The sequence below is a fragment of the Streptomyces geranii genome (assembly GCF_002954775.1).
Classification (GTDB): domain Bacteria; phylum Actinomycetota; class Actinomycetes; order Streptomycetales; family Streptomycetaceae; genus Streptomyces; species Streptomyces geranii.
Map to the genome: position 1 here is coordinate 1 of NZ_PJME01000054.1, position 56211 is coordinate 56211.

General features: G+C 69.7%; 53 protein-coding genes, 1 tRNA gene and 3 pseudogenes (1 of these 57 only partly in view). 34 read left to right on the forward strand and 23 right to left on the reverse strand.

Features of this window, described 5'->3' with window-relative positions; genetic code table 11:
- Positions 1 to 78: 78 nt before the first annotated feature.
- Together CW359_RS37725 and CW359_RS37730 are read left to right on the forward strand one after the other, a co-directional pair.
- Complete coding sequence (locus CW359_RS37725; RefSeq protein ID WP_105974735.1) at positions 79 to 1359, forward strand: GNAT family N-acetyltransferase; 1281 nt, start codon at positions 79 to 81, stop codon at positions 1357 to 1359.
- 278 nt (positions 1360 to 1637) lie between these two features.
- Positions 1638 to 2522 carry a FadR/GntR family transcriptional regulator gene (locus CW359_RS37730; RefSeq protein WP_105974736.1) on the forward strand — a complete coding sequence of 295 codons (885 nt, stop codon included), beginning with the start codon at positions 1638 to 1640 and terminating at the stop codon, positions 2520 to 2522.
- 25 nt (positions 2523 to 2547) lie between these two features.
- On the opposite strand, the gene CW359_RS37735 is transcribed toward CW359_RS37730, so the two are convergent.
- Positions 2548 to 2736, reverse strand: coding sequence for a hypothetical protein (locus CW359_RS37735; RefSeq protein WP_105974737.1), 189 nt, complete (start codon positions 2734 to 2736; stop codon positions 2548 to 2550).
- A 138-nt stretch (positions 2737 to 2874) separates the two neighbouring features.
- Between CW359_RS37735 and CW359_RS37740 the strand changes: the two genes are divergently transcribed.
- Both CW359_RS37740 and CW359_RS37745 read left to right on the forward strand, forming a co-directional pair.
- Positions 2875 to 3756: a GntR family transcriptional regulator gene (locus CW359_RS37740; protein WP_105974738.1), complete on the forward strand. Its 882-nt coding sequence runs from the start codon at positions 2875 to 2877 to the stop codon at positions 3754 to 3756.
- The gene (locus tag CW359_RS37745; protein WP_408647568.1) at positions 3756 to 4556 is read left to right on the forward strand and encodes an HAD family hydrolase; all 801 of its coding nucleotides are present in this window, start codon (positions 3756 to 3758) and stop codon (positions 4554 to 4556) included. The genes CW359_RS37740 and CW359_RS37745 overlap by 1 nt, the downstream gene beginning before the upstream one ends.
- Here the strand turns inward: CW359_RS37745 and CW359_RS37750 are convergent.
- The gene (locus CW359_RS37750; RefSeq protein ID WP_105974786.1) at positions 4547 to 4729 is read right to left on the reverse strand and encodes a hypothetical protein; all 183 of its coding nucleotides are present in this window, start codon (positions 4727 to 4729) and stop codon (positions 4547 to 4549) included. The two genes, CW359_RS37745 and CW359_RS37750, sit on opposite strands and share 10 nt — an antisense overlap.
- A 196-nt stretch (positions 4730 to 4925) precedes the next feature.
- Between CW359_RS37750 and CW359_RS37755 the strand changes: the two genes are divergently transcribed.
- From CW359_RS37755 to CW359_RS37770, 4 genes and pseudogenes are all read left to right on the forward strand, one after another.
- A complete protein-coding gene (locus CW359_RS37755; protein WP_105974740.1) occupies positions 4926 to 5801 on the forward strand; it encodes a GntR family transcriptional regulator in 876 nt (291 codons plus the stop codon).
- Positions 5802 to 6033: 232 nt separating this feature from the next.
- Positions 6034 to 8244, forward strand: coding sequence for a phosphotransferase family protein (locus tag CW359_RS37760; RefSeq protein WP_105974741.1), 2211 nt, complete (start codon positions 6034 to 6036; stop codon positions 8242 to 8244).
- 56 nt (positions 8245 to 8300) lie between these two features.
- Positions 8301 to 8966 carry a TetR family transcriptional regulator gene (locus tag CW359_RS37765; protein WP_105974742.1) on the forward strand — a complete coding sequence of 222 codons (666 nt, stop codon included), beginning with the start codon at positions 8301 to 8303 and terminating at the stop codon, positions 8964 to 8966.
- A 42-nt stretch (positions 8967 to 9008) separates the two neighbouring features.
- Positions 9009 to 11139, forward strand: a pseudogene (locus tag CW359_RS37770) (HelD family protein).
- Positions 11140 to 11195: 56 nt separating this feature from the next.
- Here CW359_RS37770 and CW359_RS37775 read toward each other — a convergent pair.
- Positions 11196 to 12044, reverse strand: coding sequence for a nitroreductase/quinone reductase family protein (locus tag CW359_RS37775; protein WP_105974743.1), 849 nt, complete (start codon positions 12042 to 12044; stop codon positions 11196 to 11198).
- Between the two features lie 184 nt (positions 12045 to 12228).
- On the opposite strand from CW359_RS37775, the gene CW359_RS37780 reads away from it, so the two are divergent.
- The gene (locus tag CW359_RS37780) at positions 12229 to 12840 is read left to right on the forward strand and encodes an HAD domain-containing protein (protein ID WP_105974744.1); all 612 of its coding nucleotides are present in this window, start codon (positions 12229 to 12231) and stop codon (positions 12838 to 12840) included.
- A gap of 83 nt (positions 12841 to 12923) precedes the next feature.
- Here CW359_RS37780 and CW359_RS37785 read toward each other — a convergent pair whose 3' ends face one another.
- The 4 genes from CW359_RS37785 to CW359_RS37800 all read right to left on the reverse strand — a co-directional run bounded on the left by CW359_RS37785 (position 12924) and on the right by CW359_RS37800 (position 16660).
- Entirely contained in the window at positions 12924 to 15311 is a 2388-nt protein-coding gene (locus tag CW359_RS37785) for an ATP-binding cassette domain-containing protein (protein WP_105974745.1), read from the reverse strand.
- A gap of 48 nt (positions 15312 to 15359) precedes the next feature.
- Positions 15360 to 15770: a VOC family protein gene (locus CW359_RS37790; RefSeq protein WP_105974787.1), complete on the reverse strand. Its 411-nt coding sequence runs from the start codon at positions 15768 to 15770 to the stop codon at positions 15360 to 15362.
- Positions 15771 to 15780: 10 nt separating this feature from the next.
- Positions 15781 to 16242: a helix-turn-helix transcriptional regulator gene (locus tag CW359_RS37795; RefSeq protein WP_105974746.1), complete on the reverse strand. Its 462-nt coding sequence runs from the start codon at positions 16240 to 16242 to the stop codon at positions 15781 to 15783.
- 73 nt (positions 16243 to 16315) lie between these two features.
- Positions 16316 to 16660 (reverse strand): hypothetical protein, encoded by a 345-nt coding sequence (locus CW359_RS37800; RefSeq protein WP_105974747.1) that lies wholly within the window; start codon positions 16658 to 16660, stop codon positions 16316 to 16318.
- A gap of 113 nt (positions 16661 to 16773) precedes the next feature.
- Between CW359_RS37800 and CW359_RS37805 the strand changes: the two genes are divergently transcribed.
- Together CW359_RS37805 and rox are read left to right on the forward strand one after the other, a co-directional pair.
- The gene (locus CW359_RS37805) at positions 16774 to 17700 is read left to right on the forward strand and encodes a sigma-70 family RNA polymerase sigma factor (RefSeq protein WP_105974748.1); all 927 of its coding nucleotides are present in this window, start codon (positions 16774 to 16776) and stop codon (positions 17698 to 17700) included.
- Between the two features lie 35 nt (positions 17701 to 17735).
- Positions 17736 to 19250, forward strand: coding sequence for a rifampin monooxygenase (rox, locus tag CW359_RS37810; RefSeq protein ID WP_105974788.1), 1515 nt, complete (start codon positions 17736 to 17738; stop codon positions 19248 to 19250).
- Positions 19251 to 19266: 16 nt separating this feature from the next.
- Here the strand turns inward: rox and CW359_RS37815 are convergent, their stop codons facing one another.
- Positions 19267 to 20007: a VOC family protein gene (locus CW359_RS37815; protein ID WP_105974749.1), complete on the reverse strand. Its 741-nt coding sequence runs from the start codon at positions 20005 to 20007 to the stop codon at positions 19267 to 19269.
- A 162-nt stretch (positions 20008 to 20169) separates the two neighbouring features.
- Entirely contained in the window at positions 20170 to 20364 is a 195-nt protein-coding gene (locus CW359_RS37820) for a hypothetical protein (RefSeq protein WP_105974750.1), read from the reverse strand.
- A gap of 220 nt (positions 20365 to 20584) precedes the next feature.
- Between CW359_RS37820 and CW359_RS37825 the strand changes: the two genes are divergently transcribed.
- Positions 20585 to 21610 (forward strand): hypothetical protein, encoded by a 1026-nt coding sequence (locus CW359_RS37825; protein ID WP_105974751.1) that lies wholly within the window; start codon positions 20585 to 20587, stop codon positions 21608 to 21610.
- A 201-nt stretch (positions 21611 to 21811) separates the two neighbouring features.
- On the opposite strand, the pseudogene CW359_RS37830 reads toward CW359_RS37825, so the two are convergent.
- Positions 21812 to 22230, reverse strand: a pseudogene (locus CW359_RS37830) (IS256 family transposase); the annotation flags it as partial.
- A 249-nt stretch (positions 22231 to 22479) separates the two neighbouring features.
- The gene (locus CW359_RS37835) at positions 22480 to 22971 is read right to left on the reverse strand and encodes an NUDIX domain-containing protein (protein WP_232838785.1); all 492 of its coding nucleotides are present in this window, start codon (positions 22969 to 22971) and stop codon (positions 22480 to 22482) included.
- Between the two features lie 58 nt (positions 22972 to 23029).
- On the opposite strand from CW359_RS37835, the gene CW359_RS37840 reads away from it, so the two are divergent.
- The 6 genes from CW359_RS37840 (at position 23030) to CW359_RS37870 (ending at position 27860) form a co-directional block, all read left to right on the forward strand.
- Positions 23030 to 23959 carry a hypothetical protein gene (locus CW359_RS37840; protein WP_232838783.1) on the forward strand — a complete coding sequence of 310 codons (930 nt, stop codon included), beginning with the start codon at positions 23030 to 23032 and terminating at the stop codon, positions 23957 to 23959.
- 681 nt (positions 23960 to 24640) lie between these two features.
- Positions 24641 to 25069 carry a DUF4240 domain-containing protein gene (locus CW359_RS37850; protein WP_408647569.1) on the forward strand — a complete coding sequence of 143 codons (429 nt, stop codon included), beginning with the start codon at positions 24641 to 24643 and terminating at the stop codon, positions 25067 to 25069.
- Positions 25070 to 25180: 111 nt separating this feature from the next.
- Positions 25181 to 25552, forward strand: a complete 372-nt coding sequence (locus tag CW359_RS37855; protein WP_105974754.1) for a VOC family protein — start codon at positions 25181 to 25183, stop codon at positions 25550 to 25552.
- A 453-nt stretch (positions 25553 to 26005) separates the two neighbouring features.
- Complete coding sequence (locus tag CW359_RS37860; protein ID WP_105974755.1) at positions 26006 to 26503, forward strand: helix-turn-helix domain-containing protein; 498 nt, start codon at positions 26006 to 26008, stop codon at positions 26501 to 26503.
- Positions 26504 to 26584: 81 nt separating this feature from the next.
- A complete protein-coding gene (locus tag CW359_RS37865; protein WP_105974756.1) occupies positions 26585 to 27274 on the forward strand; it encodes a hypothetical protein in 690 nt (229 codons plus the stop codon).
- A gap of 247 nt (positions 27275 to 27521) precedes the next feature.
- A complete protein-coding gene (locus tag CW359_RS37870) occupies positions 27522 to 27860 on the forward strand; it encodes a DUF2516 family protein (protein WP_198655535.1) in 339 nt (112 codons plus the stop codon).
- A gap of 28 nt (positions 27861 to 27888) precedes the next feature.
- Here the strand turns inward: CW359_RS37870 and CW359_RS37875 are convergent, their stop codons facing one another.
- The 3 genes from CW359_RS37875 to CW359_RS37885 form a co-directional block, all read right to left on the reverse strand.
- Positions 27889 to 29439, reverse strand: coding sequence for a PP2C family protein-serine/threonine phosphatase (locus tag CW359_RS37875; protein ID WP_105974791.1), 1551 nt, complete (start codon positions 29437 to 29439; stop codon positions 27889 to 27891).
- 356 nt (positions 29440 to 29795) lie between these two features.
- Complete coding sequence (locus CW359_RS37880) at positions 29796 to 30890, reverse strand: C40 family peptidase (RefSeq protein WP_105974757.1); 1095 nt, start codon at positions 30888 to 30890, stop codon at positions 29796 to 29798.
- Between the two features lie 241 nt (positions 30891 to 31131).
- Positions 31132 to 31962, reverse strand: coding sequence for a class I SAM-dependent methyltransferase (locus CW359_RS37885; RefSeq protein ID WP_105974758.1), 831 nt, complete (start codon positions 31960 to 31962; stop codon positions 31132 to 31134).
- A gap of 255 nt (positions 31963 to 32217) precedes the next feature.
- Here CW359_RS37885 and mshA point away from each other — a divergent pair, with 255 nt between their 5' ends.
- Together mshA and CW359_RS37895 are read left to right on the forward strand one after the other, a co-directional pair.
- A complete protein-coding gene (gene mshA / locus CW359_RS37890) occupies positions 32218 to 33468 on the forward strand; it encodes a D-inositol-3-phosphate glycosyltransferase (RefSeq protein WP_105974792.1) in 1251 nt (416 codons plus the stop codon).
- Entirely contained in the window at positions 33461 to 33985 is a 525-nt protein-coding gene (locus CW359_RS37895) for a type III secretion system chaperone family protein (RefSeq protein WP_105974759.1), read from the forward strand. The genes mshA and CW359_RS37895 overlap by 8 nt, the downstream gene beginning before the upstream one ends.
- On the opposite strand, the gene CW359_RS37900 is transcribed toward CW359_RS37895, so the two are convergent.
- A complete protein-coding gene (locus CW359_RS37900) occupies positions 33921 to 34784 on the reverse strand; it encodes a helix-turn-helix transcriptional regulator (RefSeq protein ID WP_105974760.1) in 864 nt (287 codons plus the stop codon). The two genes, CW359_RS37895 and CW359_RS37900, sit on opposite strands and share 65 nt — an antisense overlap.
- Positions 34785 to 34833: 49 nt before the next feature.
- Here CW359_RS37900 and CW359_RS37905 point away from each other — a divergent pair, with 49 nt between their 5' ends.
- The gene (locus CW359_RS37905; RefSeq protein WP_105974761.1) at positions 34834 to 35268 is read left to right on the forward strand and encodes a DUF2000 domain-containing protein; all 435 of its coding nucleotides are present in this window, start codon (positions 34834 to 34836) and stop codon (positions 35266 to 35268) included.
- Here CW359_RS37905 and CW359_RS37910 read toward each other — a convergent pair.
- On the reverse strand, positions 35243 to 36607 hold the full coding sequence (locus tag CW359_RS37910) for an MDR family MFS transporter (RefSeq protein ID WP_105974762.1): 1365 nt from the start codon (positions 36605 to 36607) through the stop codon (positions 35243 to 35245). The genes CW359_RS37905 and CW359_RS37910 overlap by 26 nt on opposite strands.
- A 184-nt stretch (positions 36608 to 36791) precedes the next feature.
- Here CW359_RS37910 and CW359_RS37915 point away from each other — a divergent pair, with 184 nt between their 5' ends.
- The gene (locus CW359_RS37915) at positions 36792 to 37553 is read left to right on the forward strand and encodes a phosphoglyceromutase (RefSeq protein WP_105974763.1); all 762 of its coding nucleotides are present in this window, start codon (positions 36792 to 36794) and stop codon (positions 37551 to 37553) included.
- A gap of 410 nt (positions 37554 to 37963) precedes the next feature.
- The gene (locus CW359_RS37920) at positions 37964 to 38770 is read left to right on the forward strand and encodes a hypothetical protein (RefSeq protein ID WP_105974764.1); all 807 of its coding nucleotides are present in this window, start codon (positions 37964 to 37966) and stop codon (positions 38768 to 38770) included.
- Between the two features lie 113 nt (positions 38771 to 38883).
- Here CW359_RS37920 and CW359_RS37925 read toward each other — a convergent pair whose 3' ends face one another.
- Positions 38884 to 40020, reverse strand: coding sequence for a sugar ABC transporter substrate-binding protein (locus CW359_RS37925; RefSeq protein ID WP_105974765.1), 1137 nt, complete (start codon positions 40018 to 40020; stop codon positions 38884 to 38886).
- Between the two features lie 584 nt (positions 40021 to 40604).
- Positions 40605 to 41294, reverse strand: coding sequence for a phosphate signaling complex protein PhoU (phoU, locus tag CW359_RS37930; protein ID WP_105974766.1), 690 nt, complete (start codon positions 41292 to 41294; stop codon positions 40605 to 40607).
- A 202-nt stretch (positions 41295 to 41496) separates the two neighbouring features.
- Here phoU and CW359_RS37935 point away from each other — a divergent pair, with 202 nt between their 5' ends.
- Together CW359_RS37935 and CW359_RS37940 are read left to right on the forward strand one after the other, a co-directional pair.
- Entirely contained in the window at positions 41497 to 42822 is a 1326-nt protein-coding gene (locus CW359_RS37935) for a two-component system sensor histidine kinase PhoR (protein WP_105974767.1), read from the forward strand.
- Positions 42819 to 43499 carry a two-component system response regulator PhoP gene (locus CW359_RS37940; protein WP_105974768.1) on the forward strand — a complete coding sequence of 227 codons (681 nt, stop codon included), beginning with the start codon at positions 42819 to 42821 and terminating at the stop codon, positions 43497 to 43499. The genes CW359_RS37935 and CW359_RS37940 overlap by 4 nt, the downstream gene beginning before the upstream one ends.
- Positions 43500 to 43626: 127 nt before the next feature.
- Here CW359_RS37940 and CW359_RS37945 read toward each other — a convergent pair whose 3' ends face one another.
- Entirely contained in the window at positions 43627 to 44295 is a 669-nt protein-coding gene (locus CW359_RS37945) for a copper chaperone PCu(A)C domain-containing protein (RefSeq protein WP_105974769.1), read from the reverse strand.
- Positions 44296 to 44874: 579 nt separating this feature from the next.
- Here CW359_RS37945 and CW359_RS37955 point away from each other — a divergent pair.
- The 6 genes from CW359_RS37955 to CW359_RS37980 all read left to right on the forward strand — a co-directional run bounded on the left by CW359_RS37955 (position 44875) and on the right by CW359_RS37980 (position 51463).
- Positions 44875 to 45357, forward strand: coding sequence for a CarD family transcriptional regulator (locus CW359_RS37955; protein WP_003953493.1), 483 nt, complete (start codon positions 44875 to 44877; stop codon positions 45355 to 45357).
- Between the two features lie 333 nt (positions 45358 to 45690).
- Positions 45691 to 46443: a 2-C-methyl-D-erythritol 4-phosphate cytidylyltransferase gene (gene ispD / locus CW359_RS37960; RefSeq protein WP_105974770.1), complete on the forward strand. Its 753-nt coding sequence runs from the start codon at positions 45691 to 45693 to the stop codon at positions 46441 to 46443.
- The gene (gene ispF, locus CW359_RS37965; RefSeq protein WP_105974771.1) at positions 46433 to 46945 is read left to right on the forward strand and encodes a 2-C-methyl-D-erythritol 2,4-cyclodiphosphate synthase; all 513 of its coding nucleotides are present in this window, start codon (positions 46433 to 46435) and stop codon (positions 46943 to 46945) included. The genes ispD and ispF overlap by 11 nt, the downstream gene beginning before the upstream one ends.
- Positions 46946 to 47142: 197 nt before the next feature.
- Positions 47143 to 48546 (forward strand): cysteine--tRNA ligase, encoded by a 1404-nt coding sequence (cysS, locus tag CW359_RS37970; protein WP_105974772.1) that lies wholly within the window; start codon positions 47143 to 47145, stop codon positions 48544 to 48546.
- Between the two features lie 118 nt (positions 48547 to 48664).
- The gene (gene rlmB, locus CW359_RS37975; protein WP_198655536.1) at positions 48665 to 49609 is read left to right on the forward strand and encodes a 23S rRNA (guanosine(2251)-2'-O)-methyltransferase RlmB; all 945 of its coding nucleotides are present in this window, start codon (positions 48665 to 48667) and stop codon (positions 49607 to 49609) included.
- A gap of 117 nt (positions 49610 to 49726) precedes the next feature.
- Positions 49727 to 51463, forward strand: coding sequence for a DoxX family protein (locus CW359_RS37980; protein ID WP_232838784.1), 1737 nt, complete (start codon positions 49727 to 49729; stop codon positions 51461 to 51463).
- 98 nt (positions 51464 to 51561) lie between these two features.
- Here the strand turns inward: CW359_RS37980 and CW359_RS37985 are convergent, their stop codons facing one another.
- The 4 genes and pseudogenes from CW359_RS37985 to CW359_RS38000 form a co-directional block, all read right to left on the reverse strand.
- Complete coding sequence (locus tag CW359_RS37985) at positions 51562 to 52293, reverse strand: nucleotidyltransferase family protein (protein WP_105974774.1); 732 nt, start codon at positions 52291 to 52293, stop codon at positions 51562 to 51564.
- Positions 52294 to 52426: 133 nt separating this feature from the next.
- Positions 52427 to 52876 carry a hypothetical protein gene (locus tag CW359_RS37990; protein WP_105974775.1) on the reverse strand — a complete coding sequence of 150 codons (450 nt, stop codon included), beginning with the start codon at positions 52874 to 52876 and terminating at the stop codon, positions 52427 to 52429.
- Positions 52877 to 53108: 232 nt separating this feature from the next.
- Complete coding sequence (locus CW359_RS37995; protein WP_105974776.1) at positions 53109 to 54245, reverse strand: ABC transporter ATP-binding protein; 1137 nt, start codon at positions 54243 to 54245, stop codon at positions 53109 to 53111.
- A gap of 162 nt (positions 54246 to 54407) precedes the next feature.
- Positions 54408 to 54629 (reverse strand): annotated as a pseudogene (locus CW359_RS38000) (zinc ribbon domain-containing protein); the annotation flags it as partial.
- A 251-nt stretch (positions 54630 to 54880) separates the two neighbouring features.
- Between CW359_RS38000 and CW359_RS38005 the strand changes: the two are divergent.
- The 3 genes from CW359_RS38005 to CW359_RS38015 all read left to right on the forward strand — a co-directional run.
- Positions 54881 to 54957 (forward strand) — tRNA-Thr (locus CW359_RS38005).
- Positions 54958 to 55321: 364 nt separating this feature from the next.
- Complete coding sequence (locus CW359_RS38010; protein ID WP_105974777.1) at positions 55322 to 55690, forward strand: STAS domain-containing protein; 369 nt, start codon at positions 55322 to 55324, stop codon at positions 55688 to 55690.
- Between the two features lie 64 nt (positions 55691 to 55754).
- A protein-coding gene (locus tag CW359_RS38015) for an ANTAR domain-containing protein (RefSeq protein ID WP_105974778.1) crosses the window boundary here: on the forward strand, positions 55755 to 56211 show its 5' portion. 275 nt of this gene lie beyond the right edge of the window; 457 of the gene's 732 nt are visible here — the first part of the coding sequence; the start codon lies at positions 55755 to 55757; its stop codon lies beyond the right edge, outside the window.

The following is a 56211-nucleotide window of genomic DNA, read 5'->3' on the forward strand; positions in this document are numbered from 1 at the left end:
CGGGATGGGACGGGTCGGGGCGGCGGGGGCGAAGGAAATCCGGGCGACATGGGTGGGGGCTCCGTTTAGCCTGGCCCCATGACCCCGCGCGATGCCATCGACATACGCCCCGTCGGCGAAGACGGGCTTCGGGAGTGGACCCGGGCCCTGAGTACCGGGTTTCTTCGGTCCCCCGAGGTCAGCGATGTCGAGCTGGACGCGCGGCGCGGGCAGTTTCTGCCGGGGCGGACGCTCGGGGCGTACGACGGCGGCCGGTGCGTCGCCACCTTCCGGTCGTTTCCGCAGGTGCTGAGCGTCGGCGGCGGAAACACCGTCTCCGCCGACGCCATCTCCAACGTCACCGTCTCCCCCACCCACCGCCGCCAGGGCATCCTCACCCGCATGATGACCCAGGACCTCACCGCCGCGAAGGAACGCGGCGACACCGTCGCCACCCTGATCGCCGCCGAGTACCCGATCTACGGACGGTACGGCTTCGGCCCCGCCACCTCCACCTCCGAGTGGACCATCGACGTACCCCGCACCGGCCTCGACCCCCGCCGGTCGGGCCCGACGGACGGCGGCCGTATCGACCTCGTGGACGCGGACGACGTACGCAAGCTCGGCCCCGACCTGCACACCCGCCTCGCGCGGCAGCAGCCCGGTGCCGTCAGCCGCGACGAGTACTGGTGGCAGGTCAACACGGGCGCGGTGCGGTTCGGCGGGACCTGGGACGAGCCCTTCTACGCCGTGTACCGGTCGGCGGAGGGTGACATCGAGGGGCTTGTCTCCTACGAGGCCGTCGACAAGTGGGACGGCAAGCAGCCGCAGAACACCGCCGACGTGAACTGGCTCATCGCCGTCACCCCGGCCGCCGAGCGCGCCCTGTGGCAGTACCTCTGCTCGATCGACTGGATCACCAAGGTCAAGACCGGCTGGCGTGCCCCGGACGACCTGCTCCCCTTCTTCCTCCCGGACCCGCGCGCCGCCAGACTCACCACCCACGCGGACTGGCTGTGGGTACGGATCCTGGATGTCGTACGTGCTCTGGAGGCCCGTCCGTACGACAGCGGCGGCAACGGTGGTGGCGCGAGCGGTCGTGGGCTGGTTCTTGAGGTCGTCGACGGCGCCGGGTTCGCCTCGGGGCGGTATCGGCTCGACGTGTCCGAGGACGGTGTCGGGTCCTGCACTCCCGGGAGCAACGATGCCGCCGAACTCACCCTCGACGTAAGGGAGTTGGCGGCGCTCTGGCTCGGTGACGAGTCCGCGGTGCGGCTTGTCGCGCTCGGGCGGGTGCGGGAAGAACGAGCGGGCGCCGCCCGAGTGGCCGACGCCCTGCTGCGTACGTCCAGGCGACCGTGGTGCCCGGACATCTTCTGATCCTTCTGGTCCTTCTGGTCCCTTTGATCCTTCTGGTCTGCTGCCGATCCGTTTCCGATCCGTCCGATCGGCTTCCGCTCCGACCCCTTTCCCCTCGTGGTGGCCGCCGAGCTCCAGGCTCCCCTCCGGAGAAGAGTCCGGCAGCCAACCTGTGGAAGGTTTGACCATGTTTTAGAAGTTGGTAGCCAACTTCATAGTACTTATCTCCACTTGGGGGCGTCTCATAACCACCTTCACTTGAACTGCCCAAAGATGGCGAGAAGTTGTAGTGTTTGGTTGTGGAGCCCCAGAGGTCACACCGCGAGGTGGCCGACGCCCTGCGCAGCCGGATCAGGACCGGTGAGCTGCGGCCCGGCCAGCGCATGCCCACCCAGGCGAGGCTGGCCGAGGAGTTCGGCGTCGAGCGGGGTGCCGTACGGGAGGCGTTGCGCATCCTGCACTCCGAGCGGCTGCTGACCAATGTGAGCAAGGGCAGCCCGGCGACGGTCGCCTCCGTGCCCCGACCCGCGCTGACCGGCCCCGCCGCCCCGCCGCTGCCCACCACCGTCGCCCTCGCGCCCCGCATCGAGGCCGCCTTCGCGGCGCCGCACGTCGGGATCGACGCCCTGTGTCTGACGGCCGTATCGCTCACCCTCGCCATCGGGGAGCCGCTGCGGCAGATCCACGCCGGACGACTGAATCCGGCCAGAATCGACGTACGCATCCTGCTGCCGAGCCGGGACATCGACCTCGCGTGGCCGGCGCCGGTGGAGTCGGCGGACGGTTCCCCGGCCGGGCCGCTGGCCACCGGGCGGCTGCAGCGCCGCTGGCTGGCCCAGCGCAACGCCCAGGGGCAGGTGCTGCGGCACAATCTGCTGGCCCTGCGCGGGACGCACGGTATCGATGTGCGCGTCTCCTTCCGGGCCCTCCCGTTCACGCCACCGGTGAAGCTGTATCTGCTCAACGAGTCGGAGGCGCTCTTCGCGTACTACACGCTCAAGCGGCGCGAGGCGGAGATCGACCACGAACAGGTGGAGCTGTACGACGCCCTGGGCGTCCGGTCGATGCTGTTCGCCTTCGAGCAAGGTGCCGGGCTGCGGGACACGACGTTCGTGGAGCAGTCGCACCTGTGGTTCAACGCACTGTGGGAGACGATCAGTTCGGAGCTGACGCTCACGGACTGACGTCTCCCCGGGTGGGCCGGCACCGTCAGAGGGTGGGGCCGGTGACCAGGAGGGCGAGGACCACGGCTCCGATGGAGCTGAGGGTCGCGTTCCTGGCCTTGATGCCTATGGTGAGCAGCAGCAGGCCGACGACACCCGAGGTGCCGTACTGCCAGCTGATGAACTGCTGGAAGCCGCTGATGAAGACGGCGGCAAGGAGGGCGATGGCGGGCATGGTGGTTCCTCCTTCGAGCGTAACTTGCGCCAACTTCATCAAGTTGGCAACCAACTCTGAGTAGGTTGTCCCCACTTGGCTACTACTCATAAACAACTTTTAAGCAACTCCCCAAAGATGGATCGAAGTTGTAGCGTTTTGGTTGTGACCCAGGAGAACGAGACAGTGAACGGCAGCAGAAGACGGTCGCCCCAGGAGATCGCCGACGTCCTGCGTGACCGCATCCGGGCCGGCGAACTGCAGCCCGGCGACCGGCTGCCCACACAGGCGGAGCTGACCGAGGAGTTCGGCGTCGAGCGCGGCGCCGTACGCGAGGCACTGCGCGTCCTGCACTCCGAGCGGCTGCTCACCAACGTCAGCAAGGGCAGCCCGCCGCGCGTCGCCGAGGTGACCCCGCCCCGGGAGGGGCCCCAGCCGACGATGGTGGGGCTCGCGCCGCGGCTGACGGAGGCGTTCGCCGCCCCGCACGTACGGATCGACGCGGCCTGTCTCACCGCGGAGACCCTGATGCTGGCGGTCGGCGAACCGGTCCGGCTGATCCACGAGGGCCGTATCCACCCCGTGTCGGTCGACGTACGCATCCTGCTGCCGTCCCGGGACATCACGCTGGCCTTCCCGGTCCCGGTCGAGGGCCGCAGCGACGACGACCCGGTCCACCAGCGCTGGCTGTCCCAGCGCAACGCCCAGGGCCACGTGCTCCGGCACAACCTGCTGGCCCTGCGCTCCTCGCACGGCATCGACGTCCGGGTCACCTTCCGGGCACTGCCGTTCACCCCGCCGGTGAAGCTGTACCTGCTCAACGAGACGGAGGCGCTGATCGCGTACTACATGATCACCCGCCGGGAGGAGCAGGGGGAGAGCGGGACCATGCTGGACATGTACGACACCCTGGGCACCGAGTCGCTCCTGTTCTCGTTCGCCAAGGGCGCGGGGGAACGGGACACGGCGTTCGTCGAGCAATCCCAGAAGTGGTTCGACGCCCTCTGGGAAACCATCACGACGGACCTGACACTCTCCTAGTGACCTCTGATACGACACAGTCCGAACTGGCGACCGACGCGACCGAGCCCGTGAGCGACTCCGCGGGCGACTCCGTGCCCGAAGACCTGGAGAGACTGAGGGAACTGATCGACCCCGCACGGGTCGTGCTCTGGGACTTCGACGGGCCGATCTGCCGGCTGTTCGCGGGGCACTCGGCGGAGCAGGTGGCGATCGAGCTGGTGGAGTGGCTGGAGCGGCAGGGGTTGCACGGCCTGCTCACGGAGGCGGAGAGGGTGTCCCCCGACCCGCACGTCGTCCTGCGGGCCGTCGATCACCGGCACCCCGGCAGTGACCTGGTGGCGGAGCTGGAGGAACGGCTCACCCAGGAGGAACTCCGGGCCGTGCCCAGGGCGTTCCCCACGCCGTACGTCGACATCCTGATACAGACCTGGCGGGCGGTCGGCTCCCGTCTCGCGATCACCACGAACAACTCGGCGAGAACGGTGGGCACTTACCTCACGGAGCGGCAGCTGACGGGATGCTTCGCCCCGCACCTCTACGGCCGTACGCAGGCTCTCCACCAGCTCAAGCCGGACCCGCACTGCCTCAACCGCGCCCTCGGGGCGATGGGCGCGGCGCCGTCCGCCGCCCTGATGATCGGCGACAGCCCGGCCGACTTCCTGGCCGCCCGGCGGGCCGGGGTTCCGTTCCTGGGCTACGCGCGTAACGACCGCAAGGAGAAGGAACTCAGGGCGGTGGGTGCGGAAACGATCGTGAACTCGTTCGCGCCGGTGCTGCGGGTGGTCCGTGACCGTCGGCCGGGAACCGGTCAGGCCTGAGTCATCAACAGGATGAGCAGCACCGCCGCGCCTACGGCCGGCCCGGTGCGACGCGCGCGGACGCCCATGGCGACCGTCCACATGAGCAGGAGTCCCAGCAGCCCGAGCCGTGACTGGGCCAGTTGTCCCAGGAGCAACTTGGCCAGCGCCCAGAGCACTTGAAAAGCGATCACTTCTCCCACCATTCCCTCCACTTTGCCCGAAGCAGTCAACTAGCCGTCCAATTGGGCTGGTTGGCCTGAAAGAGGTCTGCCCGGTCCGGCTGATCCCTTAACCGGCCGGGTAGTTGTGGGTTGACCGGCCGGGTGGTTGTGGGTCGAGTTGACTGGAATCTGTTTGACGGCGGACCGGAAACGGTACGGTCGGGGTGTGGGACACGAGGATGGACGGCAGGTCCCTGCCGCCGCCGGCGGCAGGGAGTTCGAGCGGGTGGCCGCCCTGCTGCGGCAGGGTATTGCGGGCGGGGTGTACCCGTTGGGCTCCCTGCTGCCCGCGCAGCGTCGACTCGCCGATGATTTCGCGGTGTCCCGGGACACCGTGCAGCGGGTGCTGAAGGAGCTGCGCGACGAGGGCTGGATCGAGTCCCGGCAGGGCAGCGGGTCCCGGGTCGTGCGGGTCCCGCCCGTGCGGCACTCGGCGGTCAGGCCCGTCACCGGGCACCTGGGGCCGATCATCAGTGAGGCGTTCGAACAGCCCGTGGTCACCCTGGACGTCTACGCGCTGACCTCGGAATCACTGGCCACGCACATCCAGCTTCAGCTGGAGCGGGTCAGGGCCTACCAGATCAGCCCCTCGCGCATCACCCTGCGCCTGCTCCTGCCCGGCGACGACGTGGACCTGCCCTACCTGCGGGCGGTCAACGCCGAGCACACTCCACTGCTGCGGGAACGGTTGTGCACACTCAGGCGCCAGCATGTGGATTCGTCGCGGCGGGCCCTGCGCGAGATGCACGCCGAAGGGCTCGTGGATCATGTCGAGTTCACCGTCCGCCGGGTGGCCGTCGCCCCGACCTGGAAGCTGTACCTCGTCAACGGGGTCGAGGCCCTGCACGGCCTCTACGTCCCGATAGAGCGGCCGGTCGTCCTGGACACCGGCAAGGAGATCCCGGCGCGTGACGTCCTGGGCCTCGGAACCCAGCTGACCCCCTTCGTCAAGGACGCCGACCCGGACTCGCAGGGGACGCTCTTCGTCGAGGGCGCGCAGCGTTGGTTCGACGCCATGTGGGAACAAGTGGGCGTGGAGTAGGGGTGGGACTCCGTCCGGTAGCATGCCCGCACCAAGTGAGCAACCGCACTCGTTCTTGCGTATGAGAGGGCGAACACGCCTGCCTCGAACGATCTGATGCAGATGAGTGGCAAACCCACTCTTCGTGGCCGATGAGCTTCGGGCTCCGGTCGTGCTGGACGCGCTCTGTGCATAACGTTTGCCCAACCGCGCGTCCTCTACTTCACCTCGCGCGAGCAAACAGGAGCGGCCAGTGGACGCACCCCCCGTTCCCCGGCCCCCGCTCCGGGAACGATCCGCCGGTGAGAGGTCCGCCGGGCAGCGGACCGCCGGTCAGTGGTCCGACGTCGTGTCCGCGTTCGTGCGGCGGGCGCCGGAGACGGGCGTGGCGAGCGGTGGCCACCACAACCGCAACCATGTGCTCCCGCTGCCGGAGGCCGTGGCACGGGCCGTGTCCGGCGAGGCGGGTGCGCAGGTGCTGGTGCGGGTCCGGCGGCCCGACGCCCTGCCGGTGGTGCTCCGGACCTGGGAACGTGAGGCGGCGATTCTGGACGCCGTCCAGCAGACAGTCCCCCTGGCACCGAAGTGTCTGGTCTCGGGGCCCGGCTTCGCCATCCACAGCTATGTGGACGGCGTACCGCTCTCCCAGCTGTGCGAGAACGGCAAGCCGGTCTCCGGTCCGGTGATCAAGGCGCTCGCGGGACTGATGGCCCAGGTCGCCCAGGTGCGCAGAGAGGCGCTGCCGAGCAGCCTGCCGCGCAACGTGAAGGACGGCCAGAGTTTCCTGCGGATGCTGGCACACCGCGCGGACCGTGACATTCGCCAGTCCAATTGGGCTGATTACGGTGGGCTGTTCGTCGCCCTCGGTGTCTCGGCGGACGCGCTGATCCGGTGGGCCGAGCGGGTGCCCGTGATGGCCCGCCGGCCCTACGGCCTGCTGCACGCGGATCTGCACCGCGACAACGTGATCGTCACCTGCCACAACGACCCCTCCTCCTCGCTCGCCTCCGTCGACTGGGAACTCGCCACCTACGGCGACCCCCTGCACGATCTCGCCATCCACCTCGTCCGGATGAAGTACCCGGATTTCCAGTGGGACGAGGTGGTGAACGCCTGGGCCGAGGCCATGCGGGCGACCAGGCCCGCCGCGGTCAACGGTCTGCGCCGGGACCTGCCGCACTACGTCGCCTTCGAGCGGGCGCAGTCCGTGTTCCCCGACGTCATGCGGGCCGCGAGATCCCTTGAGGAATCGTTCGACCAGACGAGCCTGGACCGGGCGACGGCCGCCGTGCGCGAGGCGCTGGCAGGGGCCGCCGAGCCGCTGGGGCTGGCCGATGTGCCGGGCGACGCGGTGATCGAGCGGATCCTGTACCGCTGGCGGATGTCGTCGTCCCGGCGGGACGTGGGACCGCGCACACCGATCGGCTGGGAACCGGACCCCCGGGTCCCGGAGCACCCCGACTTCCCGCGTGCCGCCGTGCCGCACGCGCTGCGGGCCGAGGGCGCGGCTCCGGCCAACCGGGTGTTCAAGGGGACCACCCACCTCAATTCGGTGGTCCTCGTCGAGGGCGTCGACTTTCCCGTAGTCGTCAGACGCAAGGTGGCGGAGGTCTGCCGGCGCGAGCACAGCTTCCTGAGCGAGCACGCCGTACTGAGGGCCATCGAGCGGTCGAAGGCCGAAGTGGCTGTGCCCCGGGTCCTCGCGCTGGGCACCGGCTACCGCGACGAGCCCTTCGCGGTCCACACGTACGCCGGACGCTGGGACATCGACCAGGCGCCCGGCCATCCGGTCCACGGTCTGCTCCCGCGCGAGGCGGACGCGCTCGTCGACCAGCTCCGCGCCCTGACCGGGGTGAAGTACAAGGAGCTGGACCCGATGGCGGGCGGGGGGCGCTTCTACAGCTGGCTGAGCGAGCAACTCGTCCTCCTCGTCGGCGACTTGCCGGGCGAGTCCCGGCAACTGGCCCGGTCGCTCGGCCTGCCCGACGCCGCCCGGCTGCGGGAGATCCTCAGCCGGCATGTGGTGAGCGACCGCGAACCGGCGCTGCTGCACGGCGACTTGAACCCCTGGAACCTCGTACGCCGGGACGACTCGATGGCGCTGACCATCATCGACTGGGAGATGGCGGTGGTCGGCGACCCGCTCTACGACCTGGTCCGCCACATGCACCTCACCCCGACCCGCTCCGAGATCCGGGACCGGATGTTCCGGCGCTGGGAGAGCGTGCTGGAGCCGCGGTTCACCCACGACTGGCGGCAGGACTGGCGGGTCTACCGGGACATCGAGATCGTCCGGTCCGCCTACATCGACCTGGACCGGCTGGTCACCGGCGCGGGCCTGGAAGCCCCGAACGTGCGCCGGGCGGTCGACTCGTACCCGATGACACTGGCGTCGGCGACGGCCGCGCTGGGGCTGCCGGCCCGTTCCACGGAGAACCCGTATCTGGCGCTCGCGCTGCGGTAGCCGGGCGGTGGGGGTGTGCGGAATCAGGCGTTTCCGGAGTGCGTACTCTCGCTTCCATGGCAGAGATCGGGCTGCGTGAGCGCAAGAAGCGGCAGACGTACCAGAACGTGTCCGACATCGCGATCGGGCTGTTCCTCGCGAAGGGGTTCGACGCGGTCTCCGTCGCGGAGATCGCCGCCGCCGCGGGCATCTCGAAACCGACGCTGTTCCGCTACTTCCCGGCCAAGGAGGACCTCGTCCTGCACCGCTTCGCGGACCACGAGGACGAGGCGGCGCGGGTGGTACGGGCGGCTCTCACGGGGGCGACTGTGTCATCCGTGGATGCCCTGCGGCGGCATTTCCTCGACGGGCTGAGCCGCGAGGACCCGGTCACCGGCCTCAACGGCGACCCCGGGGTGCTCGCCTTCCACGGGCTGCTTTACGGCACCCCGTCGCTGGTCGCACGCGCGTACGAGTACCAGCAGCGCTCGGAGGCCGCCCTCGCCGGCGCCCTGGGCGGCACACTGGCGGCGCGACTGGCCGCCGGGCAGATCATCGCCGTACAGCGGATCCTCGCGCAGGAGAACTGGCGCCGGATTGCGGCCGGGGAGGGCGTGGAGGCGGTGCGGGGGGACGCGGTCGCGGCGGCGGAGGAGGCGTTCGGGCAGTTGGAGGCGGGGCTGCCGTGGCTTCGGCGGGAGGGGTCGGGAGGGGCGGCAGGGGTAAGGGGCGCGACTCGGTAAAATATTTAACCTGGTTGCGTTATCTGGGTTAGGCTTGCTGGAATGACGCCACCCGCCTCTGTCGAGCCCGAGTCCGAGTCCGGACTTCGCGACCTCCTGCTCCGCGAACGTGACCATCACGACCTCTGCCGGGCCGCGCTCGCCGCGATGGTCGACGGCGCTCATGAGCACGTCGTCACCGGTGAGGACGTCTCCGCCTCCGGGGCGGACGCGGAAGTGCTCGGGTACCAGCTGCGCAGCAAGGCGAAGGAGCTGGGGGAGCTGCCCGAAGGGCCGTTGTTCTTCGGCCGGTTGGACTTCGACGGCGGTGAGCGCGGGGGCGATCACCGTGGCGCCAGCTATCACATCGGGCGGCTGCGGATCAGCGAGCACCCGACCCGCCCGCCCCTCGTCGTGGACTGGCGGGCGCCCGTCTCCCGGGCCTTCTACCAGGCGAGCGCCCGCGATCCACAGGGTGTGGCCGTACGGCGGCGGTTCGGCTGGGCGCCCGGCAGTACGGGGGACTCGGCCGATCTGACCGGACTGGAGGACGAGCACCTCACAGAGGTGGCCGTGGGGGAGGGGGTGGGGGAGGGGGAGAAGGAGGGGGCGGGGGAGTCGGTCGGTGGTGTGGGTGGGCTGGTCGCGCGGGAGATCGCGCGGCCCCGGGTCGGGCCGATGCGGGACATCGCCGCGACGATCCAGCCCGAGCAGGACGATCTCGTACGGGCGGGCCTGGGCGTCTCCGTCTGCGTGCAGGGCGCTCCCGGCACCGGCAAGACGGCCGTCGGGCTGCACCGGGCCGCGTACCTCCTCTACACCCACCCCCAACGCGTCCAGCGCGGCGGCCTGTTGATCCTCGGCCCCAACCGGACGTTCCTCTCGTACATCGCGGAGGTGCTGCCCGCCCTCGGCGAGACGGGGGTACGGCAGTCGACGGTCATGGACGAGATCGCGGGCCCGGGGCGTCAGGTGCGGGCGCAGGACGACGAGCGGGCGGCGGTGGTGAAGCATGACGTGCGGATGGCGGAGGTGCTGCGCCGGGCGCTGTACGCGCGGGTGGCGACCGACGAGTACGCCAACTCCCTTGATCCCCTTGAGGCGCCGGACGATTCGTACCGTTGGCGGGTTCCGGCGGCGGAACTGGCGCGGATCGTGGCGGGCGTACGGGCCGAGGAACCGCCGTACGGCGTGGGGCGGGAGCGGGTACGGACGCGGGTGGTGGCCCGTATCCAGCGGGAGGCGGAGCGGCGGGCGGGGCCGCAGCCGAACGGCTGGGTACGGCGGATCGAGCGGGCGCGGCCGGTCGGGGCGTTCGTGGAGGCGGTGTGGCCGAGAGTGCGGCCGGAGGAGGTGGTGGCCGAACTCCTGGGCGATGAGCGGGTGTTGGCGCGGGCTGCGGCTGGGCTGCTGGGGGTGGAGGAGCAGCGGGCGGTGTGTTGGGGGCGTCCGCCGAGGTCGTGGAGGTCGGCGCGCTGGTCGGCGGCGGATCTGGTGCTTCTGGACGAGGTCGCGGGCCTGATCGAACACCCCGGGGGATACGGCCATGTGGTGATCGACGAGGCGCAGGACCTCTCCCCGATGGAGTGCCGGGTGATCGCGCGCCGGGCGCCCTACGGTTCGCTGACCGTCCTGGGCGATCTGGCACAGGGGACCACGCCGTGGGCGGCACGGGCGTGGGGCCCTCTGCTGGCCCACCTGGGCAAGCCGGACGCCACGGTGATCCCGCTGACGACGGGTTTCCGGGTGCCGAGGACGGTCGTCGAGTTCGCCAACCGGCTGCTGGCACGGCTGGAGGTGCCGGTGCCGCCCGCTCGATCCCTGCGCGGGGACGGGGAGTTGAGGGTGGTGGAGACGGCGGACGTCGCTGGGGAGGTGGTGGCGGCGGTGGGGCGGGCGTTGAGCGGGGGGCGCGGCGGAGGGGGAAGTGGCGGCGGTACGGGAGGTGTTGGGGGCGTCTGGGGTGTTGGGGGTGCTGGGGGAGGAGCGGCGGGTCGTGGTGATGGCGGCGACCGCGGTGAAGGGGCTGGAGTGGGACCACGTGGTCGTGGTGGAGCCGGCGGCGATCGTGGAGGCGGAGGGTGAGGGTGCGGTCGGGGGTGCGGGTGGGCGGGGGTTGCATCGGCTGTACGTGGTGCTGACGCGGGCGGTGTCACGGCTGGAGGTGGTGCATAGGCGGCCGTTGCCGTTCTGAGGCACGGTGGGGCCGCCCTCCCGCGAAAGGCGGCCCCACCGTCACTCACGTGGTGCTCAGAGCAGCGGGATCAACTGCTCTTCCTCGTAGGTGAGATGGGCTTCGAGGGCGAGGGTGAGACGCTCGACCTCGGTGCGGACGGTGGCGGGGTCGGGGCCTGTTGTGGAGAGAGCCCGGCGCAACTGCTCGACGAGGTCGGAGATCTGCTCGTGCTCGGTGCGCAGGCGCTCGATGGCGGGGGCCGACTCGGGATGGCGGTCGGCGAGGAAGGGGAAGAGGCCGATGTCCTCGCCGGTGTGGTGGTTGTGGAGCCCCGCGCAGAAGGTGAGGCAGTTGGCGCGGAGTTGGGCGCCGAGGTGTGCGGTGTCGCCGGTCTCGGCGCGCATCTCCTTCCTGATCAGGGCGAGTTCGCGGCGGAAGGCGTCGTGGACGACTTTGATGGCGTCAGCCATGCCGGACGCGTTGATGCGGGGAGGCCCGTCCGGTGCGATCTCGTACAGGGCGACCACGGGGATGATCCGGTCGGTCTTCTCCTGGTACGCGGCCCACCCCGGCTCGGCCTCGACGGCCCGCGCGAAGACGCGGTCCCGTTCGTCGCGGTCGAGCACGACGGCACGGGCGTCGTAGGTGAACACGCCGGTCTCGACGGTGACTTGGGGGTCGGCGAGGATGTTGCGGTACCAGTCGGGATGCCTGGGGGAGCCGGCGGCCGAGGCGATGACGAAGACGCGCTCGCCGTCGTCGGGGAGGTAGCCGAGGGGTGTGGTGTGCGGGGTTCCGGTGCGGGCGCCGGTGGTGGTGAGGAGAAGGAGCCGGGCGCCTTCGAAGTAGCCGCCGAAGCCGCTTACTCGGCTGTGGTTGGCCCGGAACTCGTCGATGACCTGCTGGTTGAAGTCGTTGGGCATGCGCTGCTTTCTGTGCGAGTGGTTTCTCTGTCGGTCACACGGACTCCCCGAAGGGAACGGAGGAACAAAGAGAAACCGGCGGGCCCCTGGCCCACCCCGACCTCACTCAGAGGCCGGGCACCCAACTCGCTCACGGCACAAGGCCGACCCGGCAGTCATGGGCCGTACGGTATCAAGGGGGACGATGACGAACCCTTCCTTTTTTCCGGCCCCGCGTCCGCTCCTCTTCCTGGACGTCGACGGGCCGTTGATCCCGTTCGGCGGGACGCGGGAGCAGTATCCGGACGGCTATCCGACGTACGCGCCCGCGCGGCGACCGCGGGTCGCGGTGTCGGAGGCGAACCCTTTGCTGTCCAGGATCGATCCCTCGCTCGGGTCTCGACTGGGGGCGTTGGGGTGTGAGTTGGTGTGGGCGACGAGTTGGTTGGGGGAGGCGAATGAGTGCGTGGCGCCGTGGTTGGGGTTGGCGGCGCTTCCGGTGGTGAGCTGGCCGGAGTCGGAGTCGGAGTCGGAGTTGGACTCGGGGTCGGGGGCACCGCATGGGATGCGCGGGGTGCACTGGAAGACGGCGCCTCTTGTCGAGTGGGCGGCTGGGCGGGATTTCGTGTGGCTCGATGACGAGGTCACTGATGCTGACCGGGACTGGGTGGCGGAGCATCATCGGGGGCGGGCTCTGTTGCACCGGGTCGATCCTCGTCATGGGTTGGGGGACGGGGATCTTGGGGTTGTGGGGGCGTGGTTGAGTGATCGGCTGCGGGCCGGTGGGGGCTGGTCGCGCAGTTCCCCGCGCCCCTGAAAACGCCCAGTTGCGGGCGCCGTCCCGCCGAGAGCGGCGCCCCGTCAGTGCGGGGCTGCATGCCCCCCAGCGTCAGCCAACCCTCACGCCCCTACGTACCCCGCCAAATGCTCCCCCGTAAGCGTCGAGCGCGCAGCGACCAGCTCCGCCGGTGTCCCCTCGAAGACGATGCGCCCGCCGTCGTGTCCCGCGCCGGGGCCCAGGTCGATGATCCAGTCGGCGTGGGACATGACCGCCTGGTGGTGTTCGACCACAATGACCGACTTGCCCGAGTCGACGATGCGGTCGAGGAGGCCGAGGAGGTGTTCGACGTCGGCCAGGTGGAGGCCGGTTGTCGGTTCGTCGAGGACGTAGACGCCGCCCTTGTCGCCCATGTGCGTGGCCAGCTTGAGGCGTTGGCGTTCGCCGCCCGACAGGGTGGTGAGGGGCTGGCCCAGGCTGAGGTAGCCGAGGCCTACGTCGGCCAGGCGGTCCAGGATGCGGTGCGCGGCCGGCGTACGCGCGTCGCCCGTGCCGAAGAACTCCTCCGCCTCCGTCACGGACATGGCCAGCACCTCGCTGATGTCACGGCCGCCGAGGTGGTACTCCAGCACCGCCGGCTGGAAACGCTTGCCCTCGCAGTCCTCGCAGGTCGTCGCCACCCCTGCCATCATCGCCAGGTCCGTGTAGATGACGCCGGCGCCGTTGCAGGTCGGGCACGCGCCCTCCGAGTTGGCGCTGAAGAGGGCCGGCTTGACCCCGTTGGCCTTGGCGAACGCCGTACGGATCGGGTCCAGGAGGCCCGTGTACGTCGCCGGGTTGCTGCGGCGGGAGCCGCGGATCGGGGTCTGGTCGACCGAGACCACGCCGTCCGCGACCGCACCCTTCGTGCCCACCAGCGAGCCGTGGATCAGTGAGCTTTTGCCGGAACCCGCCACGCCCGTCACCACGCACAGCACACCCAGCGGGATGTCCACGTCCACGCCCTGGAGGTTGTGCTTCGTCGCGCCCCGGATCGGCAGAGTCCCCGTCGGCTTTCGCACCGACTCCTTCAGCGTCGACCTGTCGTCGAAGTGGCGGCCCGTGACCGTGCCGCCCTTCCGCAGGCCCTCCACCGTGCCCTCGAAGCAGACCGTGCCGCCCGCCGTACCGGCCCCGGGGCCGAGGTCGACGACGTGGTCGGCGATCGCGATCACCTCGGGCTTGTGCTCGACCACCAGCACGGTGTTGCCCTTGTCGCGCAGCCGCAGCAGCAGGTCGTTCATGCGCTGGATGTCGTGCGGGTGCAGGCCGATCGTCGGCTCGTCGAACACGTATGTGACGTCGGTGAGGGACGAGCCGAGATGGCGGATCATCTTCACCCGCTGTGCCTCGCCGCCCGAGAGAGTGCCCGAGGCGCGGTCCAGGGACAGGTAGCCGAGGCCGATCTCCACGAACGAGTCCAGCGTGTGCTGGAGCGCGGCGAGGAGTGGGGCGACGGAGGGGTCGTCGAGGCCGCGTACCCATTCCGCCAGGTCCCGGATCTCCATCGCGCACGCGTCACCGATGCTGATCTTCTTGATCTTCGACGAACGTGCCCCCTCGCTCAGCCGCGTCCCCTCGCACTCGGGGCAGGTCGTGAAGGTGACCGCCCGCTCCACGAAAGCCCTGATGTGCGGCTGCATCGCCTCCTTGTCCTTCGACAGGAACGACTTCTGGATCTTGGGGATCAGGCCCTCGTAGGTGAGGTTGACGCCGTTGACCTTGACCTTCGTCGGCTCGCGGTAGAGGAAGTCCTGCATCTCCTTCTTCGTGAAGCGGCGGATCGGCTTGTTCGGGTCGAGGAAGCCCGACTCGGCGTAGATGCCGACCGTCCAGACGTTGTCCGACTTCCACCCCGGGATCGTGAACGCGCCCTCGGAGATCGACTTCGAGTCGTCGTACAGCTCGGTGAGGTCGATGTCGGAGACCGCGCCCCGGCCCTCGCAGCGCGTGCACATCCCGCCGGTGCGGTTGAAGGTCGCTTTCACGGTTTTTGTCTTGTCCGCGCCACGGTCGACGGTGATCCCGCCGCTCGCCTTCACCGACGCCGTGTTGAAGGAGTACGCGCTCGGCGGGCCGATGTGCGGCTGCCCGAGCCTGCTGAAGAGGATGCGCAGCATCGCGTTGGCGTCGGTGGCCGTGCCGACCGTGGAACGCGGGTCGGAGCCGAGCCGCTGCTGGTCGACGATGATCGCGGTCGTCAGACCTTCGAGTACGTCGACCTCGGGCCGCGCCAGTGTGGGCATGAAGCCCTGCAGGAACGCGCTGTACGTCTCGTTGATCAGCCGCTGCGACTCGGCGGCGATCGTGTCGAACACCAGGGAACTCTTGCCGGAACCGGAGACACCGGTGAACACCGTCAGCCGACGCTTGGGCAGCTCGATGCTGACGTCCTTGAGGTTGTTCTCGCGTGCGCCGAACACCCGGATCAGGTCGTGGCTGTCGGCACTGTGCGGGGGCCTGTTGCTCATCGGGTCTCCGTATCGTCCGTTTCGTTCTATTTTCTTGCGTAACTACGGTTATTTCTTCGGCTTCTGCGAGATCCGCACCAGGTTGCCCGAAGGATCCCGGAACGCACAGTCCCGTGGGCCCCACTGCTGGTCCATGGGCTCCTGGAGCACCTCGGCACCCGACGCCCGTACCTTCTCGAACATGGCGTCGAGGTCGTCGGTGCGGAAGACGAACATGGGCATGACGCCCTTGGTGAGCAGCTCCTGGAGCGCGTCGCCGTCGGCCGGGGAGCGGCCCGCGTGCGGTTCGGAGAGGACGAGGTCGAGGTCCGGCTGCGCGGGGCTGCCGAGGGTGACCCAGCGGAAGCCGCCGGAGGCGACGTCGTTGCGGACCTCGAAGCCGAGGGCGTCGCGGTAGAAGGCGAGCGCCTCGTCGGGGTCGTTGACGGTGATGTGGCAGTACTGCAGTGCGATGTCCATGCCGACCACGCTAGGCGGCGGCCGTGGGGCCCGCTTCTCGAATCCTGCTCGGTCCGGAATTCCCGCTCGGCCCGGAATTCCTGCTCGGTCGGGTGTTCACCTTCGCCACACAGGCGGGCATCGCCGTGACCGCGTCGTGCCCGCGACCGCGGTACGCGCTCGGTGTCTCCCCCACGATCTCGGTGAACCGCGAGCTGAACGACCCCAGCGAGGTACAGCCGACGGTCATGCACGCGTCGGTCACGCTCATCCCGCCCCGCAGCAGCGTCATCGCCCGCTCGATCCGCCGTGTCATGAGATAGCTGTACGGCGTCTCCCCGTAGGCGGCCCGGAAGCGCCGGGAGAAGTGCGCCGGTGACATGAGCGCGTGCTGCGCCATCGTCGGCACGTCGAGCGGACGCGCGTACTCCCGGTCGATCAGATCCCGTGCCCGACGCAGATGCGCGAGGTTGGCGAGTTCCTGCGGGTCCATGCGGCGACGGTACCACCGGGGTACGGGGCCGGTCAGGGCCCGAGCGACCGGCCTCGGGAGGTCGTGCGCACGCTCAGGCGGTGATCTCCCGGCGCAGGCCGCCCTCGTCGTCGTACAACTCCAGACCGAAGCTCAGCCCGAAGCGCGAGAGGAGCGTCGCGAGGGTGTCGAGCCGGTCCGGGGCGATGACGCCGTTCAGCAGGATGTCCGGTCCGGCGGCCGGATCGAGGTCGACCCGGCACCAGCTCGTCCCGACCTCGTACGCGTCCCAGGACGACGACCGGGACGTCCAGCCGGCCCGGACGAAGTGCCCGGCCACGGCCGAGACGTCGAGGCGCCCGCGCAGCACGCCGCACAGGTTGTTGTCGGTCTCCCGCAGGCCGGGGGCGAGATCAGGGCCGTCGTCCGAGGTGTCCACGATCGGATTATCGGTGTTCGGCGGGATGACGGGCCCCCGTAGGATCGAGGTGGCGGGCCGTCCTCGCTCCTCGGCACGCCTGGTTGACCTGCGAAGACGGAGGCATCGGCAGCATGGACGAGGAACGGCCGTTCGTCGGCGACCCGATGGCGGAGCTGGACGAGCTGGAGGCCGCGGCGGACGTGTTCCAGGCGCTGCGGCCGAGACTGTTCGGGATCGCCTACCGCGTCCTCGGGAGTGTGTCCGAGGCCGAGGACGTCGTGCAGGACGCCTGGGTGCGGTGGCAGGGCGCCGACCGGAGCGTGGTGCTGGAACCCGGCGCCTTCCTGGCCAAGACCACCACCCGGCTCGCGATCAACGTCGCCCAGTCGGCACGGGTCCGGCGGGAGGCGTACGTCGGTCCCTGGCTGCCCGAGTTCGTGGACACCCGGGTCGACCCACAGGTCGGCGCGGAGCGCGGGGAGGCCCTTGAGCTGGCCGTACTGCTGGTCCTGGAGAAGCTGAACCCCGTAGAGCGGGCGGCCTACGTCCTGCGGGAGGCCTTCGACTATCCGTACGACGAGATCGCCGGCATGCTGCAGCTCGGCCAGGCCAACACCCGGCAGATCGTCAGCCGGGCCCGGAAGCGGCTGGCCGCCGAGCGCCGGGCCCCCGTCGACACGGCGGAGCACCGGCGGCTCCTCGAAGCCTTCGTCGCGGCGGCCCGGGACGGTGACGTCGCCGCCCTCGAAGACGTCCTCTCGGCCGACGTCGTCGCCTACGCGGACGGCAACGGCATGCGCGGCGTGGCCCGCCTGGAGGTGCTGGGCGCCGGACGCGTGGCCATGGTCACCGCGTTCGCCAAGAAGTTCTTCCCCGGCGCCGACTACGGCATCGTCGAGGCCAACGGCAGCCCCGCCCTCCTGATCGCCCAGGACGGCACCGCCGTCGCCCTGATGAGCGCGACTGTGGGAGCGGACGGGCTCGACACGCTCTACTGGATCCTTACGCCGGAGAAGCTGAGGGCGTACGAGCGCTCGGCGCACCGGCTTGTCCCGTAGCCGTCCAGCCCTGACCTGGGGGTTTCATGATCGACGTGATTGATGTGATCGTCGTGGGCGGCGGGCCCACCGGCCTGATGCTCGCCGCCGAGCTGCGCCTGCACGGCGTGCGTGTGGTCGTGCTGGAGCGGGACCCGGAGCCGACCCCCGTCGTCCGCTCGCTCGGTCTGCACGTCCGCAGCATCGAGATCATGGACCAGCGCGGCCTGCTGGAGCGGTTCCTGGAACAGGGCAAGCAGTACCCGGTCGGCGCCGGATTCTTCGCCGGCATCACCAAGCCCGCACCCGACCTGGACACCGCGCACGCCTACGTACTCGGCATCCCCCAGCCCCGCACCGACCGCCTGCTCAACGAGCACGCCGTCGAACTCGGCGCCGACATCCGGCGCGGCTGCGAACTGGTGGGCCTGAGCCAGACAGAGGACGCGACAGAGGACGGGACCGGGGTCACGGCAGAGCTGGCCGACGGCACGAGACTGCGCGCCCGCTATCTCGTCGGCTGCGACGGCGGCCGGAGCACCGTACGCAAACTCCTCGGCGTCGGCTTCCCCGGCGAGTCCGCCCGGGTCGAGACGCTGATCGGCGAGATGCGGGTGGAGGCGGCGCCGGAGACGGTGGCCACCGTGGTCGCCGAGGTGCGCGAGACGCACCGGGGCTTCGGCCTCGGGCCCCTCGGGGACGGGGTGTACCGCGTGGTCGTACCCGCCGAGGGGGTCACCGAGGACCGCTCCGTGCCGCCGACCCTCGACGAGGTCAAGCGGCAGCTGCGGGCGTACGCCGGTACCGACTTCGGCGTGCACTCGCCGAGCTGGCTCTCCCGCTTCGGCGACGCCACCCGGCAGGCCGAGCGCTACCGGACCGGCCGCGTCCTGCTGGCCGGCGACGCCGCGCACATCCACCCGCCGGTCGGCGGCCAGGGCCTCAACCTCGGCATCCAGGACGCCTTCAACCTCGGCTGGAAACTGGCCGCCGAGGTGCGCGGCTGGGCCCCGGCCGACCTGCTGGACAGCTACCACGCCGAACGCCACCCGGTGGCGGCCGACGTACTCGACAACACCCGCGCACAGATGCTCCTGCTGTCCGCCGAGCCGGGCCCCAGCGCGGTACGCCGCCTGCTCTCGGAACTGATGGACTTCGAGGACGTGAACCGCCACCTGATCGAGAAGATCACCGCGATCGGCGTCCGCTACGACTTCGCCGACGGTGACGGTGACGGTGACGGTGGCGGTGGCGGTGGCAGGGATGGCGGCGGCCACGGACTCATCGGCCGCCGCCTGCGCGACGTACCGCTGAAGCACGGACGCCTGTACGAGCTGATGCGCACCGGCCGAGGCCTCCTCCTCGACCGGACGGGCAGCCTGTCGGTCACGGGCTGGTCGGACCGTGTCGACCACGTCGTACCGGAGGGGCTGGAGGGGCTGGAGGAACTGGAAGGACTGAGCGCGCCCGCCGTCCTGCTGCGCCCCGACGGATACGTCGCCTGGGCCGGGGACGATCAGCGCGAACTGCTGGCTCGGCTGCCGAAGTGGTTCGGCGCGGCGGCCAGTTGAGCGTTTCGCGTCGGCGTCAGTGCGGGGCGAGGACGCAGAACTCGTGGTCCTCCGGGTCGGTCAGGCACGTCCACGGGACGTCGCCCTGGCCGATGTCGAGGGCGGTGGCGCCGAGGGCGAGCAGCCTGGCCACCTCCGCGTCCTTGTCGTCACCGGCGTACGGCATCAGGTCGAGATGGACCCGGTCCGGCGCGGTCTTCCCGTCGGACTTGCGGAGGAACTCCAGATACGGTCCTGTCCTCGCGACGGAGCGCAACGTCGCCTGGTCGTCGGTGACTTGGTGCACGGCCCAGTCCGTCGCCTCGCCCCAGAACCGGGCCATGGCCCGAGGATCCGCGCAGTCGACCACCACGGCGGCGATCGGCCCGGTGTCCCGGTAGACCTCCCGGGGCTCAAGCACGCAGAACTCGTTGCCCTCCGGGTCGGCGAGAACGGTCCATGGCACCTCACCCTGCCCCACGTCGGCGGGCGTCGCGCCGAGCGCCAACAGCCGGGCGACCAACTCCGCCTGGTGGGCGGGGGATTCGGTCGCGAGGTCGAGGTGGGTACGGTTCTTCGCCGCCGACTTGAGTTCCGGGACGGGCACGACGTCGATGCCCACGCCGACCGGGTCGGGCCAGACGAACTCACCCCTGGGTGCTACGTACGTCGTCACACCTGGGTTGTACGCGGTCCAGCCGAGGGCCGCCGCCCAGAACCGGCCGACCGCCGAGTGGTCAAGGGCCTTGACGTTCACCTGAACAGGCCGCAGCGCCATGTGTCTAGTTCTCCTTCTCCAAGCTCGTAACTCTCTTCATGACTCTCTTCATGCTCGTCACGTCGTCATGGCGTGACGAGCATGAAGAGAGTCGCACCGCCCTCACCGACCTGGTCCTCCCCCCACCAGCACGAGCATGCCCGGAGGGAGGACCGGGTGGGTTCAGGAGGACCGGCGATTTCCGCCGTCGAGCGACGGTGACGTACGGGCGAACCGGTCCCGCGCCTCGTCCGCGGGCAGTACGCGCGTCAGCTCGGCGCGGCCCGGCAGGTGCGGGAAGAACCGGTCGGCGTTCCAACTGCGCGGGTAGGCAGGCTCGTCGAGTCCAGAAGCTTCCCGCTGCTTCCTGAAGAACACCGGAACACGGTAGACGCTCCGGTCGGGGACAACTCCGGCGCCCCCTCCCGCACTCCACGGTGTACCTCACCTGACCATCTCCTGCGGAACAGCAAGATCCCGATGCCCGAACACCTCAAATGGACCGGCGGTAGCGCTCTCCCGGGTGGCGCCCGTGCCGTAGCTCTTCGTGCGGCGGCCACGAGGGCCGTTGTCAGTGGCGATTGGCAGGATTGCGGCCATGAATGTCACTCCTGTCACTCCGCCACGGCCGATCGACGTTGCCGCGGTCTTTCCCGAACTGGCTCCGCTGGCCCGTACGGCGACCCGCCTGCACCCCCGCCCTGGGGCGCCGACGTGGCACGACAGCTCGATCGGCGGGCCGCTGCTGTGGCCCGCCGAGGAGCCGTGGCCGCACTGTGAGGAACCGCATGTGGTGGATGGCATCAACCCAGCCCAGTCCCCGACGGATCTGCGGCTGGAACGAAGGATCTTCGCCGCCTCGCACGGCCGGGACCTGACTCCGGAGGAACGGGAGACTCTGGAGCGGATCCAGCCCCCTCGGACGTATCCGGTGAGGCTGGCGGTCCAGGCGTACGACGGCCCCATAGCGATGCTGCCCGTCGCGCAGCTGTACGTACGCGATGTGCCCGATCTGAGCCCGCCGGAGGGCAAGGACCTGCTGCAGGTTCTGTGGTGCCCCTTCGATCATCCGATCATGCCCAGGACCCTGCTCTTCTGGCGTTCGGCAGCCGCCGTCACCGACATCCTCGACACGCCCCCCGAGCCGCCCGCAGTGCAGTTCGACGGCTATCTGCCGGACCCGTGCGTGCTCGAACCGGAGCAGATCACCGAGTACCCCGACCATCTGGAGCTGAGCGAAGAACTGCGGGAGCAGCTGAGGCAATGGAGTGTGCCGCAGGCAGCGGAGGAAGACATGGACCCGGACACGTACTACGACTGTGTGCTGTCCAACGCACCCGGCTGGAAGGTCGGCGGCTGGCCCGCTTGGAACTCCACCGACCCCAGACCGCTGCCCTGCTCCGAGTGCGGCACCGGCATGGAGGTCCTGATGACCGTGGCCACGTTCGAGAAAGGGGACGACGCCGGGAACAGCTGGTCTCCGCACCCCCACCCAGGTGCCGGACCGTACCCCGGCCACCGCGGCTACAACGCGACCGGGGTCCAGATAGGCAGCGGCTACCGGCAGCACCTGTTCGTCTGCCCGGCAGAGCCCGAGCATCCGCACATCGAGTTGATGACGTAGCCCGTCCGCGGTGTGCAGCCGGGGCGTCACGGTGCGGGCCTGCCGTGACGCCGGGTGGCCGCGAGGCTCAGGGTGCCTGCCTGCGGCCCGACATCCGAGAAGGAAGCAGGCCATCCCTGACCCGACCGCGACGCCTCTCCCTCCGTGAGAGCCCACCACGGGCCCATTGCGCCGTCACCGACCACGAGCATGGGGCCCGAATGCCGCGCCGCCGAGGAACTGCTCCATGGCGGGCACGAAGTCGCCGCAGGACAGTACGCGCAGGCAGAGCAGGAGAGGGACCTCGCTGATCTTCGGGTACTTCCCGCACCAGGGGTCAGGATCCTCGACGAGAACCGCTCGCGCTCGCCCGTGGCGGTGTCGACGCGCTTGTCGTCCACGCGCGGCGCCTTGACCGGTACCGGGCCTGCGGCGGTGGTCACGGTGCGCTCGCGGTGGTGGCCGTCGCGGACCACGAACCAGCGACCGGCTTCGGCACGCTGGTCGGCCAACTCGGCTATGTACTGGTGGACTTCGGCCTCCAGGGCCGCGACGAGCATCCGCCGGGCGCCCTCGCGGACGATGTCGTCCACCAGGAAGCAGGTCTCGGTGGTTCCGTCGTTGTTGACCACGCCGAGCACGGGTGTGCCTTCCCGAGGCCGATCCACCGGTCCTTGAGCGTTGCTCGCCCATTCCGGACCGAGTACCGCCTCAAGCGCTGCCATCGAGCGACAGCGGTCGCGAAGCGACATGGTGAATGGGCGCGTCTGCATCCAACATCAGGGGTCTGACAGTGATGGCGGTGAGGACGGGCGGACGGTGATGGCGGACGGTGATGGGGGGGGGGAGGGGGAGCGACTCGGCGCGCGAAGGTTCCGAGGCGGGCAAGGTCAGGACTGCGCGGCTCGGAACGCGAGGTACCGGCCGAAGGCCTCGTGGCTGTCGGGGGTGAAGCGCCACTCCAGCAGGGCCGACCGCAGCTCAGGCTCGGTCAGCCGGCCGTACCAGGCGATCTCACCGGGATCGGCGACCACGGCGTCCGGCAGCACGGCTTCGTGCACGCCGAGCCAATGGGGGCTCAGACCACCGCGGTTGAGGAATGTGAACAGCAGGCGCGGCAGCACACGTATGCCCAGCTCTTCGGCCAACTCCCGCGCGGCGGCCTGTTCATAGGACTCACCGACACCCACGGCGCCACCGACCATGACTTCGTAGAACCCGGGAAAGCGCGACAACTGCTCCGACCGCCGGTGCACGAGCATCCGCCCACACTCATCACGACACACGGTCACGGCGACCCGGTGCAGCCACCCCTCCCGGATGGCCTGCCGACGGGGCACAGCCACCCCCAGCCCACGATCCTGATCGTCGACACGCTCCACCAGTTCGTACTCGTCCTGGTCCTGGTCTTGGTCTTGGTCCACGATCCACACTCTGGCAGTGCCCACTGACAACGCCGCTTTCCGGCACGTACAGCCGAACAACGCACAACTGGCCATACCGGTATGGCTGGAAGATCGCCAGGACGAGATGAAGACGAATTCGGCTACGGTCGGACGCATGGATCGTCTGTCCGAGATCACTTTCCTTTTGCCCGCGACGCCGGAATCACGCACTTTTCTCGGCGAACTGCGTTCCCTGCTCGCCGAGGTGGCGTACGCCGACAGCGCCGGGTCTGTGAGCACGGCCGGGGTGGTTGACCAGCTGACCCTCACACCGCCGCGACCCGCTGACGCCCGTCCGGTGACGACGTTTCAGCTGGCGGACGTATCTGGGCCCCAAGTCGCCTTCGACGCAGGCCGCTCCCTCGGCGTGTGGGGTGGTGACACGCCCGATGCCCGGCCCTTGCCGGCCGGAGTGGAGATGGCTGACCTGACCCGCCGTCTCGCGGGGCACGTCAAGCGGGTCGATCACACCGGCGTGAACCTGCCCGCCGGCCCCACCTCGCCCGAACAATGGCACGACCTCGTGAGCGCACTCGCCTCGGCATCCACCATGTACCGCTATCCCACCGGCGAGGAGTGGCCGTTCGTCCTCCCCTCGACATCGGGTGAACTCCTCGGCGACATCCACGACTTCGTCGTCGGCCGCGAGCCACGGTTCGAGCTGGTCTACGACCAGGGGCTGACGCATACGGAGTGGCAGTTCGCGCTCTGGACCGATCTGACCCGCACAGAGCTGGAGTTGCTGTTTCCCGAGCCCGAAGGAATCACGTTTCCGGGCCTTGAGGAGTTCTTCCGCGTCGTCCCGGTCCGTCACCCGTGGCCGGGGCTGGGTATCCGCTTCGACCTGTACCACCGCATCGACGAAGGCCCGTCCGACTGGGAAACCGGCGAATGGCTGGTCACCGAAGGCGGCCGTATTCGCTGACACCAGCTTCTGGACAGGGGGAAGCCCTTGGCCTCAGCTGACGGGCGATGACGGGTGGACGGCGACAACTGCGATCGGTGGCCCGCGAACCTGTGCACATTTGGCAGTGCCAGGCTGTGCACGTTGGCTCGTACACCGATAGCACCAAGCCACAGCACACCGACAATCGGCAAACTTGATGCCTTGGGCCCTGGGCAGCAGGCACGAGGCCGAAGAGTTCACGGAGCGCGTCGGTGGATCTGAGTTCAGTGATCATCGCAGTGGCAGGCGTCGCGGGGACACTGGGCGGGTCGATACTGACACAGCGTGGTTCGGAGCGCGCGAGGCGCAGAGAGATAGAGCTTGTTCGTGGTCATGAGGAGATCCGCGAGAACCGTTCACTGCGACCGATACTCCGAAGCACAGATGATCGCTCCTGACGAAGTACTCAAGCAGGCGAGTGTCGTTAACCAAGCCCTGAACAAGGTCTATGGGCAGGTGAAGCGCCTCGAACGAGGCGACCCCGGGCCGGGAGAAACGATGGAGACCGCAGCCCAGGCTCAGTGCGAGATCTGGGACATCCTCCGGGCTATGCGAACTGCCATGCGTCACGACCTCGCTGTGACGCCTGAAGAATCAGGTTGAGCGAGACGGGCGCAGGTCGGCTGTCTCACTCAGTCCGAGTGCGTGACGTATTCGGCCGTGGCCTCGACGAGCGAGCTGAACTTGCTGCGGATCCATGGACCTGCGGTGGAGCGGATCTTCGGCGGCTGGTGTTCGGACGACGGGTTCTGCTATTTCGGCCGAGGGATGGTGGGGCTCGGCCGGGACACCTTTTCTCGGGCAGTGGCCGATCCCGACGCTCTGGCCGACGCCCCTGAGGTCCAGTGCCTGCTGGCTCGCCCCCGCGAACTCTCGAACGATGACTGGCCCGAGTGGGAGTTTCTCGACTGCGTCGCCAAAGAGGCGTACGGGTTTCTTGCTGGCGTCGACGACTGCGGCGACGCCTTCTGCGTAGCCGTCGTAGCCGAGCAGGGCGACGTGCCCCCCGAGGCCGCCGGTCCGGGGGACTCGCCACATCTACCGACAACTGTCCTGGCCCGGATAACTGTTGGCATGGTGAGGTTCTGACCTGGTGTGCTTACGGTTGAGCGGAACGAAGGCGCTCTCCCCGTCCCGCTCAACGGCAGGCAGCCGCCTGTGCGGCGTGCACGGAAGTCCACTGATCGGCTCGGAGGTCTCATGCCCCTGCAGATGGAACTGGTCGCGATCACACTCGACTGCCCTGATCCGCTGGCTCTGGCGGCGTTCTATCAGCAGGCCACCGGCTTTGAACCACACCCTAAGTCGGACGCCGAGTTCGCCGGTCTCAACCGTGAGGACGGACTCCTCATCGGCTTCCAGCGGGTCGAGGACTACCGGGCTCCGAGTTGGCCCGGCCAGATCGTTCCTCAGCAGCTTCACATCTGTTTCAAGGTCGCGGAGAGCCTGGACGAGGCCGAGGCCCGGCTGCTGGGACTGGGTGCGGGCAAGCCGGATCACCAGCCGCATGGGGACAAGGCGCGCGTCCTCACCGACCCTGCTGGGCACCCCTTCTGCATCGTCCCGCGCTGATTGGCGTTCTCGTGGCGCCGGGCGCGACGCTGCTGAGGGAGACGTAGAGGTCGTCGCTCATCGCCATTTTCCTCCAGCGGGGGGAGGTGAACAGGCGGATCAGTGCGCCTCGTTCGGGGAACCCGGTTGCCGTCAGCCAGGGTGCCTTCCCGTCCAGCCCGACTTCGGGCCCTTTGGCTCGGGCCAGGTCGTGAAGGGTCTCGGCGCGGTGGACGAGCCGGCACTGGCGGTGGGCGAGGTCAGCCCAGAGCCCTGCGGTCTCTTCCTCGCAGGGGTCGATCCCGTCCAGCCTGCACATGACCGGGACACAGCTCGCACATGCCTACAGAGGAGCGGGACTGCCTACACCTCGCGGAGACAGGACGTCAGGCCCAGCCCGAAAGCCATGTGGCGCGGAACACTATTGCAAGCATCTGCTTGCAATAGTTAGCAGGAGTGCGGCAAGCTGGACGCATGGCATCGCTCAACGTCGGCAATCTTGGTGAGTATCTGCGTGAACAGCGGCGCACCGCGCAGCTGTCGCTCAGGCAGCTTGCCGAGGCTGCCGGGGTGTCCAATCCGTATCTGAGCCAGATCGAGCGCGGGCTGCGCAAGCCGAGCGCGGAGGTGTTGCAGCAGGTCGCCAAGGCGCTGCGGATCTCCGCCGAGACGCTGTACGTCCGGGCCGGCATCCTCGACGCCGAGCGGGACCGGGTCGATGTGGAGACGCGTGCCGTCATCCTCGCCGATCCGACCCTCAACGAACGGCAGAAGCAGGTGCTGCTGCAGATCTACGAGTCCTTCCGCAAGGAGAACGGGTTCGAGATCGCCGATCCGGACAGCGCCCCGGCCTCGGCCCCGGTCTCGGCCTCAACGGACGTCCCTGTGCCGGACGTTCAGGGCGGCAAGGCGGATACCGATACAGACGTAAGCGCCGGCAGCGACGCCGGCCCGCGGCAGACGGCCGGTTGACGCAGTAGGCGAAGGATTCGGCCGACGTTCGCGGTAACCCAAAAACCCTCAGACCCCGAGCAAACGGGAAGGACCATCACCATGGCCATCACCGACGACCTGCGCAAGACCTTCAGCGACCCCACCCCGCTCTACTTCGCCGCCGGCACCGCCGACCTCGCCCTCCAGCAGGCCAAGAAGGTGCCCGGGCTGGTCGAGCAGCTGCGTGCCGAGGCGCCCGCCCGGATCGAGGCCGTGCGCGGCACCGACCCGAAGGCCGTTCAGGAGAAGGCCGCCGCCCGCGCCAAGGACGCGCAGGAGAAGGCCTCCGTACGTGCCAAGGAGGCGCAGGAGACCATCCAGACCAAGGTCGGCGAGTTCATCAGCACCCTGGACGGCGACTTCAAGAAGCTCGGCTCCACCATCGACGCCGACCTCAAGAAGCTCGGCGAGAGCGCCCAGGACCTCGCCCTGCGCGGTGTCGGCGTCGCCGCCGAGTACGCCGTGAAGGCGCGCGAGACGTACGAGAAGGTCGCCGAGCACGGCGAGCAGGCCGTGAAGACCTGGCGCGGCGAGGCCGCCGAGGAGATCGAGGAACTGGCCATCGCCGTCGAGCCGAAGGCCGAGCCGGTCGAGGTCGAGGTCAAGGTCGCGACCGAGGAGACGACCCCGGCTCCGGAGGCCAAGACCGCCGCCGCCCCCGCCGCAGCTTCCGTGAAGAAGCCCGCCGCCAAGAAGGCCCCGGCCGCCCGCAAGCCCGCCGCGCGGAAGACGCCGCCGCCCGCCAAGTAGGACCTGCCGAGCAGGACCTGCAGTAGGACCTGCCAAGTAGGACCTGCCGAGCAGGACCCGCCGAGTGGAACCTGCCGAGTCGGCAGGGCCGTACGGGTGAATCAGTGTGTATCAGGACGGGTCGGGCACTCCATGCGTGCCCGGCCCGTTCTTCGGGTAGCGGGTTTGCGGATGCGGGTACGGTGACCGGACATTGACCGCACATTCGAATACGAACTGACCGAGCTTGGTGGTGGACGTTGTGCTGATGCAGGGGTTCGCAGGGTTCATGTGGCTGTTGAGCATGGCCCTGATCCTTTTCAGCGGCTTCGCGCTGATCGACGCCGCGGTGCGCCGCGAGGACGCCTACCGGGCGGCGGACAAGAAGACCAAGCCGTTCTGGCTGATCGTCCTCGCCCTCGCCTTCGTGGTGAACCTGATCTTCAACATCCTGTCGTTCCTGCCGATCATCGGCCTGGTCGCGACCATCGTGTACATGGTCGACGTACGACCGGCCCTGCGCGGTCTGCCCGGCGGTGGCCGCAGCCGCAAGGGCGGCGGCTCCAGCAGCGACGGCCCGTACGGCCCCTACAACGGCGGTCGCTGACTTCCCCCAGCTGCCAAGAGGTAGTTACTCAGGCCAGCCGATCCAGCAGCAGTACCGCCAGATCGTCCGTCAGCTCCCCGCCGTTCAGCCGCCGTACCTCGCTCACGGCCGCCCGCAGCAGCTTCTCGCCGCGCAGGCCCTGGGCCAGCTGGCGGCGGATCATCGCCACCATGCCGTCCTGGCCGAGCCGTTCCCGGCCCTCGCCGACATGGCCCTCTATCAGACCGTCCGTGTAGAGCATCAGCGTCCACTCGGCCCCGAGTCGCACCTGCGTACGAGGCCAGCGCGCCCCCGGCAGCAGCCCCAGCGCCGGACCGTTGTTGTCGTACGGCAGCAGCTCGGCGACAGCCGACGCGACGCCCGAGGAGTCCCCGGAGGCCGACGTCGGCCCCGGGCGCACCAGCAGCGGTGCCGGATGCCCCGCCAGGCACAGGCCCGCACTGCGGCCGTCCGGCGAGATGTCGACCGTGCACAGCGTCGCGAAGATCTCGTCGTTCTCGCGTTCGTGCTCCAGGACCTGCTGCAGCGTGCCCAGCAGCGCGTCCCCGCACAGCCCCGCCAACGTCAGCGCGCGCCAGGCGATCCGCAGCTCCACCCCGAGCGCCGCCTCGTCGGGACCGTGCCCGCACACATCGCCGATCATCGCGTGGACCGTGCCGTCGGGCGTGCGCACGGTGTCGTAGAAGTCGCCGCCGAGCAGTGCGCGGGAGCGGCCGGGGCGGTAGCGGGCGGCGAAGCGCAGCGAGGAGCCGTCGAGCAGCGGGGTGGGGAGCAGGCCACGTTCGAGGCGGGCGTTCTCCTGGGCCCGCAGCCGGGACTCGGTGAGCCGCCGCTCGGCCCTGTCGGAACGTTTCCTCTCCACCGCGTAGCGGATCGCCCGGCTCAGCAGCCGCCCGTCCAGCTCGTCGCGGAAGAGATAGTCCTGGGCGCCGACGCGCACCGCCTCCGTACCGCGCTCGGCGTCGCCGGACGCGGTGAGCGCGAGGACCGCGTGCCGGGGCGCGAGCCGCAGTACGTGCTTGAGCACCGCCAGCTCGTCGTCGTTGCCGTCGTCACTGTTCGGCGACAGGGGCGTCGGCGGCGCGGGCAGCGCGAGGTCCAGCAGGATGCAGTGGACGTCGTCGGTGAGCAGCCGCTCGGCCTCGGTGAGGTTGCGGGCGGTGCGGATACGGATCGGCTTGCCGGCGGCGTCGAGCAGCTCGGGCACGACGGGCGAGCCGCCCGGGTCGTCCTGGATCAGCAGGAGGGTCAGATGCGTGCCGGCGATGTTGCCGGTGCCGCTCACGACGGGTTTGGCGGGGTTCGCGCCGGTCGGCGGCGCCGCCGTCTCCCTGCGGTCCTTGCGCGGAGCCGTCTCACCGGAAGGGCCACCGAGGCCGACGGCACCAGCAGTACCAGCAGAGCCGGCGGCACCACTGGAGCTATCGGAGCTACCAGGGCCACCGGGGCCACCGGAGTCATTGAGGCCTGCGGGGCCGGGCGTGCCTGTGGAGGGCGTTCCTCCGGGCATGGCCGGGGTCGGCCCCTGACCGTTCTCCACGGCCGGGATCGCTCTCTGCCGCGGTACGGGTACGGGCATCGTCGTGGGTTCCTTCCCTCCCCCCGAGGGCACGATGGGCGAGGGGTCTCGATCCACCGACCGGGACCATAGCGGTTGGCGGGGCCGGAACGGAATGGCGTCGCGGCGCGTCGCGGGAGTGGCGCCGATGTCATATGCCGTGTTCCGTAACGCACTTGGGCACCGGGTTGCCCGCCCGGGAATGACGAATGTCACGTCCACGGGAGGGTTGGGAGGGGCTGGTGGGTGCGGTGGGTCACGTGTGACGGGTCACGCGCGGTGCGGTATGAGCCGTACGGCGGGAAAAGTCCCGTACATGATGATCTGTACGTGATGATTCATACGTGATGCGCGGGGCGGGCTCAGCCGGGCCGGACTCAGCCGGGCCGGACCACCCCGAGTATCGGCATCGACCCCGCCCCCGCGATCGTCACCGTCCGCCCCGGGCGCGGGGCGTGCACCATCTTGCCGTCGCCGATGTACATCGCGATGTGGCTCGCGTCGTCGAAGTAGACGATCAGGTCGCCGGGCCGCATGTCCTTGACGTCGACGCGGGTCAGCTGGTCCCACTGTTGCTGCGAGGTGCGCGGTATGGGGACACCGGCCGCCGCCCAGGCCGCCGACGTCATGCCCGAGCAGTCGAAGGAGTCGGGGCCCTCGGCGCCCCACACGTACGGCTTGCCTATCTGGGCCGTCGCGAACTCCACCGCCTTCTTGCCCTGCGCCGTCGCCTTGGCGTCGATGTCGTCGAGGACGCCGGAGCTGAGCCAGGAGGTCTGCGCCTTCGCGGCGGCCTCGCGCTCCAGCTCCGCGAGGCGCTCCTTCTCCTTCTTCTCCAGCTGGGACTCCAGCTTCTCGGCCGCCGCGATCTGCTGCTTGATCCGCGTCTGGGCGGCGGCCTTCGCCTTCCGGCTGGCCTCCAGCTTCGTCCACTGGGCCGAGGCGTCCTGCGCGTACAGCTCCAAGTCCTGCTGGGTACGCGTCAGTTCGGCGAGCAGGCCGGTGGTCGCCTTCTGGCCCTGGCGGATCCGGCCGACGCCCTCCAGCCAGGCCTGCGGATCGTCGCTCAGCCACAGCCGCGCCTCCGGCGGCAGGCCCCCGGAGCGGTACTGGGCGCGGGCTGCCGCGCCCGCGCGGTCCTTCAGCTCGGCCAGCCGCTCCTGCCCCTTGGCTATCTCCCGGGCCAGCTCGACGATCTCGGTGGACTGCCGCTCGGTCTCCTCCTCCGCCGCGTTGTACGCGTCCGTGGCGACCGCCGCGTCGTGGTAAAGCTGCTCCAGCTTCTTGTGTACGGCTTCCAGGTCCCTGTTCGGCGGCAGCGTCACACTCGGGGCCGATGTGGGCGCCGGGGTCGGCGTAGGTGTGGGCGTCGGCGCCGGTGCGGCGAACGCGCTGCCCGCACCGCCCAGGACGGTGACCGCGCAGACCACTGCGACGGCTGTCGCGACCAGACCCCGCTTGCCGGCTCCCATTCCCCGTACCCCCGAACCCTTCGTCACCTGATTAACCGTCAGTAACTTACGGACACCGGGGATCGTGCCATGTCACCGCAAAAAGAAACAGACCCCCAGCGAGGTGCCTGCCCTTCCCGCATCCCCCGCATGTGTGACGAACGGGATGCGGTGATCGTTGCCCGTGAATCCTGAGCAATTTGAGGTACCGGGAAAGTCGTAAAAGCTGCCGAACCGTCCCGAAAGGTTCCGCCGGAACCCTCTAGCGGGGCGCCAACGCCCCCCACCCCACGGTCACTTCCCCCTGCCGCCACCGCCCCGGCCCGTCCACCACCGGCCAGTCCCCCGACAGGTCCCGCACCGCCCGGATCCACCGCTGGCGGGCCCCGTACGAGGCATAGGGCGCCGCAGCCGCCCAGGCGCGGTCGAAGTCGCGCAGGAAGGCGTGCACCGGTTCGCCGGGGACGTTGCGGTGGATGAGGGCCTTCGGGAGGCGCTCGGCGAGGTCGGAGGGGCGCTCCAGAGAACCGAGTCGGGCCGCGAAGGTGACCGTGCGCGGGCCTTCCGGGCCGAGGGCGACCCAGACGTGCCGCCGCCCGATCTCGTCGCACGTCCCCTCGACGAGCAGCCCGCCCCCGGGGAACCCGCCGACCCCGGCGATCTCGTCGGCCGGCGCGAGCCGGGCGCACAGCCGCGCCCAGACCCCGGCGACCTCGTCCTCCTCGTACTGCCGCAGCACGTTCGCCGCGCGGATCAGCGCCGGCCGCTCCGGCACCGGGATCTCGAAGCCGCCGTGCCGGAAGACGAGCCCCTCGCGCTCGTACGGCCGCGCCGCCGCGACCCGGGCCGGTTCGATCTCGACGCCCACCACGCGCGCGCGTGGCGCCACGGTACGCAGCCGCGCGAGCAGTTCCACGGCCGTCCAGGGTGCGGCGCCGTACCCGAGGTCGACCGCGACGGGGGAGGGGGCGCGGCGCAGCGCCGCGCCGTGCGTGGCCGCGATCCAGCGGTCCATACGGCGCAGCCGGTTGGGGTTGGTCGTCCCGCGCGTCACCGTGCCCACGGGTCTGGTCGTCGGGGTGCGGGCAGCCATGCGTACGAGAGTAAGGGGCGACGGACTATCGAACGGTTGAGCGGAAAATAGTAATGATTCGGCAAAGGGGAAATGGGTTGCGCTCTTCCGGCGTTGACCCTTCGGAGCCGGGGGCGCAGAGCGTTCCACGTAGGGCAGCAGGAACAGCAGGAGCAGCAGGAAACGGGGCCGGAGGAGGAACGCCAGGTGAGCCAGTACATCGGCAGCCAGTACATCGGCCGGCTGGGCCGCCGTCGCAGGCCCCGCCGCGTAGCCATGCTCTCCGTGCACACCTCGCCCCTCCACCAGCCCGGCACCGGCGACGCGGGCGGGATGAACGTCTACATCGTCGAGCTGGCGCAGCGCCTCGCCGCGATCAACATCGAGGTCGAGATCTTCACCCGGGCCACCACGGGCGCCCTCCCCCCGGCCGTCGAACTGGCCCCCGGCGTCCTCGTCCGACACGTCGACGCGGGCCCCTACGAGGGCCTCGCCAAGGAGGACCTGCCCGCCCAGCTATGCGCCTTCACGCACGGCGTCATGCAGGCCTGGGCCGGTCACCGCCCCGGCCACTACGACCTCGTCCACTCGCACTACTGGCTCTCCGGCCACGTCGGCTGGCTCGCCGCCCAGCGCTGGGGCACCCCCCTGGTGCACGCCATGCACACCATGGCCAAGGTCAAGAACGCCGCCCTGGCCGACGGCGACAACCCCGAGCCCGCCGCCCGCGTCATCGGCGAGATGCAGGTCGTGGCCGCCTCCGACCGCCTCATCGCCAACACCGCGGAGGAGGCCGACGAACTCGTACGCCACTACGACGCCGACCCCGACAAGGTCGCCGTGGTCCACCCGGGCGTCAACCTCGACCGCTTCTCCCCGGCCGACGGCCGCGCCGCCGCCCGCGCCCGCCTCGGCCTCCCGCAGGACGCCCTGATCCCCCTCTTCGCGGGCCGCATACAGCCCCTGAAGGCCCCCGACGTGCTGCTCCGCGCGGTCGCCGTCCTCTTGGACGAGCGCCCCGAGCTGCGCTCCCGGATGGTCGTCCCGGTGGTCGGCGGCCCGAGCGGCAGCGGCCTGGCCAAACCGGAGGGCCTGCAGAAACTGGCCGCCCGCCTCGGCATCGCGGACGTCGTACGCTTCCGCCCGCCGGTCGGCCAGGAGCAGCTGGCGGACTGGTTCCGGGCGGCGTCGGTCCTGGTCATGCCGTCGTACAGCGAATCGTTCGGCCTGGTGGCCATAGAGGCGCAGGCGGCAGGTACCCCGGTCCTCGCGGCAGCGGTGGGCGGCCTCCCGGTGGCGGTCGCGGAGGGCCGTACGGGATTCCTGGTCCAGGGCCACGACCCGGCCGCCTACGCGCGCGTGCTGCGCGATTTCGCCGACGACGAGACCCTGTCCGCCCGGATGGGCGCGACGGCGGCCCGGCACGCGAAACGTTTCGGCTGGGACGCCTCGGCGGCGGCCACGGCGGACGTCTACACGGCCGCGATGCAGGCCCACAGGCGTCGCGTACGCTCGCTGCATGGCTGATGCGGCGTCGATCATCGAACAGGTCCTCACCGAGGCGGACCTGGAGTGGGAGAGCCCGAACCCCGGCAACTACGTAGTAAAACTCCCGGGCACCCGCAAACTCTCGACGACGGTCTCGCTCCTCCTGGGCAAGCACTCCCTCTCCCTGAACGCGTTCGTGATCCGCCACCCCGACGAGAACGAGCAGGGCGTCCACCGCTGGCTCCTGGAGCGCAACCTCAAGCTGTACGGCGTGAGTTACGCGGTGGACCGCCTGGGCGACGTCTACGTCACCTCCAAGCTCCCGCTCGCCACGGTCACCCCCGAGGAGATCGACCGCCTGCTCGGCTCGGTCCTGGAGGCGGCGGACGGCGGCTTCAACACCCTGCTGGAGCTGGGCTTCGCGTCGGCGATCCGCAAGGAGTACGCCTGGCGGGTCTCCCGCGGCGAGTCGACCCGCAACCTGGACGCGTTCACGCACCTGACGCAGCGCCCTGAGGCGGACGGCCAGCCTGAGACAGACGGCCCCCGCCACTGAGACGGTACCGCCCGGGCGGCACACCCACCAACTTCCTGAAGTGGCGGGTGAGATGGGCCTGGTCGTAGAACCCTGCGGCGACCGCGACCTCCCCCGGAGACCGCCCGTCGAGCAGCAGCCGCCGGGCACGGTCGACGCGCCGGGCGGTCAGATACTGATGCGGCGCCATCCCGAAAGCGGCACTGAACGCCCGTACGAGATGCGCCGGATGGGCGTGCACGAGCCGCGCGGCCTCGTCGAGCGTGACCCCGTCGACGAGCCGCTCGTCGAGCAACTCGCGCAACTGCCGGGCGAGGGAGGGATCGGCGAGCGGGGGACGAGAAGACGGGTCGGCGTCCCGCAACCGAACCCGCAGCCGCTCGGCGACGAAGGCCAGCCGGCTGGCGGCCTCGAACTCCTCCCCGGGCCGTACGAGCGCACCGTGCAACTGCCCGACGCGCAGCCGCAGCAGGGGGTCGCGCAGGTCGGGCCGGTCGACGGCGGCGCCGATGAACTCGTCGCCGAGGTGCGTGGAGTCGAGGTAGAGCACCCGCTTCCGGAACCCCTCCGGAGTGACGGCGGACCCGTTGTGCGGCACGTGCGGCGGCAACAGGGTCACGGTGTCGTGCGGGGTGCCGCGCTCGTGCCGGTCGAGGTCGTACCGTACGGCGCCGTCGTCGACGATCAGGAGGGTCCAGGTGTCGTGTACGTGCATGGGGTACGCGTACTCGGTGAAGTGGGCGTGGAAGACCTCGACGACGCCGGTCACGGCCGGGCGCCAGGCGGAGACCTCCTGCCGTGCTTCCTGCCGGGTGGCCATGCAAAGAACGTACAAGACGGGGTCGTAGGAGGCTCGGCAGTCTCGGACCATGAACACCGAACCGACCGAAGCCATCCGCTTCGACACGAAGATCGCCGTGATCCTGCGCGAGGATCTGGAACCCTGGCAGCGCCTGAACGTGACGGCGTTCCTGGTCAGCGGCCTGGGCACCCAGGTCCCTGAGGTGATCGGCGACCCCTACGAGGACGGCGACGGCGTGCGCTACCTGCCGATGTTCCGCCAGCCGGTCCTGGTCTTCGAGGCCACGAAGGAGACCCTGACCGCCGCCCACGCGCGCGTGCTGTCCCGCGCCCTCCCGCGCGCGGTGTTCACGAGCGACCTCTTCACCACGGGCAACGACCGCGACAACCGGGCGGCGGTACGGGCGGTGCGGACGGCGGAGCTGGATCTGGTGGGGCTCGCGGTGTACGGGCCGAAGAACGCGGTGGACAAGGTGATCAAGGGGTCGCGGATGCACCCGTGACGGGGCCGGTGGCGGTGGCGGGTGCGGAGCTGACGGGCGTGGGGGAGTCGTGGACGGCGTCGTCCTTGACGACCCCCTCGACCACGGCCTCGGCCGCTTCCCGGGACGGGTCCTGGGCCGGGACCGCATCCACATCCCCCTCCGAAACCCGCCCCATGAGCAGCCAGTACCCCACCCCCGCCACCGTCCCGATGACCGCGCACAGCCCCCACAGCCACTCCGCGCCGAGGTGGTCGATGACGAAGCCGGACATCAGGGGGGCGACGAGGCCGGCGACCGACCAGGACATCGTGTACATGCCCTGGTAGCGACCGCGTCCGTGCAGCGGGGACAGGCGGACGACCAGCCCGGTCTGGGTGGGCGCGTTGACGATCTCGGCGAGGGTCCAGACGCAGACGGTGAGGATGAAGATGCCGACCGACCCGGCGAAGGCGGTGAGCCCGAACCCGTATCCGGCGAGGAGGGAGGAGGCCAGCAGGAGCCGGCGGGCGTCCCGGCGTTCGATGAAGCGGGTGACGGGGATCTGCAGCACGACCACGAGTACGCCGTTGACGGCGATGACCATTCCGAAGTCCGCCGGGGTGAAGCCGGCCTCTCCCATCGCGATCGGCAGCCCGACGGCACCCTGCTGGAAGATGAGCGCGACCAGGAAGGCCAGGCCGACGACGCCCATGAAGCGGCCGTCACGCAGTACGGTCCTGAGCCCGACGGAGGCTTCCTCCTGCTCGGCCTTCGTGGTCGGCGCCGGCCGTGACTCGGGCAGCTTGAGGAAGATGACGATCGCGCAGGCCAGCGTCATCGCGGCCTCGACGAGGAACCCGGCGACATAGCTGACCTCGGCGATGAACCCGGCGCCCGCGGAGGAGACGGCGAAGCCGAGGTTGATGGCCCAGTAGTTGAGCGAGAAGGCCCGTACGCGGTCCTCGGGCCGCACGATGTCGGCCATCATCGCCTGCACGGCGGGCCGGGAGGCGTTGCTGGCCATGCCGACGAGGAAGGCGACGGCGGCGATGGCGACGGGGTCGTGCACGAAGCCGAGCAGGGCGACGGAGAAGGCGGTGGACGACTGCGCGATGAGCAGCGTGGGCCGCCGCCCGAGCCGGTCGGTCATGACACCGCCGCCGATCGACGACACGACCCCGCCGAGGCCGTGCAGGGCGACGACGAGACCGGCGTACGAGGCGGAGTAGCCGCGGTCGAGGGTCAGGTAGATCGCCATGAAGGTGGCGACGAAGGCACCGAGCCGGTTGACGAGGGTGCTGGTCCATAGCCACCAGAACTCGCGGGGCAACCCGGAGACGGACTCACGGGCGGCGCGTTTCAGGGCGGCGAGTGACACAGGGATCCCCCACGGATACGGATTGACGGATACGGATCGAGCACCGGCGTAAGCGGCTCGGACGGTGATGACAACTTACGAGCGGCTCGCGCGAGGGGACCACTCGATTAACAGATCCAGTCAACCGTCGGTGAGTGATGGACGCCTTGGCGGCGGATCAGGACGTTCTATTACGCTCGGGGGCATGGCCGACGCACCGTACAAGCTGATCCTCCTCCGCCACGGCGAGAGCGAATGGAACGCGAAGAACCTGTTCACCGGCTGGGTGGACGTCAACCTCAACGAGAAGGGCGAGAAGGAGGCGGTCCGCGGCGGTGAGCTGCTCAAGGACGCCGGCCTCCTCCCCGACGTGGTCCACACGTCCCTCCAGAAGCGCGCGATCCGCACGGCCCAGCTGGCCCTGGAGTCCGCGGACCGCCACTGGATCCCCGTACACCGCAGCTGGCGCCTGAACGAGCGCCACTACGGCGCCCTCCAGGGCAAGGACAAGGCCCAGACGCTCGCCGAGTTCGGCGAGGAGCAGTTCATGCTCTGGCGCCGCTCGTACGACACCCCGCCGCCGCCCCTGGAGGACGGCACGGAGTTCTCCCAGTCGGCCGACCCGCGCTACGCGACGATCCCCCCGGAGCTGCGCCCGCGCACGGAGTGCCTGAAGGACGTCGTCGTCCGCATGCTTCCGTACTGGTACGACGGCATCGTCCCCGACCTCCTGGCAGGCCGTACGGTCCTGGTGGCGGCCCACGGCAACAGCCTCCGCGGCCTGGTCAAGCACCTGGACGGCATCTCGGACGAGGCGATCTCGGGCCTGAACATCCCGACGGGCATCCCCCTCGCCTACGAACTGGACGCCGACTTCAAGCCACTGAACCCGGGCGGCACCTACCTGGACCCGGACGCGGCTGCGGCTGCGATCGAGGCGGTCAAGAACCAGGGCAAGAAGAAGTAACCCTCGCGGCAACCCTCGCGACCACGCCCCTGACCTGCGCACATGGTGCAGATCAGGGGCTGTCGTCTGCTCCGGGCCGAGTGTGGCCGACGCGGTAGCCCTCAGAGCCCTCAGAGCCTGAGGAAGTCCGGCTCCGGCTGTTCCCTCGCCTCCGCACGTGCTCCCGCGTGGCCAGGACCTTGCTGTGCCAGAGGCTCAGCCCTGTCAGCCCGCGTCCGCCATCGCCCGTCCCGTCCCTTGTCCGGCCCCTCGTTCCGTCCCCCGTCGGCACCCCACGATCCCACCAGCCCGGCCAGGCGCCGGAGTTGAGTTCCGAGCCCGACCCGCGAACTGCACAACCCTCCACCCACCCCATCAGTCTCACGCAGGTGAAAGCACCACCCGATTCACCTAACAGGGGAACCCACGCCATGCGCCTACGCGCCACTGTCGCCACCACTACCGCCGCTGCTCTCAGCGCCGCTCTGGCCGTCACCGCTCTCGCCGGTCCGGCAGCCGGGGCCGATCAGGACGACTCGGCCTCGAAGTTCTCGAACATCGAGGTCAACCACGACTGGCAGAACTACACCGTCGGCGTCGAGGCCGCGAAGAAGAGACTGATCCCGATCTCCGCGACGGTCACCGACCCGTCCGGCATCAAGAGCGTGAAGGTCGAGCTGCGGCGCGGAGACGACCCGGAGAAGCCCGAGGCGGCCATCACCGCGTCCGCCAACTGCCACGAGGTCAACAAGATCACCACCTGGTGCGAGGCCCTCCTGAGCGCCGACCCGAAGACCAACCTCCACAGCAACGCCCTCGCCGGTCTCTGGTACCTGAGCTTCATCGCCGTCGACGGCGAAGGGAACGTCACCCGCGGGGACGGCCTCTACGACCTCACCTCCTTCGCCTGGATCAAGCGCGCGACCTACATGAACCAGACCGACGCCACCCCGGAGCCGGTGAGCAAGGGCAAGAACCTCACGGTGAAGGCCCAGGTGACCGTCGCCAGCTGGGAGAAGAACACGAACGTGCCCCTCATCGGGCACCAGGTGCTCCTCCAGTACCGCAAGGGCACGAGCGGCCCCTTCGTCACGCTGAAGAAGATCAAGACCGACCGGAACGGCTGGGCCACCACCACCGTCAAGGCGACGGCGGACGGCGCGTACCGCTACACCTTCCAGGGCACGAAGCTCACCCTGCCCTCGGCCGGCTGGACCGACTACGTCGATGTGAAGTAAGCCCCACCCGGTAGTGCGAAAGGGCCCCTGCCCGCGGGTTCTCCTTCTCCGCGGGCAGGGGCCCATCGCAGTGCTGTTGCTGTTCTCCGTACGTGTGTACGTGTGTACGTGTCCTACTTGAGGCCGATCTCCTCGCAGGCCGCCTCGTACTCGGCCGTACAGATGTCCCGCACGGTGTACACACCGTCCCGGATCACCGTGTCCTTGATGTTCTCCTTGGTGAGCGCCACCACCGGCACCAGCATCGACGGGATCTTCTTCTGCGTCGGGCTGTCGACACTGTCCCGGGTCAGCGCGTCGAACTCGATCGAGCGGCCCTGGACCTTGGCCACCGCCATGGACGCGGCGTTGTTGGCCTCCAGGATGAACGACTTGTACACGCTCATGTACTGCTCGCCCGAGACGATCCGCTGCACCGCCGCCAGGTCCGCGTCCTGCCCGGTCACCGGCGGGATCTTCGAGGCGCCCGCCTCCTTCAGCGCGTCGATGACCGCGCCGGCCATACCGTCGTTCGCCGAGTACACGGCGGCGATGTTGCCCAGCCCGACCGCCCTGATCGCGGTCTCCATGTTGGTCTTGGCGACCTCGGGCAGCCAGTCCTTGGTGTTGTACTCCGCCGCGACCTGCACCTTGCCCTGCAGCTCGTTCATCGCGCCGGTCTGGAAGCGGGCCGTGTTCGGGTCCGTGAGCGAGCCGTTGATCATGACGATCTTGCTGGTCGCGGCCTTGTCGCCGAGCGCCTCGACGATCGAGCGGCCCTGCACCTCGCCGACCAGCTCGTTGTCGTGGGAGACATACGCGTCGATCGGACCCTCGGCCAGCCGGTCGTACGCGATGACGGGTATGTCCGCGTCCTTGGCCTTCTGGATGGCCGGCGCGATCGTCTTCGCGTCGATCGCGTCGACCACCAGGACGTCCACCTTCGCGGCGACCATCTCTTCGAGCTGCTGGTTCTGCTTGGTCTTGTCGGCCTCGGCGTTGGCGTACAGGACCTTGCCCTTGCCGCTGGTCAGGGCCGTGACCTGCTTCTTGAAGAGCGGGTAGTCGAACTTCTCGAAGCGCTTCGTCTCCTTGTCCGGCAGCAGCAGCCCCACCGTGATGTCGTCGCCCTTCTTGGGCGCCGCCGAACCGCTGCTGCCGCCTGCGCTGTCGATCACGCCGCACGCGGCGAGCGAGAGGGCCGAGGCGGTGGCCGTCACCGCGATCGCGGTACGGCGAGCGGCGTTCCGACGGGGGGTACGAGCGTTCACGGGAGGTGCCTTCCAGGCGGGGAAGCATGACGAACCCAGATACAGATACGGAAGCCAACGCCGGGACACCACGTAACGTCAAGAAGTACTGGTTAACGGGATGGCAACAGGGTGCCTGTTGTGCATGTACAGAGCCAGAGCGTCAACTGCGGTGAAGTCTATGCCCGTTCGGCGACGGCCGGGGCCGCCCGGACCCGGCCGGGAACAGGGCGAACGACACCTGCGCACACAAAAGAACCCCGTCCTCTCCACATCGGGAGAGAACGGGGTCCAAGTGACCGACGCCGAGCGTCAACCGCACTGGCAGGGTGCGCCCGACTGGCATCCGCACCCGCAGCCGGAACCGCAGCCGCAGGCGCCGAACAGGGGCAGGTGCTTGATCTCGGCAGGGTGCTGCGTCTCGCGTTCCTGCGTCGGGTCGGGCGTGCTGGGGGTCTCGGCCATGGGGCCCTCCTGGAGCCTGGATCCTGGAGACGGTTGCCTTCTCCCCATTGCATGCCCGCTCCGCCGGGCGCGTCAACGGCGCACAGGAGTACGGAGGTTCAGGCCCCGCGGTGCCGAAGGGACCCCGGGGACAGGGGAGTTCAGGCCCCCTCGACCCCGGTGGGCGGCTGTACGTCCGGCTGCAGCTCGTCCGCGTGCTCACCCGTCACCAGGAACACCACCCGCTTGGCCACCGACACCGCGTGGTCCGCGAACCGCTCGTAGTAACGGCCCAGCAGCGTCACGTCGACCGCCGTCTCGATGCCGTGCTTCCAGCGCTCGTCGATCAGGTGCTGGAAGAGGGTGCGGTGCAGCAGGTCCATCTCGTCGTCGTCCGACTCCAGCTGCAGCGCCAGGTCGACGTCCTTGGTGATGATGACCTCGGCCGCCTTCGCCATCAGACGCTGGGCGAGCTGGCCCATCTCCAGGATCGTGGCGTGCAGGTCGCGCGGGACCGCCCGCTCCGGGAAGCGCAGCCGGGCCAGCTTGGCCACGTGCTGGGCGAGGTCGCCGGAACGCTCCAGGTCGGCGCTCATCCGCAGCGAGGTCACGACGATCCGCAGGTCGGTGGCGACCGGCTGCTGGCGGGCCAGCAGCGCTATGGCGCGGCCCTCCAGGTCGTGCTGCAGCTCGTCGACCTTGGCGTCGGCCTCGATGACGCTCTCGGCCAGCTTCAGGTCGGCGTCGAGAATCGCCGTCGTGGCACGCCCGATCGCCGACCCGACGAGACGAGCCATCTCGACCAGACTGTCGCCGATCGAGTCAAGTTCCTCGTGGTACGCGTCACGCATCAGGTGTCCCTCTCTTGACGTCCATTCGGGGGCACCACCGGGCCCCGTGACCCCCACGCTCCCACGTTCGGGCAGGTACGCGTCCTTTTCCGCCTCGACAAATGAACCAATACTGGCTCCAAGGTGAACTCTGGGCGACGAGTGTTCGAGGTCGCACACTCATGGCTGTGGCCATGTCGTACCCCATGCCTAACCTGGGTGCATGGACGTGAACGCGGCAGTCGCCGCAGCGGCAGCGATCGCCGGTGTGCTCACCGGCGTCATCGCCATGCTGGCGTTCCGCTGGAGCGAGCGCGACCAGAAACGCCCCACCCGCACCTCGCTGCACACGGACCCCGTGCTGCCGCCCGGTGTGGACACGGTGCTGTCCGTGCTCCGGTCCTCGGCGGTCGTACTCGACGAGGCGGACGCCGTGGTCAAGGCCAGCTCGGCGGCGTACGCCCTCGGGCTGGTCCGTGGCGGAAAACTGTCGGTCGACCCGATGCTGAAGATGGCCCGGGACACCCGCCGCGACGGCGAGATACGCCAGGTCGAGCTGGACCTCCCCCGGCGCGGCACCGGCCGAGGCGAGGCCCTCGCGGTCTCCGCCCGCGTCGCCCCGCTCGGCTCCCGCCTCGTCCTGCTCCTGGTCGAGGACCTCACCGAGGCCCGCCGTATCGAGGCCGTCCGCCGCGACTTCGTGGCGAACGTCAGCCACGAGCTGAAGACGCCCACCGGCGCGCTCTCCCTGCTCTCCGAGGCCGTCATGGGCGCCTCGGACGACCCGGAGGCCGTCGAGCGCTTCGCGGGCCGCATGCAGATCGAGGCGACCCGCCTGACCAGCCTCGTACAGGAGCTGATCGACCTCTCCCGGGTGCAGAACGACGACCCGCTGGAGGACGCCGAACCGGTCCGCGTCGACGAACTCGTCGCCGAGGCCGTCGACCGCTGCCGCCACCAGGCCGGCACCAAACAGATCACCATGGCCGCAGGAGGCACCGCCGACCTGCGAGTCTGGGGCAACCGCGGCCAGCTCGCCGCCGCCCTCGGCAACCTCGTCGAGAACGCCGTCAACTACTCTCCGTCCGCCACCCGCGTCGGCATAGCGGCCCGCCGGGTCAGCGCCACCGGCGGCGACCTGATCGAGGTCGCCGTCACCGACCAGGGCATAGGCATCTCCGACAAGGACAAGGAGCGCATCTTCGAGCGCTTCTACCGCGTCGACCCGGCCCGCTCCCGCGCCACCGGCGGTACGGGCCTGGGCCTGGCGATCGTCAAGCACGTGGCCGCCTCGCACGGCGGGGAGGTCACGGTGTGGAGCTCCGAGGGCCAGGGCTCCACCTTCACCCTGCGCCTCCCGGAAGCGGGCGCCGCCCGCCGCGCCCGTGCGAACCGGGCGCGGGCGTACGACCATGACTCGTACCCCGAGTCACTCCCAGACTCCGACCCCGAAGCCGGGGACGGACCGTCCGACCCCGGCGAAGAGGCCGACCGGACCACCGGCACATCCCCTTACGATCCGCTTCACGCCCCGGAGGTCCACCCGTGACCCGAGTGCTCGTCGTCGAGGACGAGGAATCCTTCTCCGACGCCCTTTCGTACATGCTCCGCAAAGAGGGCTTCGAGGTCGCCATCGCGGCCACCGGGCCCGACGGACTCGACGAGTTCGAGCGCAACGGCGCCGACCTCGTCCTCCTCGACCTCATGCTGCCGGGCCTGCCCGGCACCGAGGTCTGCCGTCAGCTGCGCGTCAAGTCCAACGTCCCGGTGATCATGGTCACCGCCAAGGACAGCGAGATCGACAAGGTCGTCGGCCTGGAGATAGGAGCCGACGACTACGTCACCAAGCCCTTCTCCTCCCGCGAACTGGTCGCCCGCATCCGCGCCGTCCTGCGCCGCCGCGGCGAGCCCGAGGAGGTCACCCCGGCCGCCCTCGAAGCCGGCCCGGTCCGCATGGACGTCGACCGCCACGTGGTCACCGTCTCCGGCGCCAAGGTCGACCTCCCCCTCAAGGAGTTCGACCTCCTGGAGATGCTGCTGCGCAACGCGGGCCGCGTACTGACCCGCATGCAGCTCATCGACCGGGTCTGGGGCGCGGACTACGTCGGCGACACCAAGACCCTCGACGTCCACGTCAAGCGCCTCCGCGCCAAGATCGAACCGGACCCGGGGGCGCCCAGGTACCTGGTCACGGTCCGCGGCCTCGGCTACAAGTTCGAGCCGTAAACCGGCCGACCACAGCCGTTACGACGGCTCGCCGGTACGTCAGTACGTCAGTACGTCGGTACGTCGAAGGGCGGGACCTCCTCCGGGAGGTCCCGCCCTTCGACGTACAGCGGGTCCGTACGGCGGCTCAGTGGCCGGCGGCCGTGTCCGTCTCCGACGCCGAGGCGGTCGGGGTCGTCCCCGCCTCGGGGGTCTCGACGGCCCCGGTCGGGCTGGGGGAGCCGGACGTCCCGGGCTCGGCGGACGTGGTCGGGGAGGCGCTCGCGCCGCCCGGGACCGCCGGGACCTCGGTCGGGCCCCACGAGGCGAAGAAGCTCTCCGCGGGGACGACGAAGGCCCGCAGGCTCACGTCACCGGTGCTGCTGAAGGTGAAGGTGACCTTCTGCGCGTTGCCGTCCTTGACCGCCTCCCGGCTGCTGGGCAGCACCGCGGAGGCGTTGTCCGCGCCGCCGATGATCAGCGAGCCGCCCGCCGGGATGGTCAGGTCCTTGCCCTTCGCGGGCGTCAGCTCGGCGGTCTTGCCGGTGCCGGGGACGGTGATCGACTCCAGCGTCTGCGGCTTGATCCCGGTGTTGAACACGGTCGCGGCGATGACGGCCGGACCGGTCGACTCCATCTCCGGCTGGGTGATGACGACGACGTTCTGCAGCTTGATGTCACCTACGGTCGTGGCCGCGTTGTCCGGCTTGACCTCCAGTGTCTGGGCGTTGTTCCCGGCTGCGCACCCGGCGAGCGTGGCGACCGAGAACGCGAGGGCGGATGCGGCGAGGGCGCCGCGTCGAATGCTGCTGCTCACGGCGGCGGCAACTCCTTGGAACGCACGGGCAGCTCCTTGTAAAGCCGCCCTAAGTGTCTGTCAGCGGCCTTAGGTTACCGAGCCGTTCCCACGCCACCGCACCCGACCCGCCTCTAGGCGCGGCCGGGGTGCTTCCCCGGAGTGCGGGACCGCTCACGAGAGCCACTTCGACATTCACATTTACGGTGAAGGAATGAAGGGGATCAGGAATTGATCACCCGCAGTTCACCGCGGATGATGTGCTTGATGATCCACTGCCGTGATCAATTCCGGATTCACCGCACACCGGACTCCGCTCATCGAACGGAGTAGCGGAAGTCGCACACTTGGAAGTGGACATAAGTGGAGGTATGGTCGCCCGCCGGGGCCTCCAGGTGTGTGTAACGTCCGGGTTTCACTTCGTTCGGAGAGCCGCTCCGACCTGCGAATACCCCCCTCGCCTCCGTCCCCGGAGCCCTCTCGAAGCACGTTCCTGTTGCTGTTGTCAAGCCCCGAGATATGCCCTGACCTGCGAAAACGCCATTCAGAAGCTGCCGTTTCCGTGTTACCCTGGATAGCCACGGAAGGGGTACCTGTCACATGACGTTCAAGGTTGGCGACACCGTGGTCTATCCCCATCACGGGGCCGCGCTGATCGAGGCCATCGAAACTCGCCAGATCAAAGGCGTGGACAAGACCTACTTGGTGCTGAAGGTCGCCCAGGGTGACCTGACTGTACGTGTACCGGCGGACAATGCGGAGTTCGTCGGCGTACGTGACGTGGTCGGTCAGGACGGGCTGGACCGGGTCTTCGAGGTGCTGCGCGCTCCGTATGCCGAGGAGCCCACGAACTGGTCACGTCGTTACAAGGCAAATCTGGAGAAGCTCGCCTCCGGTGATGTCATCAAGGTCGCGGAAGTCGTACGTGACCTGTGGCGTCGTGAGCGGGAGCGCGGACTGTCCGCCGGTGAGAAGCGCATGCTCGCCAAGGCTCGCCAGATCCTGGTGAGCGAGCTCGCGCTCGCGGAGAACACGAACGAGGACAAGGCCGAGGCACTGCTCGACGAGGTGCTCGCGTCCTGACCCTGGCTCGGCGTCGGCCCTGAAAAGCCCCGTTTCCGAGTTCAGGCAACACAGTGAAAATGCCGCGGTGCCCGATGACGTATCCAATGTCGCCGGGCGCTGCGGCATGTTCATGCCCGGACAAGAATTCCCGGCACCGTAGTGCCGGTAGTAAGTACCGGCAGTACCGAAGCGCACCGTAGTAACTACCGAAGCACCGTAGTACTGATATTGGCGTGCCGGGCCCGGAGACCGCTCGACCGGATGTCACGGAAGGGTCCGATCGAGGCTCGCGCCCGGCACTCCTCCAGGCCATACCCACGAGTGCTCGGCACACAAACCTGACAGGAACCGATGTCTGACGAATCGCGCCCCACACCGCCCGGGGCACGTACGGCCGCCGTCATTCCGGCCGCCGGCCGGGGCGTACGCCTCGGCCCGGGCGCCCCCAAGGCGCTTCGCGCGCTGAACGGCACGCCCATGCTCATCCACGCGGTACGCGCGATGGCCGCGTCCCGTGCCGTGTCCCTGGTCGTCGTCGTGGCCCCGCCGGACGGCGCCGCCGAGGTGAAGACCCTCCTCGACGCCCACGCGCTGCCCGAGCGCACCGACTTCCTCGTCGTCCCCGGCGGCGAGACCCGCCAGGAGTCGGTGAAGCTCGGCCTCGACGCGCTGCCGCCCGGCATCGACATAGTCCTCGTCCACGACGCCGCCCGCCCGCTCGTCCCGGTGGACACCGTGGACGCGGTCATCGAGGCGGTACGGGAGGGCGCCCAGGCCGTCGTCCCCGCGCTGCCCCTCGCGGACACCGTCAAGGAGGTCGAGCCGGCGGCGACGCCCGGTGAACCGGAGCCGGTGCTGGCGACGCCGGAGCGGGCGCGGCTGCGGGCGGTCCAGACCCCGCAGGGTTTCGCCGTCGACACCCTGGTCCGGGCCCACGAGACGGTGACCGAGAACGTCACCGACGACGCGAGCATGGTCGAGCAGCTGGGCCTGCGGGTGGTGGTCGTGCCCGGGCACGAGGAGGCGTTCAAGGTGACGAGGCCGCTGGATCTGGTGCTGGCGGAAGCGGTACTGGCCCGGAGGAGGCTGAACGATGGTTTCTGAGCACGTTTCCGGGGGACCGGTACCGCTGCTGCCCCAGGTCGGCATCGGTACCGACATTCACGCTTTCGAGGAGGGCCGGGAGCTGTGGTGCGCCGGCCTGAGGTGGGAGGGCGAGGGGCCGGGACTCGCCGGCCACTCCGACGCGGACGTCGTCGCCCACGCGGCGTGCAACGCGCTGTTCTCGGCGGCGGGGCTGGGCGACCTGGGCCAGCACTTCGGCACCGGGCGCCCGGAGTGGTCCGGGGCGTCCGGGGTGACGCTGCTGACGGAGGCGGCGCGGATCGTGCGGGCGGCCGGGTTCACGATCGGCAATGTCGCGGTGCAGGTGGTGGGGTCGCGGCCGAAGATCGGGAAACGGCGGGAAGAGGCGCAGAAGGTGCTGTCGGAGGCGGTCGGCGCACCGGTGTCGGTCTCCGGCGCGACGACGGACGGGCTGGGCTTCCCGGGGAGAGACGAGGGCCTGATGGCGGTGGCAACGGCCCTGGTGGCCCGCCTGGGCTGAACCCGAGAGTTCCTCGCCCCCGCCGCCCCTACCCGTCCCATCCCTGGGGGCTGCCGCTCCCGGACCCCCGCAATCGCGCTGAACACGCTCGTCCTCAAACGCCGGACGGGCTGAAATGCCGGGGCGAATGTCACGAATATGTGGCCCTTGTTCACAAGGGTCGCCAGGCACTCGGTGTGGGCCACTACGCTTGTCCCGTGACCATTCGCCTGTACGACACCAGCGCCCGGCAGATCCGTGACTTCGCCCCGCTCACGCCGGGCTGTGTCTCGATCTACCTCTGTGGCGCCACCGTGCAGGCCGCCCCGCACATCGGGCACATCCGGTCCGGGCTGAACTTCGACATCCTGCGCCGCTGGTTCACCTACCGCGGGTACGACGTCACCTTCGTCCGCAACGTCACCGACATCGACGACAAGATCATCAGGAAGGCCGCCGAACAGGGGCGCCCCTGGTGGTCCATCGGCTTCGAGAACGAGCGGGCCTTCAACGACGGCTACAGCGCCCTCGGCTGCCTCCCCCCGACCTACGAACCGCGTGCCACCGGGCACGTCACCGAGATGGTCGAGATGATGCGCGGGCTCATCGAGCGCGGTCACGCGTACGAGGCCGACGGCAACGTCTACTTCGACGTCCGCTCCTTCCCCGGCTACCTCCAGCTGTCCAACCAGGAACTCGACAACCTGCTCCAGCCCTCCGGCGACGGCGAGACCGGCAAGCGGGACTCCCGTGACTTCGCCATGTGGAAGGCCGTAAAGCCGGGCGAGCCCAGCTGGGAGACGCCCTGGGGGCGGGGACGGCCCGGGTGGCATCTCGAGTGCTCCGCCATGGCCCACAAGTACCTCGGGACCGCGTTCGACATCCACGGCGGCGGGCTCGACCTGATCTTCCCCCACCACGAGAACGAGATCGCCCAGGCCAAGGCCTTCGGCGACGACTTCGCCTCGTACTGGGTGCACAACGCCTGGGTCACCATGAGCGGCGAGAAGATGTCGAAGTCCCTCGGCAACTCCGTCCTCGTCAGCGAGATGGTCAAGGCCTGGCGGCCCATCGTCCTGCGCTACTACCTCGGCACCCCGCACTACCGCTCGATGATCGAGTACAGCGAGGAGGCCCTGCGCGAGGCCGAGTCGGCGTTCGCCCGGATCGAGGGCTTCGTGCAGCGCGTCGTCGAGAAGGCCGGCGGTGTCGTCGACCCCGCCGCCGAGGTGCCGCCCGCCTTCGCCGAGGCCATGGACGACGACCTGGGCGTCCCGCAGGCCCTCGCCGTCGTGCACACCACCGTCCGGCAGGGCAACAGCGCCCTCGCCGCCGACGACAAGGAAGCCGCCGTGGCCCGCCTCGCCGAGGTGCGCGCCATGCTCGGCGTCCTCGGCCTCGACCCCCTCGACCCGCACTGGGCCGGGGGCGACAGCGACCGGGGCGAGGATCTGCACGGCGTCGTCGACAGCCTCGTACGCCTCGTCCTCGACCAGCGCGAGGCGGCCCGCGGGCGCAAGGACTGGGGCACCGCCGACGCCATCCGCGACCAGCTCAACCAGTCGGGGCTCGTCATCGAGGACGGTCCGCAGGGGCCGCGCTGGACGCTCGGCCCGCGCTGAGCATTTCCCCGCAAAGTCCCCGCAAATACGTACATCTCCTTGATCGATTGTGCCGCTCGGGTCTCCGGGCGGCACACTCATAGACGTACACACACGCTTTCAAACAGACAGGTAGGTCATGGCCGCCTCCAACAACCGCCGCATGTCCGGCAAGAAGGGCGCGCAGGTCGGCAGCGGCGGCCAGCGGCGCAAGGGGCTCGAAGGCAAGGGCCCGACGCCGCCCGCCGAGGCGCGCAAGGGGCACAAGAAGAACCGTATTGCCGGGGCCAAGGCCAGGCAGGTCCAGCGGCGGCCCGCACCCAAGGGGCGCGGCGCCAAGGCCTCCTCCGAACTCGTCGTCGGGCGCAACTCGGTCGTCGAGGCGCTCCGCGAGGGCGTGCCCGCCTCGATGCTGTACGTCCAGCAGTTCATCGACAACGACGAGCGGGTGCGCGAGGCGCTTCAGCTGGCCGGTGAGCGCGGCGGCATTCATCTGATGGAGGCTCCGCGTCCTGAGCTGGACCGGATGACCAACGGGCTCAACCACCAGGGGCTCGTCCTTCAGGTCCCGCCGTACGAGTACGCGCACCCGGAGGACCTCGCCAACGCCGCCTACGACAGCGGCGTCGACCCCCTCATCGTCGTCCTCGACGGGGTCACCGACCCGCGCAACCTCGGCGCCGTCGTCCGCTCCGTCTCCGCCTTCGGCGGCCACGGCGTCGTCGTGCCCGAGCGCCGCGCCGCCGGCATGACCGCCGGCGCCTGGAAGACCTCCGCCGGCGCCGCCGCCCGTACGCCCGTCGCCCGCGCCACCAATCTGACGCGCACCCTGGAGGCGTACCAGAAGGCCGGGATCGTCGTCGTCGGCCTCGCCGCCGACGGGGACGCCGAGATCAGCGATCTGCCCGCGCTCGGCGGGCCCGTCGTGATCGTCGTCGGGAGCGAGGGCAAGGGACTGTCCCGGCTGGTCGGCGAGACCTGCGACCACCTCGTCCGGATCCCGATGCCCGGCGGCACCGAGTCCCTCAACGCCGGTGTCGCGGCCGGGATCGTGCTCTACGAGGCGTTCCGCCAGCGCTCCTGAACGCATGTGCGTGGCGTCACCCGTACGGGCGGATCCGGGCGGGTGACGCGACCTTGACGCGGTCCGGACACATCCACCAAGTCAAAGCAGTGTCCTAACCACACGTCACTCGGTTAGATGAGTGTGGACACCAGAACACCCCGCACACCCACGGGGGACCGCTCGTCGGGATACGACGACGTTCCCGCGCTGAGCATGGTGAAGGTGCCGAGCGATCCGGCGCAGGTCATCGTCAACCATGCGAGTTTCCGCGTGCAGTTGGGGGCCTCGACGCGGCGGGCCGCACCGTCGTCCCGCGTCGCCCGGCACCTCAGCGCCTCCGAGGACACGGCTCGCATCCCCGCCGCCGGCGCCGGCGGCGCCACACCCGGCCGCCGCCGCGCGGTCGTCTGGAGCGGGAAGTCCGCCCCCGACGACACCGGCGCCCACCGGCTGCTCCAGGCCGTACGGGGCTCCAGCGTGCGCCACGGCGAACAGCCGCCGACCGCCGACGCCGGAGCGACGCAGGTCATCCCGCGCATCGGCGAAGAGGAACTCGACTACGCCGGCAGCACCCTCGACGAGACCGTCGAGACCCCCGTCGTCGGCAGCCAGCGCACCCACAGCCCCGACTCCGGCCGCCTGCTCCCCGACATGCGCACCGTCGGCAGCGCCTACGACGAGCCCGGATACGGCCAACCCGGCCACGGGCACGGCGAGTTCGCCGACGACCGCTACGACCGCTACGACGAGTACGACGACTACGAGCGGGACGCCGACGGGCGGCGCACCGGCGCCAAGCGCCACGGCAACGACCCCGTCCGGCACGCCTATTACCCCGGCCGCCGGATGAACCTCGGCGTCGTCCTGCTCCCGCTGCGCATCTTCCTCGGCTTCATCTCCATCTACGCCGGCATGGGCAAGCTCTGCGACCCCGTCTACTTCGACGGCGGCAAACGCGGCTCCATGATGAAGTGGCTCAACACCCTGCACCCCTGGGAAGTCGCCGAGCCACTACGCCAGTTCGCGCTCCAGCACCCCGTCGGCTCCGGCCTCGTCATCGCCTTCCTCCAGGTCATCGTGGGAGTCCTCACGGTCCTGGGCCTGTGGCAGCGCGTCGCCGCGATCGGCGGCGCCCTGCTCTCCGCCGCCCTGCTCGTCACGGTCAGCTGGAAGAGCGTCCCCGTCTACGACGCGCCCGACATCATCTACCTGGCCGCCTGGTCGCCGCTGATCATCGCGGGCGCCCCCGTCTACTCCATCGACGGCCGCCTCGCGGGCAGCGCCTGGCGGCGCCTCGGACCCCGTACGGACATCTGGGAGCTGCGCAGTTACGTCCTGCGGCGCGGCGCCCTCGTCACCGCCGTCGTCATCGGGCTCACGCTGCTCGTCGGCTCGCTCCTCGGCGGCGCCGTCCGCGACGCCGACCGCGTGGTCGTCCCCGGCCCCGGCGAGGCCCCGCGCAACGAACTGCCCGGCTCCCCGCTCCCGGAGCGGTCCGGCGAACGGCAGGCCTCCAAGAGCCCCTCGGCGGCCACCAAGTCGCCGACCCAGGACGCCACTTCGGCGGCTCCCACGACCGGCGAGGCCGCGACCACCCCCGAGGAGGCCCGCGAGAGCGGCAGCGTCACCGGCGGCAGCCCCAGCCAGACCCAGGGCAGCGGCGGCGGCCAGGCCCCGCCGCAGCAGACCACCCCGGCCCAGCAGGCGCCAAGCACCAGCGCCGGACCGTCCTCGTCGGGCGGCTCCACGGGCACCCCGGGCGGCTCCGACGGCGGCTCCACGGGCGGCAGCGGCACCGGCGGAAGCGGTGACGGCGGCAACGGCGGCTCCTCCACCGGCCAGCCGGGGCTGGTGGGCGGACTGCTCGGCTAGCCAAGGCAGTTGTACGCCGATACGCCGATGGGGTCCCGCGCTTTCACAGTGCGGGACCCCATCGGCGTACGTACAAAAGGGAGTTGGCGAGCCGTCCGCTAACGGCCCAGTGTCGCCAGTTCCTTCGCGGCCTCTGTGAGGTCCTTCGCGGTGTCGATGGCACGCCAGTAGGCGCCGTGCGGGATCGGGAAGCCGGCCAGGCGGTTCTCGCGGGCCAGACGGGGGAACGTGGTGCGTTCGTGGTCGCCGCGCTCCGGGAGCAGGGCGGCGAACTCGGACGAGAAGACGTACACGCCCGCGTTGATCTCGAAGGTCGACGGAGGGGACTCTATGAAGTCCGTGATGTGACCGAAGCCGTCCGTCTGCACGGCGCCCCACGGCAGCCGCGGGCGGGCCAGCGCGAGGGTCGCGACGGCGTCGCGCTCGGCATGGAAGTCGGCCATGTCGCGCAGCGAGAAGCGGGTCCAGATGTCGCCGTTGGTGGCGTACCACGGCCGGTCCGGGGCGGGGAGGTGCGCGGCGGCGTACTTGAGGCCGCCGCCACGGCCGAGGGGTTCGGTCTCGACGACCGTGGTGACCCTCAGCGGCAGATCGGCGCTCTCCAGCCACTTCTGCAGGACCTCGGCGAGATGACCGCAGCTGACGACGACGTCCGTCACGCCCTCCTCGGCCAGCCAGACGAGCTGGTGGCCGATGATCGGCGTCCCCGTGCCGGGGATCTCGACCATCGGCTTCGGGCGGTCGTCGGTGTACGGGCGGAGCCTGGAGCCCTGGCCTCCGGCCAGGACCACGGCTTGCGTGGGGGGTGTCGTGGCGTGTGGAGCGGTCATGCTCCGCACTCTACGGGGCGCTCCGCAGGGCGCTCCGCGGGGGCTGCGGGCCCGGTGGGGGCTGGGCGCGCAGTTCCCCGCGCCCCTGGAAGGCAGCCCCTGCGGGGCGCCTTCCAGGGGCGTGTGACCGTTGCTAGCTGTGGGCCGCTGCCACCCCTGTCGCGAAGGAGGTGTCGCAGACCGGGCGGGAGTACGACTGGGCTCGGGAGGGGCCGTACACGCGGACTGCGGCACGGCCGAGGGCGCGGGCGATGGACGTGCAGTGCTTCGCGAGGGACGGCTGGCCGTTCACCGCCTGCTGGAGGTGGGTGAGGGCGGTGCCGGGGTCCTTGTCCTGGAGTTCCAGGAGCAGCTGGTCCCGCAGGACGTCCTGCGGGGCTCGGGCAGCGGCGGCTCGGGCGGCCAGGTCCTCGGAGGAGGCCGTGAGCACCGAGTCCGAGGGGCTCCCCGACCAGTTGACCCGGGTGACCGCGAGGGTCCCGGACAGCACCAGGACGACGGGCAGGACAAGGGCGAGGCTACGGCCGATCCGGCGGGCTGGGCCACGGCCACGTCGCGTCAGTTGGTTAGTGGAGTGCTTCACGCGAGTGAGGGTAGCGCTCGGTGCTGATTTGGCGACATTTAGTCACCAATTTGGGGGATGAATTGGTGCCGTTCACCGGGTAGGGCGTTGACGTACATGATTCGAAATGACCGGAGTGCCGGGGTTTCGGGCCACCGGTGCGCGGACGCGCGAAGGGCCCCACGGCAAGCCGCGGGGCCCTTCGTCACTTCAAACCGGTGAAACTGTTGAAACCGGTGTGTCAGTCGACGTGTCAGTCGGTCAGACGCTCGCCCGTGGAGGTCGAGAACACGTGGATCTCGCCCGGACGGGGGACGACGTGCAGCGTGGCGCCCTTGTCCGGGACGGCACGGCCGCTGACGCGGACGACCAGGTCCTTGGTGTCGTCGCCGACCTTGGCGCTGCCGTAGACGTAACCGTCGGCGCCCAGCTCCTCGACGACGTTCACGGAGACGGCGAGACCGGCCGGAGCGTCCTCGCTGGCCTTGGACAGGGCGTCGGCGGCGGCACCGTTGTGCTCGACGACGTCGAAGTGCTCGGGACGGACGCCGACCGTGACGGTGGTGTCACCCTTGTCGGCGGCGGCCGTGAGGGCCTCGCGGTTGACCGGCACGACCGAGTTGCCGAACTTCACGCCGCCGTCGGTGATCGGGACCTCGATCAGGTTCATGGCGGGGGAGCCGATGAAGCCGGCCACGAAGAGGTTCTTGGGGCGGTCGTACATGTTGCGCGGGGAGTCGACCTGCTGGAGCAGACCGTCCTTCAGTACGGCCACCCGGTCGCCCATGGTCATGGCCTCGACCTGGTCGTGGGTGACGTAGACGGTGGTGATGCCGAGACGGCGCTGCAGCGAGGCGATCTGCGTACGCGTCGACACACGGAGCTTGGCGTCGAGGTTCGACAGCGGCTCGTCCATGAGGAAGACCTGGGGCTCACGCACGATGGCCCGACCCATGGCGACACGCTGCCGCTGACCACCGGAGAGTGCCTTCGGCTTACGGCCGAGGTAGTCGGTGAGGTCGAGGATCTTCGCCGCGTCCTCGACCTTCTGGCGGATCTCGGCCTTGTTGACGCCGGCGATCTTGAGCGCGAAGCCCATGTTGTCGGCGACGGTCATGTGCGGGTACAGCGCGTAGTTCTGGAACACCATCGCGATGTCCCGGTCCTTCGGCGGCAGGTGCGTGACGTCGCGGTCACCGATGCGGATGGCGCCGGCGTTGACGTCCTCGAGCCCCGCGAGCATGCGGAGCGAGGTGGACTTACCGCAACCGGACGGACCGACGAGGACCAGGAACTCGCCGTCCCCGACCTCGATCTCCAGACCGTCTACAGCGGGCTTCTCGGTGCCCGGGTAGATGCGGGTCGCCTTGTCGAACGAAACAGTGGCCATGGTGATGGGCCCCCTTCTACCGGCAGGAACGTGCCGGACGATCCGTTGTAGGAAGGTGGTGTAGTCCACATACGCGGACTGAATCTGGACGGTACCTGGGGATCCGTCTTCTGTCAGTAGGGGGAGGGATGTGAACTTCGCGGAAATTTTCGAGACGGAAACCTACGAGCAGGCAGAGCAACTCACTTTTGGCCTTGCCCTTGGGCTTCCTGCTTCATCACGCACCGCCGACGCACACAGCCCTCGTGAACTGCGCCTGAACGGTCTTACACGCGCTCCACAGGCATTCCCGGCCAGCCGCAGCCCCTCGTCCCGAAGGTTCACGGCGGCGTTCACATCCCGGTCATGGACGACCCCGCACTCGCCACACGTCCACTCCCGGAGATACGTCGCCGAATCCGGAGACCGCCCCTTCTGCTTCCGCTGCGGATGCTTCCCCGACTCCCCCGATGTCCCCACGCATCCTCCCCGACGATCTGATCTTCGGAACAGCACGTCAGAGCGATCGACGAACGGGTGCGCGGATGGTTACGTTTGTTTTTCGAGGCCGGGTCCGACCACGAACTCCGTCGCTCGGGGGATCGCGCTCTGTGTACAGTGGAGCCGCCTTCGCGTACGGCGTTGTGGTGCGCGGTGCCTCCTTAGCTCAGCTGGAACGAGCAGCTCACTTGTAATGAGCAGGTCGTCGGTTCGAATCCGACAGGGGGCTCCACAGCCCAGGTCGGCCCAATCTGACCTGGGCTTCTTTCATGGCCGGCTCGGGGTATGACCTGTTACGCAGCCGGTGTGAAGGGCGGCGGAAGGTGCGGGGCTGCTGACTGGTCGTCGGGCGCCCTCGGTGCGTATTGATGTCCTGTCGCCTCTGTCCTCGATTCCGTCAGGAATCGACCAGGGAGGACACTTTCGATCGATCTCGTGCGTACCTGGGGCGAGGGCGGCAGGTCGGTCACTCTGCGGCAGTACTCTCGTACTACGGTCCGCCCGAGCCCCCGGCCCTCTCCGTATCGTCCCGTTTCGCGCAACAGAGGCCCTGCGCAAGGCGAAAGCCATCCGGGTGACAGATGGAGTTGGGGCGTATGGGCCCGTATTCCGGCCTGCTCGACGAGTTGCGTGTGGTCACGGCCGGTGGCGAGCTGGATCTGACGACCGTGCCGGCTTTGGCCCGTGACTTGGCGGATGCCCGGCGTGGCAGCGGGCGGGCGTTCATCGTCGTGGATCTGCGTGGTGTCACGTTCATGGACGGCAGTGTCCTGGGGCCGTTGTGCGCGGCGCGGAGGGACTGTCTTGGGCGGCGTGGGTGGCTGCGGGTCGTGCATCATCCGCCGGGTGTGAGTCTGGTGTTCCGGGCGGCCGGTCTGCAGGACTGTTTCCCGCGGTACGCGAGCCCTCAGGATGCCTGGCTGGACATACCCGCGGACCGTGCGGCGGCGGACCGGGGCACGTAGTGTACGGAGCAAGCCAGGCGACGCCTCACCCTGAAGTGCCCCGGCCCGCGCGGGACGGAGACGGGTGATCAGCGACGGCATGGCCGACGTCCTGCGGTCGCTGCGTCTGGGCGAGGTGGAGGATCCGGCTCGCCTCTGCGCGCGGGCGTTGGGTGCCGAGGGTGTCGCGCTGTCGCTGCTGGTCGGTGCGGACCGGACGGCCGAGCCGTTGTGGCACTACCCCGAGTTGAGTGCCCGGTTCGAGGAGCTTCAGTTCACGTTGGGGGAGGGTCCGGGGCCGGATGCGGTCCGTTCCGGCTCGCCTGTGCTGGAGCCGGACTTGGCGTGGGTGCGTGCTGAGCGTTGGCCTGTGTTGTTGCCGGCGGCGCGTGGGCTGGGCGTACACGGTGTGTGCTGTTTTCCGTTGGGTATCGGGGCCATTCGGATCGGTGTGCTGACGGTGCTGTGCGACGGTGGGCGGCGGTTGAGTCAGCAGCAGTTCACCGACGCCACCGCTCTGACCGCCGTACTGACGGGCGCTC

Bases quoted from the DNA above. Each gene is read 5' to 3' on its own strand.
- CW359_RS37725 (WP_105974735.1), top strand. From the start codon at position 79: ATGACCCCGCGCGATGCCATCGACATACGCCCCGTCGGCGAAGACGGG.
- CW359_RS37735 (WP_105974737.1), bottom strand. From the start codon at position 2,736: ATGCCCGCCATCGCCCTCCTTGCCGCCGTCTTCATCAGCGGCTTCCAG.
- CW359_RS37765 (WP_105974742.1), top strand. From the start codon at position 8,301: ATGGCAGAGATCGGGCTGCGTGAGCGCAAGAAGCGGCAGACGTACCAG.
- CW359_RS37775 (WP_105974743.1), bottom strand. From the start codon at position 12,044: ATGCCCAACGACTTCAACCAGCAGGTCATCGACGAGTTCCGGGCCAAC.
- CW359_RS37780 (WP_105974744.1), top strand. From the start codon at position 12,229: ATGACGAACCCTTCCTTTTTTCCGGCCCCGCGTCCGCTCCTCTTCCTG.
- CW359_RS37785 (WP_105974745.1), bottom strand. From the start codon at position 15,311: ATGAGCAACAGGCCCCCGCACAGTGCCGACAGCCACGACCTGATCCGG.
- CW359_RS37790 (WP_105974787.1), bottom strand. From the start codon at position 15,770: ATGGACATCGCACTGCAGTACTGCCACATCACCGTCAACGACCCCGAC.
- CW359_RS37795 (WP_105974746.1), bottom strand. From the start codon at position 16,242: ATGGACCCGCAGGAACTCGCCAACCTCGCGCATCTGCGTCGGGCACGG.
- CW359_RS37805 (WP_105974748.1), top strand. From the start codon at position 16,774: ATGGACGAGGAACGGCCGTTCGTCGGCGACCCGATGGCGGAGCTGGAC.
- CW359_RS37815 (WP_105974749.1), bottom strand. From the start codon at position 20,007: ATGGCGCTGCGGCCTGTTCAGGTGAACGTCAAGGCCCTTGACCACTCG.
- CW359_RS37825 (WP_105974751.1), top strand. From the start codon at position 20,585: ATGAATGTCACTCCTGTCACTCCGCCACGGCCGATCGACGTTGCCGCG.
- CW359_RS37855 (WP_105974754.1), top strand. From the start codon at position 25,181: ATGCCCCTGCAGATGGAACTGGTCGCGATCACACTCGACTGCCCTGAT.
- CW359_RS37860 (WP_105974755.1), top strand. From the start codon at position 26,006: ATGGCATCGCTCAACGTCGGCAATCTTGGTGAGTATCTGCGTGAACAG.
- CW359_RS37865 (WP_105974756.1), top strand. From the start codon at position 26,585: ATGGCCATCACCGACGACCTGCGCAAGACCTTCAGCGACCCCACCCCG.
- CW359_RS37870 (WP_198655535.1), top strand. From the start codon at position 27,522: ATGCAGGGGTTCGCAGGGTTCATGTGGCTGTTGAGCATGGCCCTGATC.
- CW359_RS37875 (WP_105974791.1), bottom strand. From the start codon at position 29,439: ATGCCCGTACCCGTACCGCGGCAGAGAGCGATCCCGGCCGTGGAGAAC.
- CW359_RS37880 (WP_105974757.1), bottom strand. From the start codon at position 30,890: ATGGGAGCCGGCAAGCGGGGTCTGGTCGCGACAGCCGTCGCAGTGGTC.
- CW359_RS37885 (WP_105974758.1), bottom strand. From the start codon at position 31,962: ATGGCTGCCCGCACCCCGACGACCAGACCCGTGGGCACGGTGACGCGC.
- mshA (WP_105974792.1), top strand. From the start codon at position 32,218: ATGCTCTCCGTGCACACCTCGCCCCTCCACCAGCCCGGCACCGGCGAC.
- CW359_RS37895 (WP_105974759.1), top strand. From the start codon at position 33,461: ATGGCTGATGCGGCGTCGATCATCGAACAGGTCCTCACCGAGGCGGAC.
- CW359_RS37900 (WP_105974760.1), bottom strand. From the start codon at position 34,784: ATGGCCACCCGGCAGGAAGCACGGCAGGAGGTCTCCGCCTGGCGCCCG.
- CW359_RS37905 (WP_105974761.1), top strand. From the start codon at position 34,834: ATGAACACCGAACCGACCGAAGCCATCCGCTTCGACACGAAGATCGCC.
- CW359_RS37915 (WP_105974763.1), top strand. From the start codon at position 36,792: ATGGCCGACGCACCGTACAAGCTGATCCTCCTCCGCCACGGCGAGAGC.
- CW359_RS37920 (WP_105974764.1), top strand. From the start codon at position 37,964: ATGCGCCTACGCGCCACTGTCGCCACCACTACCGCCGCTGCTCTCAGC.
- phoU (WP_105974766.1), bottom strand. From the start codon at position 41,294: ATGCGTGACGCGTACCACGAGGAACTTGACTCGATCGGCGACAGTCTG.
- CW359_RS37935 (WP_105974767.1), top strand. From the start codon at position 41,497: ATGGACGTGAACGCGGCAGTCGCCGCAGCGGCAGCGATCGCCGGTGTG.
- CW359_RS37955 (WP_003953493.1), top strand. From the start codon at position 44,875: ATGACGTTCAAGGTTGGCGACACCGTGGTCTATCCCCATCACGGGGCC.
- ispD (WP_105974770.1), top strand. From the start codon at position 45,691: ATGTCTGACGAATCGCGCCCCACACCGCCCGGGGCACGTACGGCCGCC.
- ispF (WP_105974771.1), top strand. From the start codon at position 46,433: ATGGTTTCTGAGCACGTTTCCGGGGGACCGGTACCGCTGCTGCCCCAG.
- rlmB (WP_198655536.1), top strand. From the start codon at position 48,665: ATGGCCGCCTCCAACAACCGCCGCATGTCCGGCAAGAAGGGCGCGCAG.
- CW359_RS37980 (WP_232838784.1), top strand. From the start codon at position 49,727: ATGAGTGTGGACACCAGAACACCCCGCACACCCACGGGGGACCGCTCG.
- CW359_RS37985 (WP_105974774.1), bottom strand. From the start codon at position 52,293: ATGACCGCTCCACACGCCACGACACCCCCCACGCAAGCCGTGGTCCTG.
- CW359_RS37995 (WP_105974776.1), bottom strand. From the start codon at position 54,245: ATGGCCACTGTTTCGTTCGACAAGGCGACCCGCATCTACCCGGGCACC.
- CW359_RS38010 (WP_105974777.1), top strand. From the start codon at position 55,322: ATGGGCCCGTATTCCGGCCTGCTCGACGAGTTGCGTGTGGTCACGGCC.